The organism is Actinoallomurus soli, from assembly GCF_024055715.1.
Taxonomy (GTDB): Bacteria; Actinomycetota; Actinomycetes; order Streptosporangiales; family Streptosporangiaceae; genus Actinoallomurus; species Actinoallomurus soli.
In genome coordinates this window covers 913,966-971,636 of record NZ_JAMXMV010000001.1, presented here as the reverse complement: position 1 = coordinate 971,636, position 57,671 = coordinate 913,966, and the positions used below count along the sequence as shown (strand labels likewise).

Below are 57,671 nucleotides of genomic sequence, written 5' to 3'. Positions count from 1 at the left end.
CCGCCAACTCCCCGATGCGCATGTGCGCCACCTCACATGATCCCGAGTTGACCGTCACATCAGTGTGAGGGTTTGAGCATACGGCCATGATCCTTCATGGCACAGCCCGGTCCGTCGATCCGGCCGCCGAGGGCCGGCGGCTCCCCCTGTCCCCGCTGCTCGCGCTGGCGACGGCCGTGTTCATCACCAGCCTCACGGAGACGCTGCCCGCCGGCCTGCTCCCCGGCATCGGCGCGGACCTCGGCGTCGGCGAGTCCGCCGCCGGGCAACTGGTGACGGTCTACGCGCTCGCCACGGCGGTGACCGCGATCCCCCTGACCTCGGCGACCGCGGGGTGGCGGCGCAAGCGTCTCCTGCTGACCGCGATGACGGGATTCGGCGTCGCGAACACGGTCACGGCCGTCTCGACGAGTTACCCCCTCACCCTGGCGGCCCGCTTCGTGGCGGGGGTGGCGGCGGGCCTCGCGTGGGCGCTGCTGGCCGGGTACGCGCGCCGGCTGGCCCCCGCCCGCCTCCAGGGCCGGGCGATGGCCGTCGCCATGGCCGGAATCCCGGTCGCCCTGTCGCTGGGAGTGCCCGCCGGGACCTTCGTCGGGAAGGCGCTGGGCTGGCGGACGGCGTTCTGGAGCATGACCGCGCTGACCGCCGTCCTCATCGCGTGGATCATCGCGTCGGTCCCCGATCATCCCGGCGCACGGCGGAGCGACCGGACACCGATCCTCGGCGCGCTCCGCGTTCCCGGCGTGGCGCCGGTCCTGGTCGTGACGCTGGTGTTCGTGCTGGCCCACACGATCCTCTACGCCTACATCGCCACGTTCCTGGACCGGTACGGGATGGGGGGCTCGGCCGGCTCCGTGCTTCTCGTCTTCGGCGTCGCGTCGCTGGTGAGCATCTGGGTCGTCGGCGTCCACATCCACCGCCGGCTGCGCACCCTCGCCCTCGCCGCCACGCTCCTGGTCGCGGCGGCGGCCGCCGTACTGGCGCTGTTCGCGGATAGTCCCGCGCCGGTGTACGCGGCGATCGCCCTGTGGGGTCTCGGCTGGGGCGGGGTCCCGACCCTCCTGCAGACCGCGGCGGGCGAGGCGGGAGGTGTGCGGGGTGACGCGGCGCAGGCGATGCTGGTCACCCTGTGGAACGTCGCCATGGCCGGTGGCGGAGTCGTCGGCGGCGTCCTGCTCGCCCGGTTCGGCCCGGCGTCGTTCCCCCGGAGCGTCCTCGTCCTGCTGGCGCCCGTCCTGCTCGTGGTGCTCGCCGCCCGTAGGCACGGCTTCCGTGACGCCCGCCCGGTCTCGGCCGCGCCGCCGGGCTCCGGGAACGGCGTGCCGGACGCCCGGTGACCGGGGTCGCGAACCGTGCGAAGAACGGCGGACCGCGGCGAGGTCCGCGGTCCGCACCGAGCGTTCCGCCCGGCCGCGGGGCGTTAGGGTCGGCGTCATGGGTCCGGCCGGAACGCCGCCCCGTACGGGACGGGTCCGTGTCACACTTCGGCGTCCTGGGTCGTCCCTAGAACGTGAGCAGCGCGTTGCCAGAGGAGAGCGGTCGTGACCGGAACGCCGAGGAACGATGACCCGCCCGCCGGCGGCCGGTGGACTCAGGATGACCTCGCCCGTGCCTTCGAGACGGAGCGGCCTCGCCTGCTCAACGTCGCGTACGCGACGACCGGGTCCCTGGCGGAGGCGGAGGACTGCGTGCAGGACGCGTGGCTCCGGCTGCGCCGGCTCGAGGACCCGTCCGCGATTCGCGACCTGGCCGCGTGGCTGACGACCACGGTCGGCCGGCTGGCGCTGGACGCGCTGGGCAGCGCGCGGGTCCGGCGGGAGCGGTACGTCGGCCCGTGGCTGCCCGAGCCGCTGGTCGGGGACGCCGTCGCGGGCGATCCCGCCGACCGGGTGACGCTCGACGAGTCGGTGAGCATGGCGCTGCTGGTCGTCCTGGAGCGCCTGTCTCCGGCGGAGCGGACGGCGTTCCTGCTGCACGACGTGTTCGGGGTGCCCTTCGACGAGGTCGCCGAGGTGGTGGGCCGTACGCCGGTGGCGGTGCGGCGGCTCGCGTCCCGGGCGCGCAAGCACGTCGAGGAGGGGCTGCCGCGGTTCCCGCCGACGTACGGCGAACAGCGTGAACTCGTGGCCGCGTTCATGGCGGCCTGCCGGGGCGGCGACCTGGACCGGCTCGTGGGCGTGCTCGACCCCGACGTCACCCTGCGCGGCGACGGCGGCGGCAAGGTCCCCGCCGTGAGCCGGGTCGAGGGGGGCGCCGAGCAGGTCGCGCGCATGCTCCTGGGGTTCGCCGCCCATCCGTCCGTCGAGGCACGGGTCGCGGACGTCAACGGCGCGCCCGGGCTCGTCATGCTGGACCCGACCGGCGTACTGACCGTCATGGCGTTCACGGTCGACGCCGGCCGGATCATCGCGATCGACGCGATCCGCAACCCCGACAAGCTGCCCGGCCTCCGGTTCTGAACGGCGCCGGGTCCCGCCGGGGAGGGCTCAGAGACGGGCCAGGTCGACGGCCTCGGCCATGGCCCGGTAGCCCGCGTCGTCGGGGTGCAGGTGGTCGCCCGAGTCGTACTCGGGGCGCAGGGCGAGGGGGTCGGCCGGGTCGCGGGTGGCCGCGTCGAAGTCGATGACGGCGTCGAAGGTGCGGCTGGTGCGGATGTAGGCGTTCACGGCCTCGCGCGTGGCCTCCAGCGTGTCGTCGTACACCTGCCAGCCCTTGAACGGCGTGAGCGTCGCGCCGATCACCGTGATGCCGCGGGCGTGGGCGCGGGCCGCGATCGCCTCGTACGCGGCGGTGATCTTCGCGGGGTCGGTCTGGTGCGGGCTCTGCTGGATGTCGTTGATGCCCTCCAGCACGATGAGCGTGCGGACGTCCGTCCGCGACAGGACGTCCTCGTCGAACCGGGCGAGGGCGTTCACGCCGTACGACCCGCCGTCGAGCAGCAGCCGGTTGCCGCTGATCCCGGCGTTGAGGACGCCCAGCCTCCGGGACGGCGGCAGCGCCTGGATGCGGCGGGCGAGGTAGTCCGGCCAGCGGTGGTTCTCCCCGGCGGTGGAGTCGGCGCCGTCGGTGATCGAGTCGCCGAGGGTGACGACGCTGCCGCGTATGGGCGGGTCGAACACGTCGACGCCGGTGAGGTAGTACCACTGACCGAACGTCCCGGTGTAGGCGTCCCCGGACACGTCATCGGCGTGGTCGCCGCCGGGCGCGTAGTAGGAGGTCTGCTGGGCGAGCGGATGCGTGGTCACCGGCCCGGAGACGACCGGCAGGTACACGGTGATGAGAAGGTCGGCGCCGGGCCGTACCGGGAGGAGGGCCGGATCGGCGGTCAGGTCCGCGCCGGCGGGGACGGTCGCCGACCGGGCGCCGTGGAAGGTCACCTCGCGCAGCGTTCCGGGAGCCGTTCCCGCGCCGTCCGCGGCCCGTACGGCGACCGTGACATGGCCGACGGTGAGCGGGGCGGTGCCGAAGCGGTTGGACAGCCGGATCCGTACGGCCGCGCCGCCCGCGGAGAGGTGCACGACCTCGCGCACCGACGAGCCGGACTCCGCGCCGGTGGGAGCGGACAGCCCCACGGCGGGCGACGCCTCCCACGCGCCGACCCAACCCCGCTCGGCGTGGGCCGCGGGCCGTGGCGGGGCTGCGGGCCGAGGCGGAGCCGCCGGGGCCGCCCCGGCGGCCGGCGCGACCGCGACGCCGGACGCGAGGGCCAGGGCCGCCGCGGCCAGGATCCGTGCGCCTGCGGGTCCGCGCGTCCTTGTGTGCTGCATACGGGCACCTTTCTCGCCAGGAAGCGTTTTCTGACAAGGACGGTAAAACGATCACCTGGCCGCGACAATGGCCGGAGCCCCGTCATCGGCCGGACGGCCGGATCAGGCCGCGCGCGCGTCGTCTCCGCGCTCAGCGCGGCGGCGTGAACCAGGGCGGGAGATAGACCCGCCAGTGGCGGCCGAGCCGGGACAGCGGGTGGGCGACCCAGGTGGTGGCGTAGCCGGGCGGCGGCGAGCCCGGGGACAGGATCCCCGTCGGCTCCCGGCGCGCGGTCCGGAGCAGCCGTTCCGGAGTGGTCGAGGCGAGGACGCCGCCGGTCTCCCCGGTCCCGCAGCCGATGTAGAAGGCGACCGGCACCGATCGCGGGCCGCTGAGCAGGCAGGGCGGACGCACCCCGAGGCGTTCGAGCGTCGCCGCGCCGCGCGCGTACGTCCGGCGCTCGGCGGCGTTCTCTCGCACCTGCTGCGACAGCACCATCCCCTGGGAGCCCAACTGGACCAGCACGACGGCGGCGATCAGGCCGGTGAGCGGCCGGCGGAGACGCGAGACGGCCGCCGGAAGCCGCGTCAGGCACTCGGCCACGGGCAACGCCAGCAGCGCGTACGCGGGCAGCAGGAACCGGGGGGCCGCGTAGCCGAGGAACAGCAGGTACGGCACGGCGGCCGAGACTCCGCAGGCGGCGGCGACCGCGACCGGCCCCAGGGCGCGGGCGCGGGCCGCCAGCACCAGGCCGCCGGCGGCGAGCAGCGGCACGGCGGCCCACCAGAGCGTAAGCCCCGGACGCTGGACGCCGACGCCGCAGGGACGGCAGAGCAACGGCCCGTTCACGGCGGACAGTTCGTACAGCAGCCCGCGCGGATGCCAGGCGATGCCGCCCTCGATGGCGCTGGACCTGTGGAGGCGCGCGACCGGTCCGCCGTAGCGCAGGAACGCCTCGGCGATCCACTGCGCCGCGCCGAGCGCCAGTCCTCCGAGCACGGCGCCGACCAGAGCCGGGCGCCGCCACCGGCGCACGAGCACCGCCGCCACCGGCAGTGGCAACGCGATCCAGAAGGCGTCCCCCGGTCGCATCAGCGTCGTGACGGCTCCCGCGAGCACGACCCCGATGAGAGCGCCGCGCCCGCCCGTCACCGCGTAGCGCACGAACCAGCCGGCCAGGGCCACTCCTCCGACGGCGACCCAGAAGTTCGGGATGACCTCGGAGACGTAGTAGCCGGTGACCCACAGCCCGGTGAACAGCAACGCCGCCAGGGGGACGACGGCCCGGCGGGACGCCACCGCAAGCCACGGCAGGTAGGCCAGCACGATCGCGGCCGCGCCGAGCACGGCGAGGTAGGCCCGCAGCACGATGACCGAACCCGTGAGCCACACGACGGGAGCGATCAGATAGGTGATGCCCCGGGCCCGCGGCGCGCTGAAGAACGCCGCCGGCATCCGCGGACTCACCTGGGTGATGTAGAGGGCCTCGTCCCAGCCGACCGCGCCGTGCGGTACGACGACGGCGAACTCGAGGGCGGTCAGGAGCACGGCCACGGCGACCAGCCACGCGGTGGGACGGCGGACGAGTTCGGCCGGCTTCGGCGGCACCCGGATGATCAACCGACTCCCATCTCGCCGTCCGGACGCGGCCGGAGACTTCCCTGGCCGTCCCAGGGTCGCGGGGGCCGGAGAACGGAGGATGTCCGGCGGCTGAACGGCGCCCCTCCGCAGGAGGGCGGCCGGCGCGCGACCGGTGTCCCCTTCGGCCGGCGCGTGACCGGTGTCCCCTCGGCCGGGGTTTGACCGGCGTCCCTTCGGCCGGCGCGCGTGGTCTACCGGCTCAAGGAGCGGGGACGAGGGGCGGCTCGCCCCAGCCGGCGGTTGGAACTTGATGGACCGCAGCGACATCGACACGGCGGTGCTGTCGGTGCCCTCTCCCGGCGTCTTCTTCGGCGGCCCCCTCGCCGCCCGTACGCCGGCGAGGGAGGTCGACGAGGACGGAGCCGGCGTCGTACGGGACCACTCGGGGCGGTTCGGGCTGTTCGCCTCCTTGCCGCTGCCCGACGTCGACCAAGGTGTAGCTCCGGCGACCGACTTGTCAGCCTATGCGCAGCCGCCTGGACGGCCGCTGGTGCTGGCGGCCGGCTTCTCTGTTTCACCGGGATCCGGTGTCGGCGGTGCGCCGTCTTCCGGCGGCCGCGACCCTGAGGCCCGGGGCGAGGAGACCGAGGTCCGTGTCCGGCCACCGCTGCTCGATCGCCCTGACGAGCGCCGCCACCAGGTCACGGCCGTCGACTCCGTGCCCGGCCGCCCCATTCTGGGGAAGCCGGTGCCACAGCGCGTTGACGGTCTCGAGGTACGCGTCCGTCGGCCGCACGGTGTTCGCCTGGTGGAGCAGGTCCAGCACCTTCGCGGCCGGCAGCCTGCCGACGTCGTCGCGGAGGCGCAGGAGGACGAGCCGGTGCAGGTCGGGGAAGGCGGCCGCCGCCCTGAGACATTCCCGGTAGGTCGCCGCACGTTCGTCCTCGGGTGCGTCGCGGGTGTGGTCGAGCCGCCCGAGGTGATAGCCGGGCACGATCCCCTCCTCGCCGGTCGACCTCGACCAGATGCGATCGCCCATGGCCCGGAACAGCGGCAGGGACTGCAGGAGCAGCATCCCCATCCGCCAGTCCGGCAGGAACGCCAGGGTCCGGAGGAGGAGCCCGAGGCCGCTCGCCGGGTTCGCACGAAGGTCGTACGCTCCGGGGTCGCCGGAGAGGAACAGGTCGTAGTCGGTCGCCTCGGGCCGGGCGCCCGGGGGCGCGATGGCGAACGCGCCGAGGACCGATACCGCGGAGCCGTCCTCCCGGCCCAACCGGACCCGCAGCTCATCGGCCAGGTGCACGGTGACCCGCAGCGTGTTCAGGATCCCGTGCCACTCGGACGGAGACAGCTCGGCCTTCCAGAGACGGCTCAGCCGGATCCAGCGCTCCACCGCGGCGGCCGGGGACCCGGGGAACAGCTCGTCGGCGGTGATTCCCTCGCCGGAGAGCAGGACGAGGAGGATCGTCAGGTTGGCGGAGTAGGCGGCGAGCCGCCGGGTGACGGGATGCACCACCGGCTCATAGGCGGTGTGGGACCGCCCGGCGTGCGGGTACAACGCGCCGTCGAGCAACTCCCGCAGCAGCGCCCGGCGCTCGTGCTCCTCCGGTCCGCGACGGAGCAGTTCGCCGAGGAAGTCGACGATCGGCGCGCGTCCGGCCACGCAGGCGAAGGAGAGGACCGCGAACAGGAAGCCGTCATCCGGCCGGCCACCGGCCGCCGTCGGCCGCACGCTCGTCACCTTCCGCACCGCGGTCAGGTCGTCGATGACGCGGACGGCGAGCCAGGCGACGAGGAACTCCGCGAACGTCGGATGCAGGAACTCGAAGGTCCGTGCCCGCTGGTCCCGCACCCGGGCCTCGGCGCGGTGGATGAAGAAGAACCGGCCGGTGGTGCGCTCGGCGGGGCTCAGCGCGGCCGGCTCGTCGGCGCCGGGGTCATGGTGCTGCGGGAGCAGGACGGAGAGGTCGCGGTCCAGTTCGTCCTCACCGGCGGTCTGCCGGCCACGGGTGAACATGGCGAGCGCGGCGACGGCCAGGTGCTCCAGCTCCGCCTCCGCGAGCCTGCGCTGCTCGCCGGACGGCAGGGACGCGGTTCGTGGAGCCTTGCGCACCTCCCGCAACGCGAAGTCCATCAGCAGCGCCTCGTACAGGTCGGCCTGACCGAAGCTCCCGGTACCGGCCTGCAGCGCGTTGTCCTGCGCGTCGAAGATGGCGAGCATGAGCAGGAGCAGCGGCTGCCGCGCCAGCTCCCGATGGGCCAGGACCGTCTCGGCGGGAAGTGGCCGGCGAGACCGCGCCGCCAGGAGCGCGGCGTTGTGCCGGTGCCAGACGTCCAGCCAGTAGCGGACCTGGTCGTCGGTGAAGGGCTGGAGCCGCAGCGCGACGGTGCCCGCCGGATACCGGACGCGGTCGGCGACCACGGTACGGGTCGTCACGATGACGGCGACCGGCTGCCCGAGCGCCGAATGCCGGCGCTGAAGGTCGCGGACCTGCTCCAGGTAGTCGTACCGGTTCAGCCCCGCCGCCTGCAGCATCTCGTCGAAGCCGTCGAGCATCACGACGGGCAGCGCCCCGTCGGCCGACTCGAGGAGATCGGGCAGGGTCACCCGTTCCCCCGACTGGCGGCGGACGGCCTGCTCGATCTGCTCCTGGATCATCGACTCCGCCGCGACCTGGCGGAGTTCGACCCGGATCGGCAGGAAGTCCTCCTCGGGCAGGCGGGCGGCGAGGACCTCGGTCAGCTTCGACTTGCCCGATCCGGGCTCGCCGAGGACCACGAGCGGGGCCTGGACCGCACGGGGGGAGGTCAGGAAGCCGGACAGGAAGGCCTCGGCGTGCGGTTCCCGCACCTGTTCGGCGGCCCAGAACGCCGGGTCGGCCGGGCTCTCCGACGGGTCGACCTCCGCCACCTTGCATCGGGGGTTGACGTAGGCGTCGCCGAGGGCGGGCAGGACCACACCGTCGGGCGCCCGGCCGGTCGCGACGATCGGTTCGGACAGCGCCGCGCGGTATCCCCGGAGCAACCGGCGCCTGGGCCGGTCACCCGGCCGGACCGCCGCCATGGTGCCGAGGATCTGTCCCACCTCGGACAACCCGGCGCCGAGCGCCTCCAGCCGTGTCAGGTTCGCCCAGACCTCGAACTCCCGGTTGTCCGTCGCGAGCCTGCGGAACGCCTGTTCGTAGGTCTGGAGCGCGACCGGTGGCACGGCCGCGACCGCCCGGGTCAGGCGCGTGCGCTCCGGACCGGAAAGGGCGTCCCACGCGGCGACACCACGGACGAAGGCCGTCAGCCGCCGTGACATCAGCTCGTACGTCGACCTGATCGCCGCTCGGGTGCTCTCGTACGGAACGTGCGGCTCGGGCAGCGGAAGCCGGTCGTGCAGCAGCCCGCCGACCAGCTCGGCGCCCCCGCGCGAAGGGAGGGTGCCGGTCGCCTGGGCGACCTTCTCGCCGGGAGTCAGCTCGAAGCGCTCGAGCCCGATCACCGGGTCCCCCTGCTCCAGCGCCTCGAAGTAGGAGGACACCACCAGGACGGCATGGGCCGCCGCCAGCCGCTGCGTGCGGTCGAAGCGGGACAGCCCGCTGCGCCGTTCCGAGATCCGGCGGACGGTGTCGTGTCCGAACCTGACGATCTCCTCTTTCAGGTCGAACAGGTTGAGCGCGGCGGACGCGTCGTTCCCGGTCGCCAGCGCGGCGACCGTCCAGGTGACCAGGCCTGCGGCCGCCAGCCGGTCGGCGAGGCCGATCAGCCTGCTGGGACGGCCGCCGAGGATCTTCAGAGCATCGGCATAGGTCAGCGACTCTGCCACTCGGGCTCCTTAGAGAGGGGAGACTCGCTCCCCATCATCGGCGGGGAGGGTCGAGAGTCCCACCCCCGCACGCGTGACGTGCCGGAACCGACGAAAGGCGCTTCGGACATGCGAAAGCCGGGCGGATCGGTCGGATCCGCCCGGCTTCGTCCGTCGTCAGTTGGGCGACGCCGCGCCGGAGGACGCCGTGAGAGCGGTCGTCGTCACCGGCTGCTTGAGGGCGCTCTCCTTCATCCACTTGGTGAAGGACAGCTGCCAGTAGCCCCAGCCGTTGTTCCACTCGAGGTCGCGGGTCGAACCGCTGATGACGACGACGTCACCGCGGTTGCTCAGCTTGAAGTACCAGGCGGCGCCGGAGGGCGTCTGCCGGACACAACCGTGGCTGCAGTTGCTGTGGCCGAGGCAGCCGAAGTCGCCGGGGCTCTGGTGGAGGTACTCGCCACTGTTGCTGATCTGCACGTCCTTGTAGACGAGCTCGTGGTAGTACCCGGCCTCTCCCTCCTTGATGTTCGGGGAGGTCATCGTCACGACCGGGGACTTGCCCATCGTCAGGTGGACGCCGCTCGTGGTGCGGAAGTCGTTGCCGTGCGAGTCGCCGCCGCCCATGCCGCCGCTGATCGGGATGGTCTTGGCGAGCTTACCGTCGACGTAGACCTTGTTCTTGTGGGTCTTGAGATTGACCTTGGCGATGTGGGAGGCGCCGATCGAGAAGTTGCGCGTGACGTCCTTGGCCCCGTACACGCCGGCGGAGGCGCGGACGCCCGCCAGGTGCGCGACGAGGCTGACGTTGCTGTGGGCCGGCCAGTAGTCCTTCGTGCGGAAGATGGCCTGCTCGCTGGTGATCCAGCGCCAGGCGCCCTGCACCGGCGTGGTCGACCGGACCTCGAGGGCCTTCTCGACCGCCGCCTTGTTGGCGACCGGGCGGCTGAACGTCACGGTGATCGGCATTCCGACGCCGACGGTCTCCCCGGGCTGCGGGATCACGTCGCTGATCTTCACCGTCGAGGACGCCTTGAGCGTGGTGAACTTACTCGTGGCGGTGGTGACCTTGCCCGCCGCGTTCTTCGCGGTGGCGGTCACCGTGTACGAGGTGCCGGGCTTGAGCGTCCACTTCGTCGTCCAGCTCTTCTTGTCCGCGGACATCAGGCCGTCGACGGTGCTCGAGCCCGCCTGAACGCTCACCTGCTCCAGCACTCCGCTGTCCGCCTGCACCGTGACGCCCTTGTCCGGGCGCACCTTGGCGGTCCCGTTCGCCGGAGTGATGGTGGCCGCCGCGTCCGGCGCCTTGGCGGACTTGCCCGCCGGGGAGGCGTCGCCGCTCGACGAGCACGCCGCGGCCATGGTGAGGAGGGTCGCGGCCGCCACCGGCATGACCCATCGACTCGATCGACTGATGCGCACTGATGACCCCACTTCGCGCGGAAGATGCGCGGCTCAACATGTCAGAACGGAGGCGCGCATCGGTAGATCCCCGGTAATTCGAGCATCATAGTATCGATCAACGGCAATTAACCGGACAATAGCGGTTCGGCGGCCGTTGGCCGCCAAACCGTGATCTAAGAAGCTCGACCGAACAGCATTCGGCTCGTCAGGGCCGGAGTGAAGAAGGGTGCCGCCTGCCGCACCACCGGGGTGACCTGCGGCGGGGGCGTGCGCGCGATCGTGCGCGCGGCGATGGGCCCGGGGGCGCGGCCGGGGAACGTCGCCGTACGGTCGGGGCGCCGGCGGGGTCGGAAGACGTCCTGCGATTCGTGCGAACGGGGAGAACTCACGGCGGGCGGCCGCGCGGTCCCGGCACGCGGCGGGGCCGATCCGCCGACCGGCCCCGCCCCGGCGGGTGCCCGCGTTCCCGCGGGTCAGCGGGTCAGGGGGTCAGCGGGTGAAGACGGTGAGGGTCTCGGCCACCGGGCGCGGCCGTCTCGGCGCACAGGGAACGACGACCTCACCGAAGGTCGAGGTGCTCACCCTGAGCACGACCTTGCCGAGGCGGAGCCGATCGACTCCGATCGCCCTCGGAACCCACCCGCCCGTGAGGTCGCCCGTGACGGTGTCGTACGCCGAGACCGGGCCGCCGGAGCCCGACAGCCGGAAGCCCGCGACCTGGGCGCCGCTGACGTCGACATCGGCGTCGGCGCTCCAGGAGGTCACGGCCACCGGCGGACGGAGGCTGAGCCGGGAGACGTGCAGGTCGACCCGCGTGAACGTGCCCACGGTCGGCCGGTGCGGCGTCGCGGTCAGGGTGCCGTCGAACTCCACGCTCCTGTCCCCGAGGAGTGGCACCGCGCACGTGTAGACCATGGAGAAACCGGCGGCGCGGGCGGACGCCGGTGTGAGGACGATTCCGAGTGCGACGGCCGTGGCCGCGGTGACGATGCGTCGGTCGAAAGACTTGATCATCTGATCTCCTTGGCAGAGGTCGCTTCCGCCAAGGAGACGATCATGGATGACGCGGCCGGCGACCTTCGTGAAACGCGGTTCGACGGAATCTTTGAGCCGCCGGTACCTCGTGCTGGCGCCGGTCCTACCGCCGCCGCGCGGCGGGTACGACCAGGGGCGTTCCGGTCTCCGGATCGTCGATCACGCGACACGGCAGGCCGAAGACCTCCTCCACTCTCTCGGCCGTGACGACCTCGGCGGGAGCTCCCTCGGCCACCACCCGCCCGTCGCGCATCGCGATGAGGTGGTCGGCGTACCGTGCCGCCTGGTTCAGGTCGTGCAGGACGGCGACGAGGGTGCGGCCCTGCTCGCGCTGCAGCCGTGCGCACAGGTCCAGGACGTCGATCTGGTGGGCGATGTCCAGGTAGGTCGTCGGCTCGTCGAGGAGCAGCAGCGGGGTCTCCTGAGCGAGCGCCATGGCGATCCAGACGCGTTGCCGCTGACCGCCGGACAGCTCGTCGACGCGGACACCGGCGAGATCGGCCACGCCGGTGGCGGTCATCGACTCCTGGACGACCCGCTCGTCGTCGGCCGACCACTGGCGGAACAGGCCCTGGTGCGGATGGCGCCCGCGCGCCACCAGATCGGCCACCGTGATGCCCTCCGGGGCGATCGACGACTGTGGGAGGAGTCCGAGCGTACGCGCGACCGTGCGCGTGGCCTGCGCGTGAACGTTCCGGCCGTCGAGCAGCACGACGCCGGAGCGCGGTCTGAGCATCCGCGCGAGCGCGCGCAGCAGCGTCGACTTGCCGCAGGCGTTCGGCCCGACGATGACGGTGAAGGACCGGTCGGGAATCGCCACGGTCAGCTCTTCGGCGACGACCCGGCGCTCATACGCGAGCGTCAGCGCGCGCCCCGCCAGCCTGGATCCGCCGCCCGCCGTCCCGGGCCCTCGATCCGCCGTACCGTGACCGTGATCCACCGCGCCGGGACGCCGATCCGCCGTACCGCCACCCCGATCCGCCGTACCGCCACCCCGATCCGCCGCGCCGGGCCCTCGATCCGCCGTACCGGGATTCCGATCCGCCGGTCCGGGCCCGGCGGCCGTCGTCGGGTGGGCGCGTTCACACTCGTGTTCCACGTTTCCTGCCTTCCTGGCGTGCGAGGTCCTCACAGCCGTCCCCTGCGGCGTTCGGTGGCGAGCAGCCAGATCAGGTAGACGCCGCCGAGCACGCCGGTCACCACGCCGACGGGCAACTGGCGACCGGGGATCAGCCGCTGGGCGGCCAGGTCCGCGGTGACCAGGAGGGCCGCGCCCACGCACAGGGAGGGCAACAGGTTGGGTCCCGGTTCGCGGGTCAGGCGCCGGGCCAGTTGCGGAGCGGTCAGCGCCACGAACGCGACCGGGCCGGTGGCCGCGGCGGCGAGCGCGCTGAGCAGCACGGCCGACGCCAGCAGCGCCAGCCGGGTGCGCCGCACCCGTACACCGAGCGCGGTCGCCGCGTCGTCGCCCATCTCGAGAACGCGCGTCGCCCGTGCGCAGCCGAGCAGCACCGCGGGAACGACGACGACCGTGGCCGTCAGAACCGGGGCCAGGTCGCCCCAGCCGCGGCCGTCGAGGGTGCCGGTCAGCCAGAGGACGGCGCGTGCTGCGTCGGGGATGTTCGCGCGGGTGAGCAGGTAGCCGTTGATCCCGGTGAGGATCGCGGCGACGCCGATGCCGACGAGGACGAGACGCCGGCCGTGCAGGCCCTCGCGCCACGCGAGCAGGTGGATGACGACCCCGGTGACGAGTCCCCCGGTGACCGCGCCGGCCGCCGTCGCCACCGCGCCGCCGCCGACGAGGGTGATCATGGTGAGGGCGCCGCCCGCCGCGCCCTGGGTGAATCCGAGAAGATCCGGGCTGCCGAGCGGGTTGCGGGCGAGGGCCTGGAACGCGGCTCCGGAGAACGCCAGCGCGCCGCCGGCCGCCAGGGCCGTGAGCACGCGCGGCAGCCGTACCTGCTCGACGATGAAGACGTCGGCGGGACTGCCTCCGCCCAGGAGCGTACGAACGACGTCCGCCGGGCTCATCGGATAGTCGCCGCCGCCGATGGCGAGGACGGCCGCGGCCGCGGCCACCAGGACGCACGCCGCGCCGACGGCCAGGGCGCGCGGCCGCAGCCGTACCGAGAGCCCGCCGGGGGTCCGGAGGACGACGGTCCTGATACGCCCTCCCTCGCCGCCGGAGGAGCGGCCCAAGGCGCTGACCCGCCCGCTCATGCGCGTCGCACCAGGGCGAGGAACACCGGGCCGCCCGCCACCGCCGTGACGATGCCCACCTGGATCTCCGCGGGCCGGCCGAGGACGCGGCCGAGCACGTCGGCGGTGAGCAGCGTCACGGGGGCCAGCACCGCGCAGTAGGGCAGCAGCCGGCGCAGGTCGGGGCCGGTCAGGGCGCGTACGAGGTGCGGCACCATCAGCCCGACGAACACGATCGGCCCGCACGCGGCCGTGGCCGCGCCGCACAGCAGCGTGACGGCGGCGAGCGCGGCGGCCCGGGTCCAGGCGGGGCGGGCGCCGAGCGCGCGGGCGGCGTCGTCGCCCAGGGCGAGCGCGTTGAGAGGGCGGGCGAGCGCGGCGGTGAGCAGCACTCCGGCCGCGACGAACGGGGCGATCCCCGCGACGGTGGAGGGCCGTGCGGTGGCCAGCGAGCCGACGGTCCAGAACCGCATCCTGTCCAGGGAGGCCGTGTCGATGAGCTCCACCGCGCTGACGTAGGCGAACAGCGCCGCGTTGACGGCCGCCCCGGCGAGGGCCAGCCGCTCCGGCGTGGCGACGCGTCCCCCGCCGACCGCCCAGACGAGGACGGCGACCCCGCCCGCCCCCGCGAAGGCGAACCACACGTAGCCCGTGACCGACCCGATCTTCAGGAAGGTGATCGCCGTCACGACGGCGGCCGCGGCGCCGGCGTTGATGCCGAGCAGGCCGGGGTCGGCGAGGGGGTTGCGGGTCAGGGCCTGCATGACCCCGCCGGCGAGGCCGAGCGCGACCCCGGCCAGAAGCCCCAGGAGGGTGCGCGGCAATCGGGTCTGGCGAACGACGGTGTAGGCGGGGGCGTGCGGATCGAGGAGGCCGTGCCAGACCTCGCCGAGGGAGTACCGCCGGGCGCCGAGGGCCAGGCTCGCCGCGAGGACGGCGAGCAGGAGCAGCACGGCGGCGGGCGGCCCGGCCCGGCGCGCGGATCGGCGTCCTCCCGCCGGTGGGGCGGCGGGGGGCGGCGCCGCGGACGGCGCTGGGGACTTCGTGACGGACACGGGAGGACTCCGGAGCGAGAGCACGATCACACTGGACAAGCCGAACTTAGGTTAGGTTAACCTAAGTTCGATCTCCGGAACTCGCCGCCGTCTCGTCCGGCACATGCCCTCGGCAACTGCCGCCCGTCCCCCGGTTCCCCAGAGGAAGGATTCGTCATGCCCCAGGTCCGGACCCCAGGACTGTCTCGTCGCGGCCTGCTGGCCGCGTTCGGCGGACTCGGCGCCGGCGCGCTCGTCACCGCCTGCGGGGGAGGCGGTGGACCGGCCACGGCGAAGGGCGGCGGAAGCTGGGCGTTCACCGACGACCGGGGCAAGCGGGTGACCGCGGGCGGCCGCCCGCGGCGCCTCGTCGCCTACATCGGGACTGCGGCGGCCCTGCACGACCTCGGCCTCGGCGACCGGATCGTCGGCGTGTTCGGCCCGACCACGCTGAAGGACGGCCGTCCGGACCCGCTCGCCGGGCGCCTGGACGTCACCAGGGTGACGGTCCTCGGCAACACGTTCGGCGAGTTCAACGTCGAGAAGTACGCGGCGCTGCGCCCCGACCTGCTGGTCACCACCATGTACCTGCCGAACGCGCTCTGGTACGTCCCGGACAACAGCAAGGACAAGATCACGGCGCTCGCCCCGAGCGTCGCCGTCACCGCCGCGAAGGTGACGCTCACCGAGCCGATCCGGCGGTACGGGGAGCTGGCCGCCTCCCTCGGCGCCGACCTGAGGGCCCGGCAGGTCACCGACGCCAAGGCGCGGTTCGACCGGGCCGCGGAGACGCTGCGCGCGGCGGCCGGGGCCAAGGGCGGGCTGAAGGTCCTGGCCGCCTCCGGCAGCCCCGACCTGTTCTACGTCTCCGACCCGAACGCGAGCGCCGACCTGCGTTACTTCCGCAGCCTCGGCGTGGACCTCATCGTTCCGGACAAGGTCGGCTCCCAGGGCTTCTTCGAGGAACTGAGCTGGGAGAACGCCGACAAGTACCCCGCCGACCTGATCCTGCTCGACGCCCGGACCTCGGCGCTGCAGCCGAAGGACCTGGCCGCCAAGCCGACCTGGGCGAAGCTTCCCGCGGTGAAGGCGGGCCAGATCACGCCGTGGCAGAGCGAGCCGCGGTTCAGCCACGCGGGCTGCGCGCCGCTCGTCGAGTCGCTCGCCGCCGCCGTCCAGAAGGCCGCGAAGGTCCGCTGACCCGCGCCGATCCGCCGATCTGCGAAGGTCCGGCGGCCTGCGAAGGTCCGCCGACCTGCGAAGGTCCGCCGGCCTGCGACGACAGGAGACCCATCGTGAGTACCACCACCGCCGCCCCGTTCCGGTTCTTCGACTCGCGGGTCGTACGGACGCGGCGCCTCGGCCCGTCGATGATCCGGATCACGTTCGGCGGGGACTCCCTGGCCGGTTTCGCCGCCGGCGGCCGCGACCAGCGTTTCAAGCTGTTCCTCCCCCACCCCCACCAGCGCTCCCCCGTCGTCCCCACCGACGCGGGCGAGGACTGGTTCGCCCGGTGGCGGGCGATGGACCCGGCCGTACGGGCGGTGATGCGCTCCTACACCGTGCGCGAACAGCGCCGCGACCCCGGCGAACTCGACGTCGACTTCGCCCTCCACGGGGACGGCGGGCCGGCGTCCCGCTGGGCGGTCCGCGCCGTCCCCGGCGACCCGGTCGTCCTGCTCGGTCCGGTGGAACCGGACAACGGCGGGGTCGACTTCCGGCCGCCGCCCGGCACCGACCGGGTCCTGCTCGCCGGGGACGAGACGGCGCTGCCCGCCGTCGCCGGCATCCTCGCCTGGCTGCCCGCGACCGCGCGGGCGCGCGTGTGGATCGAGGTACCGCACGCGGCCGACGTCCAGGACCTGCCGACGCGCGCGGAGGCCGAGATCACCTGGCTGGTCCGGGAGGACGCCCCCACCGGGACGATCGTGGACGCGGTACGGGCCGCCGAGCTTCCCCCGGGCACCCCGTACGCCTGGATCGCCGGTGAGGCCGGCGGCGTGCGGGCCCTGCGCCGGCATCTCGTCGGCGAACGCGGCCTCGACCGCCGCGCCGTGACGTTCACCGGCTACTGGCGCCGGGGCGTGACGGAGGAGGACCTGCTCGCCGAGGCGGTGGCCGGCACGGCTCCCGCCGACGACTGACCGGGAAGGACGACCCGTGACCTTCACCTGGCCCCTGCTCGGCGCGGACACCGCCGAGCTCTACCGCAGCCTCGTGGCCGCCGGCGCCGACCGCGTGGCGGGCCGGATCGCCTCGGCGGACCGGCCGTTCACCGGGATCGCCCCGGACCGGCTCGCCGAGGAGGTCGCCGCCGTCGACCTCGACCGGCCCCTCGGCGACGCGACCGCCGCCCTCGACGAACTCGACGACCTCTACCTGCGCGACGCCGTCTACTTCCATCACCCGCGCTACCTCGCCCACCTCAACTGCCCGGTGGCCCTCCCGGCCCTGCTCGGGGAGGCGGTGCTGTCGGCGGTCAACTCCTCGCTCGACACGTGGGACCAGAGCGCCGGCGGCACGCTGATCGAACGCCGCCTGATCGACTGGACGGCCGGGCGACTCGGCCTCGGCCCCGTCGCCGACGGGGTGTTCACCAGCGGCGGCACGCAGTCCAACCTCCAGGCCCTGCTGCTGGCCCGCGAGGAGGCGCTCGGGCGCCCGCCCGCCGAAGAGGCCTCCCTATGCCCGCCCGGCGGAGAGGCGCTCGGACGTCCGCCCGCGCGGGCCGACGTCCTGCCCCGGCTGCGCGTCCTCGCCTCCGCGCACGGCCACTTCAGCGTGGTCAAGGCGGCGCGGTTGCTGGGCCTGAGCGAGGACGCGGTGATCGAGGTGCCGTGCGACCGGGACCGGCGGATGCGCCCCGGCGCGCTGGCCCGAGCGCTGGACCGCTGCCGCCGCCAGGGCCTCGTGCCGATGGCGGTGGTCGCGACCGCCGGGACCACCGACTTCGGCGGCATCGACCCACTGCCGGAGATCGCCGGGCTGTGCGCGCAGGCCGGCGCGTGGCTGCACGTCGACGCGGCGTACGGCTGCGGGCTGCTCGTGTCGCGCCGCCGGCACCTGCTCGACGGCGTCGAGCGGGCCGACTCGGTCACCGTCGACTACCACAAGTCCTTCTTCCAGCCGGTCAGCTCCAGCGCGGTGCTCGTACGGGACGGGGCCGTGCTGCGGCACGTGACGTACCACGCCGACTACCTCAACCCCGCGCGCAGCGCCGCCCTGGGCGTGCCCAACCAGGTGGACAAGAGCCTGCAGACCACCCGCCGGTTCGACGCGCTCAAGCTGTGGCTCACCCTGCGGATCATGGGCGCGGACGCCGTCGGCGAGCTGTTCGACACGGTGCTCGACCGGGCCGCCGAGGCGTGGGCGCTGCTGGACGCCGACCCGCGCTTCGAGGTCGTCGTACGGCCCCGGCTGAGCACCCTGGTGTTCCGTTACACGTCGCCCGGGGCGAGCGCCGCCGCGCTCGACCGGGCGAACCTGCGCGCGGCCGCCGCGCTGTCCGCCTCCGGGGCGGCGGTCGTGGCCACGACGGTCGTCGACGGCCGCCACCATCTGAAGTTCACGCTCCTGAACCCGCGCACGACCATCCGCGACATCGCCGACGTCCTCGACCTGCTCGCCGGACACGCCCGCGACCACCTGGGAGACGACCTTGCCCACGCCTCATGACTTCGTGGCCATCGGACTGGGCCCGTTCAACCTCGGCCTCGCCTGCCTGACCGACCCGATCGACGACCTGGACGGGGTCTTCCTGGAGAGCGAACCGGAGTTCGACTGGCACCCGGGCATGCTCCTGGAGGGCACCACCCTGCAGACGCCGTTCCTCGCCGATCTGGTCACGCTGGCCGACCCGACCTCGCCGTTCTCCTTCCTCAACTACCTGAAGGAGCGGGGGCGGCTGTACTCCTTCTACATCCGCGAGAGCTTCTTCCCGCTGCGCGCCGAGTACGTCGACTACTGCCGCTGGGCGGCCGGCCGCCTCGGCACGATCCGCTTCGGCCACCGCGTCACGGCCGTGGAGTACGACGAGGCCGAGGAGGTCTACGTCGTCCACGCCGACCGTACGGCCACCGGGGACCGCGCGACCTTCCGTGCCCGGACCCTGGTCCTCGGCACCGGGACCCCGCCGTACGTCCCGGACTGCTGCCGCGACCTGCCCGGCGACGCCGTGCACTCCTCCGCGTACCTGCCGAACCGCTCCGCGCTGCGGGCCAAGCGCAGCGTCACGGTCGTCGGCAGCGGCCAGAGCGCGGCGGAGATCTACCACGACCTGCTGCAGGACATCGACGACCACGGTTACGAGCTGAACTGGGTGACCCGGTCGCCCCGGTTCTTCCCGCTGGAGTACACGAAGCTGACGCTGGAGATGACGTCGCCGGAGTACGTCGACTACTTCCACGCGCTGCCCGCCGCTGCCCGCGACCGGCTCTCGGCCGCGCAGAAGGGGCTGTACAAGGGCATCAACGCCGACCTCATCAACGCGATCTTCGAGCTGCTCTACCGCAAGAACCTCGACCGGCCCCGCCCTGCGCGGCTGATGACCGCCACGGCGCTACGCGAGGTCCGCCACGACGCCGCGACCGGCGCGTACACCCTCGGCCTGCGCCAGGAGGAGCAGGGCCGCGACTTCGCCCTCACCACCGAGGGCCTGGTCCTCGCCACCGGCTACCGGTACCAGGTCCCCGCCTTCCTCACCCCGGTCGCGGACCGTCTCCGGTGGGGCCGGGACGGCCGCCTCGCGGTACGGCGGGACTACAGCGTCCACGCGACCGGCGGCGGCGTCTTCGTGCAGAACGCCGAGCTGCACACCCACGGCTTCACGGCGCCCGACCTGGGCATGGCCGCCTACCGCAACTCCTGCATCATCCGGAGCCTGCTCGGCCGCGAGCCCTACCCGGTCGAGCGGTCCATCGCGTTCCAGCGCTTCGGCGTCCCCGCCGAGGAGGTGACGGTCGGATGACCGTGTTCTCCCGTACCGACGACCGGCTCGGCGAGTTCGCGCTCCGCCCGGTCGACCCGGCCGGCGACGCGCCGCTGCTGCACCGCTGGGTCACCCATCCCAAGTCGGTGTTCTGGATGATGGGCGACGCGAGCCCGTCCGACGTCGTCGCGGAGTTCGAGGCCATCGTGTCCCGGCCGGGGCACGACGCGTTCCTCGGCCTGCACGAGGGCCGGCCCGCCTTCCTCGTCGAGCGCTATGACCCGTGCCGCGAGCTCGGCGCGGTGTACGACGCACGCCCCGGTGACGTGGGCATGCACTTCCTGGTCGCGCCGGCCGAGACGCCGATCCACGGCTTCACCCGTGCCGTCATCGTGACCGTGATGGACCTGCTGTTCGCCGACCCGCGGACCCGTCGCGTCGTGGTCGAACCCGACGTGCGCAACACGGCCGTGCACGCCCTCAACGCGGCGGTCGGCTTCGAGGTCGTGGGCCCCGTACGGCTGCCGGGCAAGGAGGCGCTGCTGAGCGTCTGCACCCGCGAGCGGTACGCCGCGACCCGAGCCGCCGGCGAGCCGCACCCGGCGACCAGGGCTCCCGGCGAGCGGCCCCCGGCGGCCCCGACCTCCGGCGAGCGGCACCCGGCGACCAGGACCCTCGGCGAGCGGCCCCCGGCGGCCCCGGCCACCGGCGAGCGGCACCCGGTAGCCCCGGCCACCGGCGCACGCGCCGATGCTCCTGACGTCGTCGCGCACCTGACGCCCGAACGCTGGGCGCACGCGAACCGGCTCCTGGTGCGCAAGGCCCTCGCCGAGTTCGCGCACGAACGGCTGCTGGCCCCCGAGCGGCTGCCCGGCGGCCGGTACGCCGTGCGCGGCGACGACGGCGCCGTGGAGTACCGGTTCACCGCCCGCGTCATGGCCCTGGACCACTGGCTGATCGACGCGGGCTCCATCACCCGGTCGCGGTTCGGCGTCGGGCTCCCGCTGGACGCGGTGGACCTGATCCTTGAGCTGCGGCAGACGCTCGGCCTCACCGACGAGGTGCTCCCCGTCTATCTGGAGGAGGTCACCAGCACGCTCGCGAGCAGCGCGTACAAGCTCGCCCGGCCGCCGGTCCCCGCCGCCGACCTGGCGCGGGCGGACTTCCAGGCCGTCGAGACCGGGATGACGGAGGGCCATCCCTGCTTCGTGGCGAACAACGGGCGCCTGGGCTTCGACGCCGAGGAGTACCACCGGTACGCCCCCGAGGCCGCGCGGCCCGTCCGCCTGCTGTGGCTGGCGGCCCGCCGGGACCGCAGCACCTTCACCGGCGGCACGGGCGTGGACCATGACACGCTGGTCCGCGCGGAGCTCGGCGAGCGGGTCCTCGACCGGTTCGCCGCGACGATGACCGGTCTCGGGCTGGACCTCGCCGGCTTCCACCTGATCCCCGTCCACCCGTGGCAGTGGCGGAACCGGCTGTCGGTGACGTTCGCGGGCGAGGTCGCGCGCCGCCGTCTGGTGCTCCTGGGGCCCGGCGACGACGAGTACCTCCCCCAGCAGTCGATCCGGACGTTCTTCAACGTCTCCTCGCCCGCGAAGCACTACGTCAAGACGGCCCTGTCCGTGCTGAACATGGGTTTCCTGCGCGGCCTGTCGGCGGAGTACATGGCGGCGACCCCGGCCATCAACGACTGGGTCGCCGACGTGGTCGCCGGCGACGAGGTCCTCAAGCGGACCGGCCTGGCCGTCCTGCGGGAGCGCGCCGCCGTCGGCTACCACCACGAGCAGTACGCCGCCGCCTCGGACAGGGGCTCCCCGTACCGCAAGATGCTCGCCGCGCTCTGGCGGGAGAGTCCGGTCCCGCTGCTCGGGCCCGGCGAGCGGCTCGCGACCATGGCCTCGCTGCTGCACGTCGACCGGGCGGGCGGCTCCCTGGTGAGCGCCCTGATCAGGGGGTCGGGCCTCGATCCGGCCTCTTGGCTGCACCGGTACCTCGGCGCCTACCTGACACCGATCCTCCACTGCTTCTACGCCCACGACCTGGTCTTCATGCCGCACGGCGAGAACGTCATCCTGGTCCTCGACGAGCGGGGCGTCCCCCGGCGGGCCGTCTTCAAGGACATCGCCGAGGAGATCGGCGTGATGAGCGCCGACCGGCCGCTGCCGCCCGCGATCGAGCGCATCCGCGCGGACGTGCCCGAGGACGTGAAGATCCTGTCGATCTTCACGGACGTCTTCGACTGCTTCCTCCGCTTCCTCGGCGCGACCCTCGACGCGGACGGCACCCTGGACGAGGAGACCTTCTGGTCGACGGTGGCCGCCGGCGTCACCGGCTACCAGGAGTCCGTCCCTTACCTGGCCGACCGGTTCGCGGAGTACGACCTGTTCGCCGAGCGCTTCGCGCTGTCCTGCCTCAACCGGCTGCAGCTGCGGAACAACCGGCAGATGGTCGACCTCGCCGACCCTGCGGGCGCGCTGCAGCTCGTCGGCACTCTGGAGAACCCCATCGCGCGTTTCGCGCGGTAGCGCCGTGGCGGTGGCCCGCTCACCGTGGGTCCGCCGCCTCCAGGCACGCGCGGACGAAGTCACGCACGATCGGATCGGTACCGTCGCGTTCCCACACGACCGCCAGCTCACTCGGCTCGGCGTCCTCGACCAGTCGATAGTGGACGCCGGGCCGCCGGTAGACGCGCGTGCTGGACTCGGTGAGCATCCCCACGCCCCGGCCCGACTGGATGTTCTGGAAGAAGTCCTCGGAGTTGTCGACCTCGGCGGCGATCCGCGGCGGGCGGCCGAACCGGTCGGCCGCCAGCCAGAACGCCCGCAACGGCCCGGAGGCGGTGGGCAACGCCACGAACTCCTCGTCCTTCAGGTCGGCCAGGCGTACACCGTCTCGGTCGAGCAGCCGATGCCCGTCGGGCAACGCCACGTATCGGGCATCGCGTCTCAGCACCTCCAGGTCGAGACGTTCCTGGCCGGGCACCGGCAGCCGCAGCAGGGCCGTCCGGAGGGTGCCCTCCAGCACGCCACGGGCCGGGTCGGCCCAGTCGACGATCCGCATGCGTACGCTCCAGCCGGGACGCAGGCGGCGGAAACCGGCCTCGATCGCGTTCGTCAGCGCGGGTTCGACGCTGGAGTGGTAGCCGACGGACAGCACCCGCGTCGCCTCGGCCCGTACGGCGCGCAGATCCCGCGCCCAGTCGTCGAAGTCGGCCAGCATCCGCGTCGCCACGGGCAGCAGGGAGAGTCCCGTGTCGGTCAGCTCGACGTACTGCCGGCTGCGGATGAACAGCGGGGCTCCCAGCACGCCCTCGAGCCGCCTGATCGTCTTCGACACCGCGGGCTGGGTCATCCCCAGGCGCTCGGCCGCCTGAGTGAAGTGCAGATCTTCGGCCACCGCCAGGAAGCAGCGGAGCGCCTGGAGGGAGACGTCCACGTCGCCACCGTAATGCCATTTCGGCATGACGGCGGTCATTGGCGTCGACGGACGCGGGCGGGCGAGCGTGGGAGGACACCGGAAAGGAGCGATCACAATGAGCACCCTGTCCCCCGTCCGGACCGTCCACCCCGCCCTCCCCGAGGGTCGTGGGCCATGGCCCGGAATGGGCGCCGTCGTCGCCGCCGCCGTCGCGGCCATGACGCCCGTGTTCGGGGTCGCCGCGCTCGCCACCCCGATCGAGCGCGACGCCGGAATCTCCGGGACGACGTTCGGGCTGGCGCTGAGCGTGTTCTTCGCGGTCACCGCGGCCGGGTCCGGCGTCGGACGCCGCGTCGCGGCGCGCCTGCCGCTCCCGGCGGTCCTGCTGCTCATCGACCTGCTGGCCGCGGCCGCGCTGCTGCTCGCCGCCCTGGCCGACGGCCCGGTGTGGCTCATCGGGGCTCTCGTGGTCGGTGGCGTGGCCAACACGCTGCCGCAACCGGCGGCCGGCCGTTACATCGCCGCGCGGGTACCCGGGCACAGGCTGTCCCTCGCCACCGGCCTGGTCGGTGCGGCGCTCGGAGCCGCACCGCTGCTGCCCGGCCTGCTCGCCGGACTCGTCGCCGTCCCGTACGGCCCGCGGACCGCCCTCGTCGCGGCGGCCGCCTTCCCCGTCCTCGCGCTGGCCGCCGTTCCGCTCGGGCGGATCGGCCCGGCCCGCCCGCGAACCCCGTCCACGACCGTCACCGGAGACGACAGGGCCGCCGGTGACGCCGTTCGGCGGCGCACGATATTCCGGGTGCTCCTGCTGTGGACCCTGGCGGCCGGTCTCGCCACGGTGGGTTCCAACGCCGCCGCCTCCTACTTCATCCAGATCGGTACGGCCTCAGGGCTGTCGACGGCCGTCGCCGGGCTGATGCAGTCCCTCGCGGGGATCGTCGCCATCGCCGTCCGGCTCACGGCGGGCGGCCTCGCCGACCGCGCGCCGCGGCACAACCCGGTCGTGGTGACGGTGATGATGCTCAGCGGCGCGCTCGGCCTGGCGCTCACCGCGTTCGGCACCCCGGTGACGTTCGTCATCGGCGCGATCCTGGCCGTCGCGGGCGGCTGGGGCTGGACCGGTCTGCTGCTCGCCTCGGTGATGCGCCTGCTGGACGGGCAGGGCGCCCGCGCGGGCGCCTGGATGCAGGCGGGCCTGTTCACCGGCGCGGCGGTCACCCCGTTCACCTTCGGCGTCGTCACCGGCGCCATCGGCGTTCCGGGCGCGGTCCTGCTGGCGGCCGCCACCGCGCTGGCCGGCACGCTCACGATGGCCGCCGGCATCCTGCTCCGGTCCCGCACGCGGGTCACGGCGTCGCGACGTCGAGCACCAGCTTGCCGGTGGTGAGCCCCGATTCGATGCGGCGGTGCGCCTCGGCGGCCCGTTCCAGGGGCAGCGCCTCGACCTGGACCCGCAGGGCCCCCTTCGCGGCGGCCTCCACCGCGCGGCGCAGCGCCCGGCCCGCCTCCTCGGGAAAGACGGCGGAGAAGGCGGCCAGGTTGAACCCGGAGACCGTCTTGTTGGTGAACCACAGTTCGTTGGCCGGGACGCCGACGTCGTCGGCGCCCGACGCGTTGCCCATCACCACGAGGCGGCCCATCGGCGCCAGCCGGTCCAGGCCGGCGCGGCGGGCGGGACCGCCGACCATGTCGACGACGATGTCGAACTCGCCGGCCTCGGCGAGCCGGTCGCGCAGGATCACCTCGTCGTAGCCGAAGCCCCTGGCGACCTCGATCTTTGCCGGGCCGCCGACCGTGCCGACCACGCGGCCCGCCCCCAGCAGCCGGGCGGCCTGGCCGAGCTGGCTGCCCACGCCCCCGGCCGCGGCGTGGACGAGGACGCTCTGCCCGGGCTCGATGCGCGCCACCCGGTCGAGGACGAGGAAGGCCGTGGTGCTGTTGGACGGCAGCGCCGCGGCCACGTCCAGCCCGAGGCCGAGGCCGTCCAGCGGGGCGACCAGGTCCGCCGAGGTGACGACCACCTCCGCGTAGCCACCGCTGTCGACGATCGTCAACGCGGCCACCGGCCGGCCGACCGTCAGGTCCTCGACGCCCTCGCCGACGGCGCGGATCCGGCCCGAGACCTCGATCCCGGGGACGAAGGGCAACGGCACGTCCACCACGCCACGCCGGTAGAGGACCTCGGCGAAGTTCGCGCCCGCGTACGCCACATCGATCGCGACCTGGCCCGGGCCGGGCTCGGGGACCGCCACCTCGTCCGTGCGGAGCACCTCGGCCTCGCCGAACTCGGGGATGGTGACCGCCTTCATCTGCTCACTGCTGCTCATGGCGATGAGTCTGCTGGCGCGGCGCGGGCTCCGGCAGTGTCAGCTCATCCTGGGTGTGGCACCACCAGGCTGCGCTCCCGCATCAGCTTCTCCAGCCGCTCCTGCGTGCCCGTGCCCGGACGGGGATTGTGCAGGATCAGGTGATGGCCGGGGTGCTCGGGCAGCGGCAGCAGCGTGGCGTCGAAGGTCAGCGTCCCGGCCTCCGGGTGATCGACCGCCTTGACCGCGCTGGTGTGCTCGGCCACGTCGTGGCGCGCCCACAGTTCGGCGAACTCCGGGTTCACCTCGGCCAGTTCGCCCGCGATGCGGTCGCACTCCGGGTCGTCGGGATGGCGCGCGGCGTCGGCGCGGAACCCGGCGGCCACCGAGGGCGCGGTCTCGGCCCAGTGCCGGTGCACCACCCGGTAGCGGGCGTTGGTGAAGAAGGAGACCAGGCAGTTGTGGTCGGTCTCGCCGTAGCCGAACACGACCCGGGCGGCGTCGTTGATCGCGGTGAAGTTCCAGTGGCGGTCACGGATGTAGCCGGGCCGCGGCGACCAGGCGTCCAGCAGCCGCCGCACCTCCGGTGAGGCGGGCACGGAGGCCGCGGACCGGGCCTGCGGCGGGTTGAGGCCGGCCAGCAGGTACAGGTGCGCGCGCTCGGCGGAGTCCAGCAGCAGCGCACGGGCGATCGCGTCGAGGACGTCCTCGGACACCTTGATGTCGCGTCCCTGCTCCAGCCACGTGTACCAGGACACCCCGACCCCGGCCAGCACCGCGACCTCCTCGCGCCGCAACCCCGGCGTACGGCGGCGACCACCCGCCGGCAGCCCGACCTCCTCGGGCGAGACCCGCGCCCGCCGGCTGCGCAGGAACTCCCGCAGCTCGGCGCGGCGCCGGTCACGGGACAGGGAGGAATCAGCACTGGCCATGGCCCTAACCTTAGGCATCCCGGACGTTCCGGCGGTCATGGCGGCCGGACGGATCGCTCCCTCGAATTCGGGCCGAGGGGGATCGTGATCGTCCGTCTACGACAACAGGTGGTCGAGGCAGAGGTTCAGCCCGGCCTCCAGGTGCTCTGCTGAGCCGGTGGAGAGCAGGACGGTGACACCGCCTTGGACGGCGGCGATCACAGCCGCGGCCGTGCGGTCGGCGTCGAGGGCGGGGTCGGCCTCACCGGCCGCTTGTGTGGCCTCGATACCGGCGCGGACGCACTCCTGCCACCGCCGCACCAGTTGCGCCGACACGGCCTGCGCGGCCGGGCTGTACCGGCCCACGTCGGCGATCAGTACCCCGAGCGGGCAGTGCAGAGCGGGCAGTGCAGCCCTTGGTCGCGGTATTGCTTGACGACAAGGTCACGCCACGCCTCCCAGGCCGCGCGCGAGGTGAGTTCGCTCAAGAACATTTGCCCCTTGCCGGTGCCGCTGCGCCGCAACCCTCGGCGCGGACGGCCCGACAGGAACCTTCCAGGACGAGAACGGAGAAGTCCCCTGGTAGGCATCTAGGCGCGATCGGGGGCAGGCCACCTCGGCCACCCCCGATCCTTCTACGCCACCGCACCCGTTGACCACCCGGTCTCACAGCCGGAAGAGGCGCTCCGCGTTGAGATGGGTGATCTTCTCCCTGTCTTCGGGTGTGACGTCGAGTTCATCGAGGAACTCCCGCGTGCCGTCGAGGTGAAGGAAGGGGTAGTCGACGGACCAGATCAATCGGTCGAGTCCCACCACGGCGCGGATGAAGTCGAACTGGGGCCGATGGAACATCCCGCTCGGGGTGACCCAGACATTCGAGCGGTAGGTCTCGGTGATCGTCCGCGACAGTCCGGTGTCACCTGGTGAGAGGACGTCGTCCAGGCGGCTGAGATAGAAGGGGACCATCTCGCCCCAGTGACCGCTGATGACCTGAAGGTCGGGAAGACGTTCGAAGACTCCGGCGAGAATGAGCCGGAGCACGTGGATCCCCGCCTCGTGGTGCCAGCCCCATGCGCCCAGCGAGAGTTCGGCGCTCACCTTGTCGTTGAATCCCGCGTAGTAGGCCTGCTGGACCTGCGGGACCGGATGGAACGGGTGCACGTAGAGCGGCACCCGCAGTGCGGCGATCCTGTCCAGGACGGGCCGGTAGACGGGATCGTCGAGGAACCCGGCACCGGGACGCCCCAGGATCAGGACCCCGCGCAGACCGAGGTCGGTCACGGCACGGTCGAGTTCGTCCACGGCGGCGGCCGGCTGTTGCCACGGCAACGCCGCCAGCCCCTGGAGCCGATCGGGGTGGGCGGTGACCGCCTTCGCGAGCCGGTCGTTGGCCGACCGGCACAGGGCGATCGCCTTGTCGTCGGGGACGAGCTGGATCGGACTGGTCCAGGAGACGATCTGCACGTCGATGCCGTGCTCGTCCATCCGCCGGATGCGCTCCTGCCCGAGGTCGGCCCCGAGGCGGAGCGCTTCCTTGATGTCGACGGCGGGCCGTCGACCAGGGCCCGGCCGCACGGGTGCGGAGCTGGAGCTCTGCATCCGCATGTACGGCGCTTCACGGGCGAGGGCCGGACCGGCCGCTTCGGCGATCGCCTGGTCGACGGCATGCTCTTCGATACAGATCAGTGTCATGAGTCTTCCTCTCCAAGTAAACTGAACTGTACCGTTTACTTATGGGAGAGGCAAGGACCCCTTTTCCGGCCGGGCGGATGGGGATCGCCGATGTGCCAGGAGTCGGTTCGTGCGGGTGGCGAGATCCGCGGGCAGGTCGCCGGGGCCTACGGCGATGACGGTCTCGTCGTTCTCGCCGGCCACGATGTCCCACGATGCCGGACAGGTCCTGCGGCGGGACCGGGTCCTCCGCGGTCGGCTCGTCGGTGTGGTCGCTCATGGTGTCGTCGCCCCGGATGTCGGTGTGGCGCCGGCGGTGGGACGCAGGCCGAGCGGGGGCAGGTACTCCCGTACGAGCGTGCGGTCCCACCACCGGCCGGTCTCGCGGCGTTCCTGCCACGTGGTGAAGCGGTAGCGGTAAAGACGGGCGCGGACGACGGCGGGCGGGGCGCCGGGGAAGGGGTTGTGCCGGAGGAGCCGGAGGATCGCACGGTCGTTCTCCAGCAGCCGCTCGGCGAGCGGGACGATCCACGGCTCCGCGTACAGCGAGGACAGTCCGGCGAACCACATCAGCCAGTCGAGCCGGAGATGGTACGGCGCGAACTGCGGCGGCCGCCGCCGTGGATCCCCCGGCTTGCCCTTGAACTCGTACTCCCGCCACGCGCTGCCGGGGCCGGGGTCGGGGTCCTCGGTGCCCTCGATGACGACCTCGTACCTGACCTTGGTGATGCTGCCGAACGCTCCGTAGGAGTTGACCAGGTGCAGCGGGTTGAAGCTGGCGTTCATCCGCTGCCGCCGGGAGATCAGGTTGCGGGCCGGCCAGTAGCTGAGCACGACGACCAGCACGGTGACCGCGATGACCAGCGCCTGGTGCCACAGTGGCTCCGCGGCGGGCCGGGGGCTCCCGCCAGACCGAGCGCCCGCCAGTCGACGACGGAGGTCGCCAGGATCGCGGTGATCCAGTTCAGCCAGGCGAAGTTGCCCGAGAGGATCAGCCAGAACTGGGTGACGATGACGATCGCGGCCGCCACGGTGGCGTACGGCTGCGGCGCGAACAGCCCGAACGGCACGATCAGCTGGGTGACGTGGTTCGCCGCCACCTCGACGCGGTGCAGCGGCTTGGGCAGGTGGTGGAAGTACCAGCTGAGCGGGTTCGGCATCGGCTGGGTCTCGTGGTGGTAGTACAGGCACGTCAGGTCGCGCCAGCACCGGTCGCCGCGCAGTTTGATCAGGCCGGCGCCGAACTCCAGGCGGAACAGCAGCCAGCGCAGCAGCCACAGGATGAGCACCGGCGGCGCGGTGTGCGCGTTGCCGAGGAAGACGGCCAGGAAGCCCGCCTCGCACAGCAGTGACTCCCAGCCGAAGCCGTACCAGACCTGCCCGACGTTGACGATGGACAGGTACAGCGCCCACAGGACCGCCCACAGCGCCGTCGCCGCTCCGAGCGGCACCACGTCGGCGGCCCCTCCGAGGACGGCGGCCGACAGGACCGCCCCCGCCCAGGAGACGGCCGCGAGGAACCGGTCCGAGTAGTGGAGGTGGAACAGGCTCGGGGCCCGCTGGAACGACACTCTCCGCAGGTACGCCGGAACCGGCGTGAGGCCCCGCTCCCCCGCCAGCGCGCGGAACTGGTCCACCGCACAGAGGAAGGCGAGCAGGTAGATCGCGGCGAGGCCCCGCTGGAAGATCAGCCGGCCCGGCCAGTATCCAGGGTCCGTGAGCCACTCCACGGCCGTCGCACCTCCTCTCCGGACAGCCGGAAGACGCGGCGCAGGGCGGTGAGGGCGGCGTGGTGCCCGCACATGCCGTGCACCCCCGGGCCCGGCGGGGTCGCGGAGGAGCAGAGGTAGATGCGCGGGTTCGGCGTGGCGTACGGGACGCGGGCCAGGGTGGGCCGGAAGAGCAGCCGCAGGTGGTCGCAGGCGCCGCCGGCGATGTCGCCGCCGACGTTGTTCGGGTTGCGCGCCGCGATCGTGGCCGGTCCCGACACCGCACGGGCGAGGACCAGATCCCCGAAGCCGGGGGCGAACCGCTCGATCTGACGCTCGATCGCCCCTGTCAGGTCGCCGTGCCAGTCGCGCGGCGCGTGCCCGTAGACCCACAGGACGTGAGAGCCCGCCGGGGCACGGGACGGGTCGAACAGGCTCGGCTGGGCCACGATGAGGAACGGCCGCTCCGGCGGCGCGCCCTGGTACGCGGTGCGCAGCGCCGTGCCGATCTCCGCGAACGTCGGGCCGATGTGGACGGTGCCGGCCCGTCTGCACGCTTCGGCGGTCCACGGCACCGGGCCGGACAGCGCATAGTCGATCTTGAAGGCGGCCGGGCCGTGCGGGTAGCGCCGTAGCCGGTCGGCGAACCGGTCCGGCAGCCGGGGGCCGGCGAGGGCGGCCAGGTGCTCGGGCATGACGTCGAGCAGGTACGCACGGGCGGCCGGCAGCTCGCCGAGATCCCGTACGTGCCGCCCCGTCTCGATCCGGCCGCCGAGGGAGCGCAGGTGGCCCGCCAGGGCGTCGGCGATCGCCTGCGAGCCGCCGGCCGGGAACGGCCAGCCCACCTCGTGGGCCGCGAGCGCGAACAGCAGCGCGATCCCCCCGGTCGCCGGCGTGCTGAGCGGCGCGATGGCGTGCGCGGCCAGCCCGGCGAGCAGCCCGGGGGCGTGCTCTCCACGGAACAGCCGGGCCAGCAGCGCGGCGGGCGCGGCCGCCCGTACGCCGAACCGGGCGAGCAGCAGCGGGTGGGCGGGCAGGCCGTCGAGCGGGGCGCGCAGCACGTCGGGCGCGAGGTCCCTCCAGCGGCCCAGGAACGGCTTCACCAGGGCGCGGTACGCGGGGCCGTCCCGCCCGAGGGCGCCCGAGGTCTCCTCGACCGACCGGGCCAGAATCGCGGCCGACCCGTCGGGGAACGGATGGGCGAGCGGGAGCGGCGGCTCGACCCACGTGACGCCGTGCCGCTCCAGCGGCAGCCCGAGGAACGCGGGCGATCCGGCGCCGAGCGGATGCACGGCGGAGCACACGTCGTGCCGGAAGCCCGGCAGGGTCAGCTCCTCGGTGCGGGTCCCGCCGCCGATCTCCGCGGCGGCCTCGTACACCCGTACGGTGAGCCCGGCCCGGGCGAGCGTGACCGCCGCCGTCAGGCCGTTCGGACCGGCGCCGACCACGACCGCGTCGACTTCGACCATGAATGGTTGGCTGCCCCGCCCGCCGATCCTTACACCGCGGCGAGCCGACGAGCGAGGCTCCCCTACCGCGCCGCCGGGGGGACGCGCCACTCCAGGACGGTGCCGCCGCCGTCACGCGGGCGGATCTCGAAGGCGCCGCCGAGGGCCTGGGCACGTTCGGCCATGTTGCGCAGGCCGCTGCGGCGGCCGTCCTCGGGGATGCCGACGCCGTCGTCCTCCACGCGCAGCACCAGCTCGTCCCCGACCATGAGGGTGACGCCGACGTGCCGGGCGCCGGAGTGCCGCGCGGCGTTGGACAGGGCCTCCTGCAGGACCGCGACGGCCTGGTCTCCCGTCGCCTCGTCGACCACGATGTCCAGCAGGCCGTCCAGCCGGACGGCCGGGGCGAAGCCCAGGGTCTCGGCGGCGCTGTCGATGACGCCGTGCACGCGGGTCCGCAGGGTCTGCTCCATCGTGCTCTGCAACGCGAAGATCGTCGAGCGGATCTGCCGGATCGTGTTGTCGAGGTCGTCGACCGCCCGCTGCACGCGGTGGGCGACCTCCGGCTTCTCGGTGATCTTGATCGCGCTCATCAGCGTCATGGCGGTGGCGAACAGCCGCTGGATGACCGTGTCGTGCAGGTCCTTGGCGATGCGGTCGCGGTCCTCCAGGACGACGAGACGCTCCGCGTCCCGGCGGCGGCCCGCGAGCTCCAGTCCGACGGCGGCCTGGGCCGCGAACGGCTCCAGCAGGCGGCGCACCGGCTCGCCGAAGACGGGTTTGCCGGGGGCGTTCACGACGGCCAGCACGCCCCTGGCGCCGCTGCCCAGGCCCAGCGGCACGAGCAGCGCCGGGCCGGTCGGCACCGTCTCGGGAACGCCGAGGCGGTCCTCCTGTCCGCCCGCGTCGGCGAGAACGAGCGGCTCGCCGCTGCGGAACACCCGGCCGGCCAACGACTCCTCGACGGGCATCCGGAGTCCGCGCAGCTTCCCGGCGTGCTCACCGGCCACCGTCGCGACGACCAGTTCGCCACCCTCGACGAGCAGCACCGTGGCCATGTCCGCGTCGCAGATCTCCCGGGCGCGCGCGGCCACGAGCTCGAGCACGTCGCCGGCCTCCGTGCCGGACAGCAGCGTCGTCGACACCTCCGCCGACGCCTGCAGCCAGCGTTCCCGGCGCCGGGCCTCCTGGTAGAGCCGGGCGTTCTCGATCGCGACGCCCGCCGCGGTGGCGAGCGCGGTCACCACGCTCTCATCGTCCTCGTCGAACTCGCCGCCGCCGGCCTTCTCGGTGAGGTACAGGTTGCCGAAGACCTCGTCGCGCACCCGGATCGGCACGCCAAGGAAGCGGCGCATCGGCGGGTGACCGGCCGGGAAGCCGGCCGACTCCGGGTGCGCCGCCAGGTCCGGCATCCGCAGCGGGCGCGGATCCTTGATCAGCAGGCCGAGGATGCCCTCGCCGTGGGGCCAGTGGCCGATCGCGGCGATCCCCTCCTCGTTGATCCCCACGGTGACGAACTGCACCAGCCGCCCGCCGTCGCCGATGACGCCGAGCGCGCCGTAGCGGGCCTCGACGAGCGTGGTCGCGGCCTCGACGATGCGGCGCAGGACCGTCTCCAGCTCCAGGTCACTACCGATCGACACCACGGCCTCGAGCAGCGCGTGGACCCGGTCCCGCGTGGCCAGGACGGCGTCCAGCCGGGACTGCAGCTCGCCGAGGAGATCGTCCAGGCGCAGCTGCGGCAGTGACAGGCGGGCGTGCTCATCTCCGGGCAGATCTTGCGGCACGTGGACGCTTCCTCTCGACGGGGCCGACCACTCCTCCCTCTATCATCGGCGTCCCTGGGGCGTCCCGCCACCTCGGCCGACGGGGACCGCCCGAGCGCCGAGGACGTGGTGACGGCGGTCGGCCGTGCCGGATCAGCGGAGTGCGCGGGCGGGCCGGGTCCGCTCGACGACCCGGCCCGCCTCCAGGAACACGATCTCGTCGACCTCGTCCAGGCCCGTGCGGTCGTGCGTGATGAGGAGCGTGGTCCGCCCGCGGGTGGCGGACAGCAGGTCCGCGGTGAGCGCGCGCCGGGTCGGCTCGTCCAGGTGAACGGTCGGCTCGTCGAGGATGAGGACCGCCGGGTCCGCGAGCAGGGCGCGGGCCAGCGCGAGCCGCTGCCGCTCGCCACCGGAGATCGACTCGCCGTGCGCTCCGACGGGCGTGTCCCAGCCGAGCGGGAGCGACTCGATCCACTCGAGCAGCCGGGCGTCCCGGGCCGCGGTGCGCAGATCGTCGTCCGTGGCCGCGGGCCGGGCGAGCCGGAGGTTCTCCCGGATCGTCGTGTCGAAGACGTACGGGTCCTGCGGGCAACCGCCGATCACCCGCCGTACGTCGTCGGGGTCGTACGCGGCCAGTTCCACACCGTTCAACGTCGCCGTCCCGGAGTCGAGGTCGGCGAAGCGCAGCAGCACGGCGGCGAGCGTGCTCTTGCCCGCGCCGCTCGGCCCGACGACCGCGACGCGCCGGCCCGGAGTGATGTCGAGGTCGACGCCGTCGAGCGCGCGGACCGCGCCGTACGTGACCCGGGCTCCGCGCAGCCGTACGGTCACCGGCGGCTCCGGCGGGGGCGCGGGGCGGGCGGGACGGGCGATGGGCTCCGGCGTGTCGAGGACATCGGTGATCCGCGCGGCCGCGGCTCCCGCCTCGCTGACCTGGGCGGCCGCGGCGGGCAGCGGGTTGACCGCCTCGAACGCGGCGAGCGCCGTCAGGACCAGGACCGCGAGCGGAACCCGCGATTCGACGGCCAGGACGCCGAGCAGCAGCACCGCCCAGACGGTGAGGCCGGCGAGCAGGGCGCCCAGGCCCGCCCCGACGGCCCGCGCGAGCGCGCTGCGCCTGGCGTGCGCGGTCAGGCCGGTGTCGGTCCGGTGCACGCCGGCGAGCGCGGTGCCCACCGCGCCGTACGCCCGCAGTTCGGCGGCCCCCTCCAGGAGGTCGACGACCTGGGTCGTCAGGCGGGCACGGGACTCGGCGGTCTCCCGGCCGGCCCGGCGGGCGATCGCGGCCGACAGCAGCGGGACCGCGACGCCGGCCAGAAGCAGGCCGACGGCCAGCGCCGCGCCGCCCGGCAGCAGGATCGCGGCGCACACGGCGACGGCTCCGCCGCCGGCGAGGGCGGCCGCCGCGGGCGGGACGATGCCGCGGACGAAGAGGTCCTGGGTCGCGTCGACGTCGGAGACGAGACGGGTGAGCAGGTCCCCCGATCGCAGGTCGCGCAGCGGGACGAGGCTCTCGAGCTTGCGGTACACGCGTACCCGGACGTCCGCCAGCACGCGGAAGGCCGCGTCGTGCGCGAGGAGCCGTTCGGCGTAGCGAAGGACCCCCCGGCCGATGCCGAGGGCCCGGACCGCGACGACCGCGACGGCGAGCGCCGTGACGTTCGGGTGCTGGGCCGCGCGGGCGATGAGGTATCCGGAGACGGCGAGCAGCGCGATTCCGGCGGCGGTCGTGGTCGCGCCCGCGAGCACGGCCAGGACCAGCCGTCCCCGCAGCGGCCGGGCCAGCGCCAGGAGCCGCAGGAGGGGATCGCGGCGGGCGGCCGGGCGGAGCGTGGATTCGACGGTCATGCGGGCTCCATCTCTCGCAGGCGGCCGGCGGTGAGGCCGACGACGCGGTCGGCGGCGGCCGACCAGGCGGGGTCGTGGGTGACGAGCACGACGGTGCGGCCGGCCATGAGGCGTTCGACCGCGTCGCGGACGACTCCGGCGCTGTCGCCGTCCAGGTGCGCGGTCGGCTCGTCCAGCAGCAGAATCGGCGCGTCGCGCAGGAACGCCCGCGCCAGCGCGATCCGCTGCCGCTGGCCCGAGGACAGGCGCAGGCCGCGTTCGCCGACGTCGGTGCCGTAGCCGTCGGGCAGCGCGTCCACGAACTCCGCCGCGCCCGCGAGACGCGCGGCGGCACGGACGGCGTCGAGCGGGGCGTCCACGTCTCCGAGCCGGATGTTGTCGGCGATGGTCCCGGCGAACAGGTGCGGATGCTGCGGGACCCAGGCGATCCGGCGCAGCCACTCGTCCTCGGGGATTCCCTGGAAGGACGTGCTTCCCGTCTCCGGCCGGACGAAGCCCAGCAGGACCGCCAGCAGCGTGCTCTTGCCGGCGCCGCTCGGGCCGGTGACGATGAGGCGTTCCCCCGGCTCGACGGTCAGAGAGACGTCGTCGAGGGCGGGCGCGTCCCGGTCCGGGTGACGCACGGTCACGCCGTCGAGCCGGATCGCGGCCCCGCCGGACGCGGGTTCGCCGGTCACGGCCCCGCCGGTCACGGCCCCGCCGGTCACGGCCTCGCCGGACGCCGCCCCGCCGGACGCGACCCCGCCGGACACCGCCCCGCCGGACGCCGCCCCGCCGGACGCGGGGGTCCCGGCCGGTCCTCTCGAGGGCTCTGGGGTCTCGATGAGGTCGAGGGCGCGCCCCGCCGCGGTGACGCCCTCCATTCCCGCGTGGTACTGCGCGCCGACGTTCCGCAGCGGGAGGTACGCCTCCGGGGCCAGCAGCAGGACGAACAGCGCCTTCTCGTACGGCAGCCCGCCGCCGAGGAGGCGCAGTCCGACCTCGACCGCGACGAGTGCCACGGCGAGGGTCGACAGGAGTTCGAGCACGAGTGCGGACAGGAAGGCCACGCGCAGGGTCCGCATCGTGGCCCGCCGGTGCGCCGCCGTGATGTCCCGGATGATGCGCACCTGGGCCTTGGCGCGGTCGAACACCTTGAGCGTCGGCAGGCCCTCGACCACGTCGAGGAAGTGGCCGCCGAGGCGTTCGAGCAGGAGCCACTGGCGCTCGGTCCGGGCACGGGTCTGCAGGCCGACGAGGATCATGAAGATCGGGATGAGGGGCAGCGTCACCGCGATGACCAGTGCCGACAGCGGATCGACGCCGGCGGCCACGGCAAGGACGGCGAGCGGGGTCAGGCAGGCGAGGACGAGCTGCGGCAGGTAGCGCGCGAAGTAGGCGTCGAGGGCGTCCAGGCCGCGGGTCGCCAGGGTGGCGACCTCTCCGGCCGCCCGGCCCGGCCGTTCCACCGCGCGGGCGATGAGCCGTCGCCGGAGCTGCGAACGCACCAGCGCGGCGGCCCGCAGGGCGCTCGCCTCACCCCCGTACGCGGCGAGCGCCCGGCCCGCGACGACGGCGAGCAGCGCGGCCAGGGGCGCCGCCACGGCGCCGTGGCCCGCGAGCACGTTCGCGAGCAGACCGGCCTGGGCCAGGACCAGGCCGGTCGTGACGAGGCCCAGGACGACGGCGAGCGCGAGGTGGGCTCGGGCCGCCGTCGCGTACCGGGGCAGCCGCGGGTCGAACGGTCTCACGCCGTCGTCCCCTCAGGTCCCGCGACCCGGCCCGGCCCGGTGCTCTTCTCCGGCTCCGCCCTTCCCGTCGCCACCGGGGGTGCTGCGGGCGTGGCGACGGGGATGACGTCCCGGGTGAGCCTCGCGCGGAACACCCAGTACGTCCACGCCTGGTACGCGAGGACGACCGGCGTGAAGACCACGGCCACCCAGGTCATGACGGTCAGCGTGTAGTGCGTCGAGGCCGCGTTGTGCACGGTCAGGCCGTACGCGTCGTTCGTCGTGGAGGGCAGGACGTGCGGCCACAGATCCCCGAAGAGGGTCGCGACCGACAGGACGACGGTCAGGGCGGTGCCGGCGAACGCCCAGCCGTCCCGGCCGCGCAGCGCCGCGGTCACCGCGGCGAGCAGGGCGACGGCGGCGGCCGACGCCGTGACCCAGGTGGCCGCCTTGCCGTGGGCGACCTGGGTGAAGAGAAGGAAGGCGGCGGCGACCGCGACGACCGGCGGCCAGATCCGCATGAGCAGCAGGCGGGCCCGGTCGCGCACCTCGCCCCGCGTCTTGAGCGCGAGGAACACCGCTCCGTGCAGGGTGAACAGGCCGAACGTCGTGAGCCCGGCGAGCAGGCCGTACGGGTTGAGAAGGGTGAAAAGGGTCCCGGTGTAGTGGTGCCCGGCGTCCAGCGGCACGCCGCGCACGATGTCGGCGAAGGCGACGCCCCACAGCAGGGCGGGCACCGCCGAACCCCAGAAGATCGCGCGGTCCCAGTTCCGCCGCCACCGCGCGCTGTCGATCTTGCCGCGGTACTCGAACGCCAGCCCCCGGACGATCAGGGCGACGAGGATGATCAGGAGAGGAAGGTAGAAGCCGCTGAAGAGGGAGGCGTACCACTCCGGGAAGGCGGCGAAGGTGGCCCCTCCGGCGACGAGCAGCCAGACCTCGTTGCCGTCCCAGGTGGGACCGATGGAGTTGATCATGACCCTGCGGTCGATGTCGCTGTGGGCGTCCCGGCGCGGGGCCAGCGCCGGCAGAAGGATCCCGACGCCGAAGTCGAACCCCTCGAGCACGAAGTACCCGGTCCACAGCACGGCGATCAGGACGAACCAGACGGTCGTCAGTTGCATGGCGAGTCCTCGGTCAGTAGGAGAAGGCGGGCAGCGGTTCCTCGGTCGTCGTCTCCTCTTCCGAGGGCGGTCCCGACCGCACGTACCGGACCATGAGCACGCCGGCGATGACGGCCAGCGCCGCGTACAGGAGGGTGAAGACGGTCAGCGAGGTGACGACGCTGCCGAGGCCGACGCCCGGTGAGACGCCGTCCTTCGTCCGCAGCACGCCGAAGACGGTCCACGGCTGGCGGCCGATCTCGGTGAAGATCCAGCCCATCGTGTTCGCCAGGAACGGCAGGGCCATGGACGCGAGCGCCGCGCGGTGGAACCAGCGGCTGCCGCGGCGCTGGAACCACAGCCCGGCCAGCGCGAGCAGCCCGGCGAGGAACCCGAACCCGATCATCAGGCGGAAGCTCCAGTAGGTGACCGGGACGACCGGCTTGTACGAGCCGGGGCCGTACCTGGCCTCGTACGCCTTGTGCAGGTCGTCGATGCCCTCGACCTTCCCGTTCGGGTCGCCGGTGGCCATGAAGGACAGGACATGCGGGGCGCGGACGCTCCACAGCTCCTGGCCACCGTCCAGCGAGCCGATCGTGAACAGCGAGAAGGACGCGGGGGCGGAGGTGGTGTAGAGCGCCTCGGCGGCGGCCATCTTCATCGGCTGCTGCTTCGTCATGATCCGTGCCTGCAGGTCACCGGAGACGCTGACGCCGACCGCCGCGATGAGGGAGACGACCAGGCCGTACCGCATCGCCTTGCCGAACAGGACGGTGTCGCGCTTCCGCGCCAGATGCCAGGCGCTGACGCCGACCACGAACACGCCTCCGGTGAGGAACGCCCCGAAGAGCACGTGCGGGAAGGTCACGAGCGTCGTGGAGTTGGTGAGGACCTTGGCGATGCTGGTCAGCTCGGCGCGGTGGGTGATCGGGTTGAGCCGGTAGCCGACCGGGTGCTGCATCCAGGAGTTGGCCGCCAGGATGAAGTAGGCCGACAGGTTCGTGCCGAGGGCGGCGAGCCAGATGGTCGCCAGGTGGACGCGCGGTGAGAGCTTGTCCCAGCCGAAGATCCACAGGCCGAGGAAGGTCGACTCGAGGAAGAAGGCGAGCAGGCCCTCCATGGCCAGCGGCGCGCCGAACACGTCGCCGACGAACCGGGAGTAGTCCGACCAGTTCATGCCGAACTGGAACTCCTGCACGATCCCGGTGACGACGCCGATGGCGAAGTTGATCAGGAAGAGCTTCCCGAAGAACTTCGTCATGCGCAGGTACACGGGGTTCTTCCGCACGTGCCAGGCGGTCTGCATGCCGGCCACGAGGACGGACAGCCCGATGGTCAGTGGCACGAAGATGAAGTGGTAGACGGTCGTGATCCCGAACTGCCATCGGGCCACGTCGAGTGCTGTCACGGTCTCCCTCTCAGAACGCATCCGGTAAGCCGCTCTTCTGCGGCCCCCAGCGCATCACCCGAGGGGAGGGGCGGGGCAGAGACGAAGGTCCCGACGGCCTGGGACCTCAGGGCCCGGCCGCCGGGTTCGCATGGACCCGGGTCAGATTCCCCCGGAGAAGGTGTCGCAGCGCGACGGGGCACCGGTGTCGTATCCGGTGGAGAACCAGTGCTCGCGCTGGGCGGACGTGCCGTGGGTGAAGCTCTCCGGGTCGACGCGTCCCTGCGCCCGCTGCTGGATGCGGTCGTCGCCGACCGCGCCGGCGGCGTCGAGGGCCTCGGCGATGTCGCTCTGGGTGAACGGCTTGCTGAAGAAGCCGGTCTGCACCGCGTGCTTGGCCCACACGCCGGCGTAGCAGTCGGCCTGCAGCTCCAGGCGGACCGAGCCGCTGGTCGCGCCCTGCCGGTCGTTCCCGACCCGGTTCATGGTGCCGAGCAGGTCCTGGACGTGGTGGCCGTACTCGTGCGCGACGACGTACGCCTGCGCGAAGGGCCCACCCTTGGCGCCGAACCTGTCGTGCAGCTCCTGGAAGAAGCCCAGGTCCAGGTAGACCCGCTTGTCACCGGGGCAGTAGAAGGGGCCGACCTCCGAGCTGGCGGTGCCGCACGCCGTCGACGTCTGCCCGCTGAACAGCCGGGTGCGCGCCACCGTGTAGGTCCTGCCCTGGTCGGTGAACTCCTTCTTCCAGTACGCCTGGACGCTGTTGACGACGCCGACGATGCGGCAGTCGTCGGCCTGGTCGGCGTCGGCGCCCGTACGGCATTTGGACGACAGGCTGCCCGCGGTCGGGGCGCCGCCGCCACCGCCGCCTCCCCCGCCGAGGATGTGGCCCGGGTTGACGCCGAACAGCACCGCGGCGACCAGGGCGATCAGCCCGATCGCGCCGCCGCCGATGGCCATCCCGCCGAAGGGCATGCCGCGGGCGTCCTCCACCTGGGACGCGTCCAGCCCGGCATCGTCGTCGAAGTCCACCAGAAACCTCCCGTGCGTGATCCGACGGGTCGATCCCCCGTGTGGACGGAATTTAACAAGGCTTCACCAGGCCATTACGGCGGTCGCGAGACGGCGCACGAGATCCTCGTCGACCTCGTGGCCCAGACCGGGTCCCGACGGCACCGGGACGAGCCCGTCGGCCGCCCGGATCGGCGGCTCGACGATGTCCCGCTCGTAGTACTTGTCCGAGCCGGACACGTCGCTCGGCAGGGTGAACCCGGGCAGCGACGCGATCGCGACGTTGGCGGCGCGCCCGACGCCGAACTCGTGCATGCCTCCGCACCAGACCTGCCAGCCCGCAGCGACGGCGCGGTCGTGCGCCGCCCGTGCCGGGGTGAGGCCGCCCATGCGCGAGACCTTGATGTTGAGGATCCGGCCGGCCTCCAGGGTGACGGCCGTGTCGAGCCGGTCCAGGTCCTCCACCGACTCGTCCAGGCACAGCGGGGTGACGATCCGGGCCTGCAGCCGGGCGTGCGCGGCCAGCGCGCCGGGGGCGTAGGGCTGTTCGATCATGGTCAGGCCGAAGTCGTCGAGTTCGGTGAACACCGCGTCCTGGTCCTCGGTGTACGCGCCGTTGGCGTCGACGTGCAGCGGCAGGCCGGGCCGTGCCGTCCGGACCGCGCGGACGGGCTCGACGTCCCACCCCGGCGCGATCTTCAGCTTGATCCTGCGGTAGCCCTCGGCGGCGTACCGGTCGACCTGGGCCAGCAGGTCGTCGACCGTCCGCTCGATGCCGAGGCTGACGCCCGCCTCGATCACCGGCCGGGTGCCGCCGAGCGCCCCCGCCAGCGACCGTCCGGTCGCCCGGCACCACAGGTCCCAGCAGGCCATCTCCACGCCGGCCTTGGCGAACTCGTGGCCGCGGATCCGTGCCCAGGCCGCCCCGACGTCGGCGGGGTGCTCCCATTCCGCGGCGAGGAGGGCGGACGCGAGGTACCGGTCGACCATGAGCAGGCAGTCCTCCACGGTCTCCGGGCAGTAGTACGGGTCGCTCGGCGAGGCGATCTCCCCCCACCCGACCGCTCCGTCGCCGTCCTGGACCCGGATGAGGATGTGCTCCAGGTACGCCTTGCGGTGCGAGCTGGTCTCGAACGCCCGCACGAGCGGCAGGCTCACCCGGAACGCCTCGATCTTCGACACTCGCGGCACGGTCTCTCACCCCTCCTCCGGGCCGTCCGGCGGCGCCCGGTCCGCGGCCTGGAACCGGTAGACGGCCGTGTCCTCCGTGCACGTCTCGCAGGAGGTCGCGACGTACCCCTCGTCGATCAGCCGCCGCATCGCGGCCGCGAGGTCGTCGCGGACCCGGAGCGACGTCTCGCGGTCCCGGGCGACCAGGGCGTCCCAGTCCCGCGGCGCGCCGAGGAGCACGTCGTCGTCCTCGCGGCGCGTCTCCCCCCACCCGGCGTACGCGGGCGGCGGAGCGGACGGCCCGGCCGGCCGGAGCAGGTCCCACTCGACGATCAACCGGTCGGTGCGCATGCCCGGATCGCGTCCGATGTCCTCGACGCCGTAGAAGTCCCGCAGGAACCAGCGGCCCGTCGCGCCCAGCACGTCGAGGTTGAAGTGGGCGTTGTGGGTGCGGACCGGGTCGAAGGCCCAGCGCATCCGGGTGACGCCGCCGGACAGGACGTAGTCGCGCTGGCTGAGCTTCAGCGCCCGTCCCACGCCGCGCCGCTGCCAGTCCGGCCGGACCGCCGCCACCTGCGAGTAGTGGTAGACGGTCCCGCCGTCCGAGCCCAGGAAGCCGTACGTGAACCCGACCAGCTCCTCGCCGGCGAACGCGCCGATGACCGACCCGGCGTTGCGCTGCAGCGCGGCGAGCAGCCTGGGGCTGACGGCCGGGTCCGTGGGGCCCAGCGCGAACGCGGCGCGGTACACCTCCACCCCGGCCCGCATCTCGGCGGAGGTGGTGAGTGGCCGCACGGTCAACTGCGGCGTGAGAGGCGGCAAGAGATGCTCACGGGTACGCTCGGTGCAGGGCTGCCACCTGCGGCTTCTTCCATTATCGACGTACCGCCCACCGGAGGTGAGATGACCCCCGACCTGGCCGCCGCCCTGACCGGCGCGACCGCCCGGCTGCTCGGCTTCGGCCGCGCGCGGCTCCGCGAGTACGCGCTGGCCGAGTCGCCCTCCGGCGACGCCGCCGCGCTGGCCCGCTGCGCGGCGCTGATCGAGGCCGGTCACCGCGAGGCCGGCGGCGCCGTGGCCCGCGAAGGCGAGCACCTGGTGTCGCGGTTCGGCCCGGAGGACGGCCCGCACCTGCTCCTCGTCGGCCACTACGACACCGTCTGGCCGGTCGGGCGGCTCGGCGCCATGCCGTACACCGACGACGGCACGACGATCACCGGCCCCGGGACGTACGACATGAAGGGTGGCCTGGTCGCCGTCGAGATGGCGCTGCGCGCGCTGCGGGAGACCGGGACGACCCCGGCCCGGCAGGTGCGCCTGGTCGTCGTCGCCGACGAGGAGGTGGGCAGCCCCACCGGCGGCGCCGTCGTCGAACGCCACCTCGACGGCGCGGTGGCCGTGCTCGGCCTGGAGTCACCGCACCCGGACGGCGCGCTGAAGAACGCGCGGCGGGGCAGCGTCCGCCTCCGGCTCGGCGTCCGCGGCCGCGAGGCGCACGCCGCGCTCGACCCGGGCAAGGGCGTCTCCGCCGTCGACGAGCTCATCGACCAGCTCGCGGTCGCCCGCGGCGTCGTGCCGGCCGACGGCAGCACCCTCTTCAACATCGGCCGGATCGAGGGCGGGCGGCGCGCCAACGTCGTCGCCGGTGAGGCGTCGGCCGAGATCGGCCTGCGGTTCGCCTCGGCGGAGGCCGAGCGCACGGTGCTGGACGCCCTCGCGGCCCTGGAGCCCGTACGGACGGGCGCTGCCGTCGAGGCGACCGTGCTGTCCGCTCGGCCGACCTGGCCGGAGCGGCCCGGCGATCCGCTGCTCGACCACGTCGCCGGCGTCGGGAGGCTCCTGGGTCTGCGGATCACCGGGCGGCCCGCCGCCGGTGCCGGTGACACGAACCTGCCGGGTTCGCGCGGGCTGCCCACCCTGGACGGCTTCGGTCCCCCCGGCCGGGGCGCGCACGCGGCGGACGAGGCGATCCGTGTGGCCGGGCTCGCCGAGCGGGCCGCCCTCCTCGCCGGGATCATGGCCTTTCCACCGGATGACGTCACGGGGGACCGCGGATGAACCAGCTACCACTGCCATACGGCACTATTGCCGCATGCCGGCTCTAACCCGCGCGGAGGCGCAGACGCGCGCCCGTCTGCTGGATGTCCGCTCCTACTCCGTCCACCTCGACCTGACGGGCGGGGACGAGGCTTTCCACTCCGACACGGTGGTCCGGTTCGGCGCCGAGCCCGGGAGCGAGACCTTCGCCGAGATCCGGCCCGCGCGGCTGCGTCGCGCGCTGCTCAACGGGCGGGAGCTCGACCCGGCGTCCCTGCGGGACGGCCGCCTGCCGCTGCCCGCCCTGGCGGCCGACAACGAGCTGCGCGTCGAGGCCGACATGCCGTACTCGCGGACCGGCGAGGGCCTGCACCGGTTCACCGACCCGGCCGACGGTGAGGTGTACGTCGCGTCCCAGTGCGCCCCGGACGACGCCCCGCGGCTGTTCGCCTGCTTCGACCAGCCGGACCTCAAGGCGCCGATCGAGTTCTCCGTCACCGCCCCGCCGCACTGGACGGTGCTCGGCAACGTCGCGGGCGAGAGGGACGAGGACGGCCGCTGGCGCTTCGCCCCGACCGCTCCGATCAGCACGTACCTCGCCGCCATCGTCGCCGGCCCCCTCCACTCGGTGCACGCCGAGCACGACGGGATCCCGCTGGGCGTCCACTGCCGGCGCTCCCTGGCCCCGTACCTGGAGGCCGAGGAGATCCTCGAGATCACCCGGCGGGCCTTCGACCGGTACCACGAGCTGTTCGAGGACCGCTATCCGTTCGGGAAGTACGACCAGGTCTTCGTGCCCGAGCTGAACTTCGGCGCGATGGAGAACCCCGGCTGCGTCACCTTCCGCGACGAGTTCCTGTTCCGCTCCGCCGTCACCGACGTCGAGCGGGAGACCCGCGCGATCGTCATCGCGCACGAGATGGCGCACATGTGGTTCGGGAACCTCGTCACGATGCGCTGGTGGGACGACCTGTGGCTCAACGAGTCGTTCGCCGAGTACATGGGCTACCGGGTCGTCACCGAGACGACGCGCTTCACCACCGCCTGGACCGGCTTCACGATCGCGCGCAAGCCCGGAGGCTACGACGCGGACCAGCGCCGCTCGACCCACCCCGTCGCGGCCGAGGGCATCGACGACACCGCCGCCGCGCAGACGAACTTCGACGGGATCTCCTACTCCAAGGGCGCGTCCGTGCTGCGGCAGCTGGTCGCCTGGCTCGGCGACGAGGCGTTCTTCGCCGGGATCAACGCCTACTTCGCCGAGCACCGCTTCGGCGACGCCACGATGGCCGACCTGCTGGACGCCCTCACCGCCGCGAGCGGCCGGGACGTGCACGGCTGGGCCGAGCGCTGGCTGCGCACGTCCGGGGTCGACACGCTCCGCCTGGAGCTGACCGAGAGCGAGGACGGCACGACGGCCTCCGCGACCGTCGTCCACACGGGAACGCCGGGCGACCCGTCGGCCCTGCGCCCGCACCGGATCACGGCCGCGGCGTACGACCTGGTGGAGGGTGGTGAGGACGGTCGCCGGCTGAGGCTACGGGAGCGCTTCGCGATCGACCTGCCGGCCGACGCGGACGCGGACGGCACCGCCCGCGTGCCGCTGGAGCGCCTGGCCGGGGCCTCCCGCCCCGACCTCATCGTGCTGGACGACGGGGACCTCAGCTACGCCAAGCTCCGGCTGGACGAGCGATCCCGGCGGGCCGCCGCCGAGGCGCTGTCCACGATCGAGGACGGCCTCACCCGCGCCGTCATCTGGGACACCGCCCGTGACATGGTCCGGGACGGTGAACTGCCCGCCGCCGAGTTCCTGGCCCTGGTCGAGGCGCACCTGCCCGCCGAGCCGGACGTCAGCGTCGTCGAGGCCGTGCTCGCCTTCGGCCGGCGGCAGGCCGCCGACCGGTACACCGTGCCCGCCGCGCGTCCGGCCGCCCTGGCGGCGCTCGCCGGCGCCTGCCGGGAGATCCTGGACCGTACGGCGGACGGGTCGGCGCCGGCGCTGCGCCTCGCGGCCGTACGGGAGCTGATCCGGTGCGCCGAGACCCCGGAGGCGCTCGCCGAGCTGCGGGAGTGGCTGCGGGACCAGCGTGTGCCGGGCGGCCCCGCGCTCGACCCGGACCTGCGCTGGAGCGTGCTGGCGCAGCTGTGCGCGCACGGGGCGGCGGGCGAGTCCGACATCGGGGCCGAGGTCGCGCGCGACCCCAGCGCCACGGGCCAGGAGGGTGCCGCCCGGTGCCGCGCCGCGCTCCCCGACCCGGCGGCCAAGGAGGATGCCTGGCGGCGGCTGTTCACCGACGGCGCCCTGTCCAACCGCCTGCTGACCGCCACCGCCCAGGGCTTCTGGCGGCCGGCGCAAACGGACCTGACGGCCGGGTTCGTCGAACGCTACTTCGCGGACGTGCCGTCGGCCGGCGAGCGCGGTCCGGCGGTGGCCAGGGCGCTCGGGCGGGAGCTGTTCCCCGCCCACGCCGCGACGCCGGCCACCGTACGCGCCGCGGAGGAATGCCTCGCGCGCACGGACCTGACGACCCCGCTGCGCCGCGCGCTCGACGACGAGCTGGACGACCTGCGCCGCGCGCTTCGCGTACGAGGCGGTTGACACCCTCCTACTCGTCCTTGGCCCCCGCGGTCTCCTTGGCGGCCGACCGCCGCGTGCCCGAGGAGGAACCGCCGGACGAGCCGCCCGAGGACCGCCCGGACGCCGACGACTTCTTGGCGTTCGAGGACCGCCGGGTGCCCGAGGACCTGCCTCCGGAGGACCCGGCCGACGAGGAACCGGACGACTTGGCCGAGGAGGCCTTGTCTCCGGACGACTTCGACGCCGACGACTTCTCGTCGGACGACTTGGCCGACGAGGCCTTGTCGGAGGACTTGGCCGCGCTCGACGAGCTGCGGGACCGGGTCGAGCGGCCGCTCTGGGACGAGGTCCGGCGGCTCTTGGAACCGCCCTGCCCGTCGCTCTTCGCGGACGTGGCGACCTCACCGTCGTGGATCTCGCCGCGCCAGCCCTCGGCCTCGTCACCGGGGTGGAGCAGCGCCTGCGACATGACGTGCCGCCGGAAGTGCTTGAGCTCGAGCCGGGCCCGCCGCCCCTGGGCGCGCCAGAGGTTGCCGGTCTTCTCCATGAACCCCTGCGGGTGGTATTCGAGGACGAGCAGGACACGGGTCAGGTCCGAGGCCAGCTCGTGGAACGTCACGGCTCCGTCGACGTAGCCCTTCTGGCCGGTGGAGCGCCAGACGATCCGCTCGTCGGGGACCTGCTCGACGATCGTCGACTCCCACGTGCGGGTGGACCAGAAGATCTTCGCCTTCCAGCGCACCTTCTCGTCGGCGAGCTGGTCGGTGCTCTCCACCTTCTTCATGAAGGACGGGAAGTCCTGGAAACGCGTCCACTGGTCGTACACCAGCTGCCGGGGCGCGCCGACGTCGATCTCCTCGATGATGTTGGTGACCTTCGTCTTGGCGGACCCGCCCTCGCCCTTCTTGTCCTTGCCGTTCTTGCCGATCACCTGCCCACCGACCTCCTTGAGCGCGGTGATGCCTCCGGAGACCGCCGCCTTCGCCGACGCCCCGCCGGCCTTCCCGATGGACTTGGCCGCGCCGGCAGCGGCCTTGGGCCCCAGGTCACCGCCGCGCCGGGCCTCCTTTGCGACCGTCTTGACGGTGTTCCCGATCTGCTTCGTCACCGGCTTGGCGATGCTCGTCGCGTGCTTCGCAAGAGAACTCCCTGGCCGCTCGGCCATGTTTCTACCCTCTCGTTTGGATCCAGCGTCTTTGCCGGGCTTGACGGAGTTGCTTACCCGCGAAAAGGCGACGCATTCCGATCGGCTCCGGACGACCGGTGGATCACGGCGGGCAATTCCCCGGACACGGCCGGTCAAGGGATCCGGGCGTTACTTCCACCTGCGCAGGAATAGGTCGCGCTGTCCGGGTACGACCATGATGCAGAACGGATGTCCCCCCAATAGGAGAGGCGCGACATGCGCAAGAACATTGCCGGTGCCGCGGTGAACAAGGCCGCCGAGTCCCGCCCGGACAAGAAGGTCACGCAATCCGCCGGCGCGCTGAAGAACGCCCCGAAGAAAGCGGCGCAGGAAACGGTGATGAAGGGCCTGCGGGCTCCCGTCGTCGGGAAGGCGCTGAAGTCGTTGGCGCTCGGCCGGCTGGTGCGGGTGCTGGGCGCGGCGATCCGCTTCATCGGCCCGCGCGCCGTGCCGGTGGCCCTCGTGCTCGTCGCGGGCTGGTTCATTCGCCGCCTGCGGAAGAAGTGATCCCCTCCGTCCGCCGACGGGAGGGCGGCGAGCCCCTACCCCGCCCTCCCGCCGGCGGACGTTCGCCGGGGGAGCCCTCCCGCCGGCGGACGTTCGTACGGACCGGGACGCCGTTCGTACGGCCTGGTCAGGCCTCGGGCAGGAGCGTCCCGAGCGGCCCCAGGTCGAGGTTGAGGTCCTCGGCCGTCAGCCCGAAGTGGTCCTTCAGCCGCTCCATGGCCTCGTCGAGCCGCATCAGCGCCAGGCCCAGCTGCTCGACCTGGTCGTCGGTGAGGCTCTCGTCCTCCTCGACGCGGCGCAGGGCCTGCTTCTCCATCAGCTGCCGGATCAGCTCGATCACGGTGAGGACCAGCGCCGCGAGGTCGTGCTCGACGGTCTCCGGGTCCGTCCGCAGCCGTTCAGTGAGGGAGGATGTCATCGTATTCCTCTTTAACCGTCGTGATCAGGGCCCGCAGCGACACCCGGACGAGGTCGATCTCCGCGATCGAGATGACGACGTCGCCGGCGATCACCACGCCGCCCGCGAGTAGGCGGTCCAGCAGATCGACGAGCGCGATCCGCTCGGACGGCAGCGCCCGCGGGTCCTGCCGGACCGCCACGGCGCGCTCGACGTCCTCCCCCACGCTCACGACGACGCGTCCAGTTCGGTGAAGGAGTACGCGGGCCAGGGGCCGGTGAGCTCGATCCGTACGCCGGGCATCCGGGCCGCCAGCTCGTCGGCGGCGGCGGCCAGGGTCTCGGCACGGTCCTCGTCGAGCAGGTACGCCACGTTGAGGATCATGGTCCCCTCGTGCCCGGACAGGCGCGGGTCCTGCGGCGGGTGCTGCCGGCTCGCCACCGCGTGCTCGGACAGCGTGGCGTGGATCTCCTGCGCCTGTTCGGCGAGACGCCGGGACGCCTCCTCCCGGCTCTGCTGCTGGAGCCGCCGGCGCCGCAGGTAGGCCATGCCGGGCTTGTCGTTCGCGGCGTCGTCCCCGCCGGACGGCTCCTGCGCCGCCTCGGGGGTCCCGTACGCCTTGACGCCCCACTCGACGCGGCCGACGACCCGCCCGAGGACCTCGGTGAGCTCGTCCCTCCGCTCCCGCAGCAGCTCACGGACGCGGTCGTCGTCGCGGTAGACCGTCGCGATCCGCACCGGAGCGGTGGGGGCCGCCCGCGCCACCGTGTCGACGACGTCGTGGTGGGCCCGTGCCGTCGCCTCCAGCCACTGCAGGCTCTCCAGGTTGCGCCGCAGCGCCGTCTCCCCGAACTCCTCCAGGTCGACGGTGCTGACGAGCGCCGCGAACCCGCCGTCCGCGACGGTGCGCACCGGGGCGCCGGCCACGCCGGGGAGGTCGCGGAGGGCGTCGGGTGAGAGGTCCTGCGCCACTCCGTACAGGTAGACGCCGACGTCAGCCACGATCCGCCTCCGCCTTCTCCTCGGCGTTCTCCTCCACCGCGCGGCTCTGGCCGTTCTCCTCGCCGCCCTCGAGCGCGGCGAGGCGCTCACGCAGCCGGCGGTTCTCCTCGATCACGTCGTTGTGCTTGGAGGAGAGGGTCGGGTCGTGCTCCCACCAGTCGATCCCCATCTCCTTCGCGCGGTCCACGGACGCGATCAGCAGCCGGAGCTTGATCGTCAGCAGCTCGATGTCGAGCAGGTTCACGCGGATATCGCCGACGACCACGATCCCCTTGTCGAGGATCCGCTCGAGGATGTCGGCCAGATTGGCCGAGGACGGCCCACTCTGCTGGGGCGCCGCGGAGCGCGAGCCGCCGGCCCACGTCACTTCTGTCATCGTTTGTCCCTATCGAACCGCCCGCGGTAGTAGCGGGCGGTCCTCCGGTATGAGAGCAGGTTGCCCTCGTCGTCGAGTTCGGCCTCGTACACGGCGAGGATGTCGTTGGTGTCCGGGATGCGGCCGGACTCCACGACCTCCACGCCGACCTTCCAGCCGTCGTCGGTCCGTTCCAGCGCGATGACGCCCTCGCTCTCGCGGCCCGTCATCTCGACGACGTGCTCGACGGCCGTGCGCGCGACCTCCTCGGGGGCGAGGCCCTTCTTGCGCCGACCGCTCCCGCTCCGGCCTCCGCTCCGGCCGCTCTGGTTCCGGCCGTTCTGGCTCTGTCCCCCTTCGCTCTGGCCGCTCTGACTCTGGGTGCTTCTGCTCTGGGGCATGGTCACCTACCTCCGGCGAGACCCCTCTGCCAGCAGGTTCACCAGCTCCTCCTCCTGGCGAGCGGCCTCCTCTTCGCTGATCTCGCCAGCGTCACGGGCCTCGGCCACCTCTTCGAGGAGGCGGACGATGCGCTGGGGGTCGTACAGCTGGCGTTCGGCCTGTTCCTGTACCTGTTCGGCGAGCCATACGACCCCCCGCACCGGGGCCAGCGGCAACAGCACCAGCCCCGAGAAGAGTCCCATGTCAGCTCTCCTGGCCGACGAAGTCGTACGGCGGCAGGGGCCCGGCGAAGCGCAGGCGGATGCGCCCGTCGATCTCCTTGCCGACCTCGTCGACCAGCTTCTCGAACTCCTCGCGCTCCTTGCGGTCGATGAGGAAGCCGGCGTCCAGGACGTCGTCCTCCCGGGACAGCTCGCGCTGCGCGACCGCCGTGGCGCGGGGCGCCAGGGCGTCGAGCAGGCCCTGTCCGTCGTTCTCGCGGCGGCGGGTGAAGGCCTGCGCGATGAGCTCGCCGAGGCGTACCCGGTCGTAGTAGGCCGCGTCCTCGGGGAGCTCGCGGACCCGCTGGTTGAGCTCGGCGATCTCCGGCTCGTCCTGCACCATCTCGCGCAGCACGGCGTCCTCGACGTACCGCGCCTTGATCCGCACCTCGATCTGGCCGCGCAGGGACTCGAGCTGTTCGACGAACGTGTCCTCGTGGGGGCTGAGGAGCTCCTCGACGACGGCGTCCCGGTCGGTCAGCGCGCCGCCGAAGCGGAAGGGCAGGACGGTCCCGCCCGCCTCGACCACCTGCTGGAGGACGGCCTGGTGGGCCATGAGGTCGTCACGCGTGCCGAGGGGCCGGTCGGCGGCCAGGTCGCTCACCAGGGCGGCGCAGCGTCCGTGGGTGACCAGGGACACCTCCTGGCCGTCGATCCCCGTCAGCGTTCCGGGGATCTCCACGTCGGCGTCGGTGACGCCGTAGACGTACTGCACGGTCACTGCTCCTCCTCGTCGTCTTCGTCCTTCTTCCGGCGGGAGCCGGCCTTCTCCTTGTCCTGGCCTCGGCCGAGGGTGTCGCGGAGCGTCTCACCGGCGCCCTGAAGTGCGCCCCTGGTCTTGCGCTTGGCGCCGCTCTCCGTCATCTGGCCGATCATCTGGGGGAGACCGGCGCTGGAGCCGTCGTTGGCGATGTCGAGGCGGTTGCACGCCTCGGCGAAGCGCAGGTACGTGTCGACGCTGGCGATGACGACGCGCGCGTCGATGCGGAGGATCTCGATGCCGATGAGGGAGACCCGGACGAAGGCGTCGATGACGAGGCCCTTGTCGAGGATCAGCTCGACGACGTCGGCGAGACCGCCGCCGCCACCGCCGGAGGACTGCTGTACCGGAGCGCCGCGCTGGGCTATCTGCCCGCTGCCCATGTTCCATTCCCTTCTTCGTCGGTCCGGCCGGAACCGGTACCCGCGGTTCGGCCGGCTTGGTCCAGCGGCTACCCGCACAAATCACCTCCAAACAGACAGGGGGTCTACGGCGTCCGTAACCAACGTCCGAGGTCACCCGGCCTGTCGGCGCCGTGCTCGACGGAGCGGAGGCGGGCTTGCACGACGCGTAGAAATGGAGGTTCTAAACCCCGAAAACTGTCACTCAGCGTTGACAGGCGGCCACGGTCCGGCGAATGTTCCGGGTGCCGAAATACCGGTGGGTTCCGCCGCCGTGACGGCTCGGGGGAAGATATCGGACAGTGCTCGCCTTCGCGGATGGAGTGACGGATGACCGCCCTGCTGATCCTGCACCGGGACGACGACGTGGCCCTGGCCACCGAGGATCTCGCGGCCGGCAGGCCCGTCCGCGACGGCCTGGTCGCACGGGCCGACGTGCCGCGCGGCCACAAGGTCGCGCTGCGCGACCTGCCCGCCGACACCCCGGTGCGCAAGTACGGCCAGGTCATCGGGTTCACGACGCGCCCGGTGGCCGCCGGGGAGCACGTCCACACCCACAACCTCGGCTTCCAGATCTTCGACCGGGAGTACGAGTACGGCGTCGCCGTCCGGCCCGAGGACAGGGTGCCCGCCCGGGAACGGGCGACCTTCGACGGGATCGTCCGGCCCGACGGCCGCGTGGCCACCCGCAACCACATCGGCATCCTCACCACGGAAAGCCACGGGGTGACGGTCGCCCGGCGGATCGCCGAGCGGTTCCGGAGGCAGGAGGGCCTGCCCGGCCTCCTCGACGCCTACCCCGCCGTGGACGGGGTCGTCGCGCTGCCCCACGCCCTCGGCGACGGAACGGCCGGTGAGGACGGCGAGGAGTCCGCCGTGCTGCGGCGCACCCTCACCGGCTACGCGCGCCATCCGAACTTCGCCGGCTTCCTCGTCCTCGGCCGCGAGGCCGGCCGGGTACGGTCCCTCGCCGAGGAGTGGGAAGTCGGCGCGGACACGCCCGTGGCGGCGATGGCGCTCCAGGAGCCCGGCGGCACCCGGGCGGCGGTCGCCGAAGGGGTCGCCCGGATCACGGACCTGCTGCCCGCGGCGAACGCCGTGCGCCGGCGGCCCGTACCGGCCTCCGAGCTCGTCCTGGCGATGGAGTGCGGCGGCTCGGACGGCTACTCCGGCATCACCGCGAACCCGGCCCTCGGCGCCGCCGCTGACCTGCTGATCCGGCACGGCGGCACCGCGGTGTTCGGCGAGACGCCGGAGATCTACGGCGCCGAGCACCTGCTCGTACGGCGCGCGGTCAGCCGTGCGGTCGGGGAAAAGCTTCTCCGGCGAATCCGCTGGTGGGAGGAGTACACCGCCCGGCACGGAGGGTCGATGGACAACAACCCCTCCCCCGGCAACAAGGCCGGCGGCCTGACCACCATCCTGGAGAAGTCGCTCGGCGCGGCCGCCAAGGGCGGTCAGTCCAACCTGGCCGACGTCGTGGAGTACGCCGAGCCCGTCACCGCCAAGGGCCTGGTGTTCATGGACACGCCCGGCTACGACCCGGTCAACGCGACCGGGATGGTGGCCGGGGGCGCGCACGTGCTGTGCTTCACGACGGGCCGCGGGTCGGTGTTCGGCTGCAAGCCGGCGCCCAGCCTCAAGCTCGCCACCAACACGCCGCTGTACGAGCGGATGACCGACGACATGGACCTCAACTGCGGCCTGATCGCCGACGGGGAGTGCGACGTCGCCGAGATGGGCCGCCGGATCTTCGATCTGGTCCTGGCGACCGCGTCCGGCCGCCGCACGCGCAGCGAAGAGCTCGGCTTCGGCGACGAGGAGTTCGTGCCCTGGCGGCTCGGCACGGTGATGTGAGGCGGCCGAGCCTCAGATCTCGGTTTCGACACCGATCACAACAGCGCCTTGGTGCGTCCTTTACCTGTTCTGTACCTTTGCTGCTCCAATGGACCGTGTACGGAGACGGGGATAGATGGACTTCCAGACGTTCCAGGCGCAGCGACGGCTGCTGATCCGCCAGCGCGTGCGGCTGATGGTGAACCAGTACGAGGTGCACGCCGAGAACCCGGACGGGTCCGAGGGCGAGCTCATCGCCTTCGCCCAGCAGAAGCGCCTGGCGTTCAAGGAGCAGGTCACCTTCTACAGCGACGACGACAAGCAGCACCCGCTCTTCGGCTTCAAGGCCCGGCAGCGCCTCGACCTCGGCGCGACGTACGACGTCACCGACCCCAGCGGGCAGCCGATCGGCAACTTCCGCAAGGACTTCAAGGCCTCGCTGCTGGCCTCCACCTGGCACCTGGAGCAGCCGGGCCTCGGCGTGACCACCGGCTCGGAGCGCAGCAAGTTCGTCGCGATCCTGCGCCGTGTCTGGGACTTCATCCCCTACGTGGACAGCCTCCCGTTCGCCTGGCCGTACCACTTCGACTTCGCCGCGAACGGGCAGGAGACGTTCGCGGTGGACAAGAAGTTCGCGCTGCGCGACAAGTACGTCGTCGACATCAAGGACCCGCGCCTGGACCGTCGCCTGGTCATCGCCCAAGCGGTCGCCCTGGACGCCCTCCAGCACCGCTGATCCCGCCATCGAGCGGCCCGGCGGTGGGCAGGCCGCCGGGCCGCTCGGCGCGTGCAGGTCCGGCCGGTGACGCGCCGGCCGGACCCGTGCTCAGCGGACGCGGACCGGCGCCGACAGCGGCAGGTTCCGCGAGGAGTCGCCGACCGAGACCAGGTGACGGCCGCCGACGGTGGTCCACCGCTGCGACGCGGTGTCCCAGACGGAGAACGCCCGCGTGTCCAGCGGCACCGTCACCCGCCTGGTCCGGCCCGGGCGCAGCGTCACCTTCACGAAGCCCTTGAGCTGCCTCGGCGGCTCACCGGCGGACGGCGGCGCCGAGACGTAGACCTGGACGACCTCGGCGCCCCTACGGGATCCGGTGTTGCGGACGTCCACGCTCACCGTCACCCGTCCGTGCCCGTCCGGGCGCGGCGACACCTTCAGGTGGCCGAACGCGAAGCTCGTGTACGACAGGCCGTACCCGAAGGGGAACAGCGGCTGCTCGCCCTGCGCGTCGTACCAGCGGTAGCCGACCTCCAGCTTCTCGGAGTAGTTCACGTCGCCGTTCACGCCCGGGTACCGGTCCGGCGTGCTCGTGGGCGTCTGGCTCTCGCTGCGCGGAAAGGTGACGGGCAGCTTGCCGGAGGGGTTCACGTCGCCGAACAGCAACGCCGCGAGCGCGTTGCCGTCCTCCTCGCCCGGGTACCAGGCCTCGAGGACGGCGGGGACGCCGTCGAGCCACGGCATCAGCACGGGCGCGCCGCTGTCGAGGACGACGATCGTGCGCGGGTTCGCCGCGACGACGGAGCGGACGAGCTGGTCCTGGCCGGCGGGCAGGGACAGGCTCGCACGGTCCGTCCCCTCCTTCTCCGCGTCCCCCACGATGACGACGGCGACGTCCGAGGAGCCGGCCAGCTTCGCCGCCTCGGCCGGGTCGGAGCCGTCCGAGCTCTGGACGGTGACGCCCGCGCCGGCCCTCTTCGCGATGCCCTCGACCGGGCTGACGGTGTACAGCGGGTCGACGTGCGAGCTTCCGCCGCCGCCCGGGTGCGCCACCTGGGCGTACGGCCCGACCACCGCGATCGAGTGCAGGGCGCTCGCCGTGAGCGGCAGGGTCGCGCCGGAGTTCTTCAGCAGCACGGCGGTCTGCTCGGCCACCGACCGCGCCACCGCTCCCCCGGCCGCCGCGTCGATGGGCGTGACGGTCCGCGGGTGGTCGAACAGCCCGGCGCGGATCTCGACGGCGAGCCTGCGCTCGATCATCGTGTCGAGCTGCCGCATGCTCACCTCGCCGTCGAGGACGGCCTGCTTGAGCTCCTCGTCGTACGGGCCGTTGTCCCGCAGCTCGAGGTCCTGCCCGGCGTCCGCGGAGCCGACCGCGGTGTGCGTGGCGCCGGCGTCGGACTGGACGAAACCCCGGAAGCCCCACTGGCCGCGCAGCACGTCCGTCAGCAGGTGCTTGTTCTGGCACATGAACGAGCCGTCGACCGAGGGATAGGCGCACATCACCGAGGCGACGTGCCCCTCCTTCACCGCCGCCTCGAACGCGGGCAGGTGGATCTCGTGGAGGGTGCGGTCGTCGATGTTCTCGTTGATGGTCTTGCGGTCGGTCTCCTGGTCGTTGGCCGCGTAGTGCTTCACCTCGGCGAGCACGCCCTGGCTCTGGATGCCCTGGATGTTCGCCACGGCGAGCCGGCCGGCGAGGTAGGGGTCCTCGCCGTAGTTCTCGAACGCCCGGCCGTTCCGGTAGACGCGGACCATGTTGACGTCGGGCGCCTCCAGGAGGCTGTGACCGACGTTCGCGGTCTCCCTGCCCTCGACGACGCCGTAGCGGCGGGCCAGCTCCGGATCGAAGCCGGCGGCGAGGGCGACGGGGGCGGGCAGCGCCGTGGCGTCGGGCTGGGTCCCCACCGCGCCGGTGCCGACGCCCGCCGGGCCGTTGCTGATGAGGAAGTCGGGGATGCCGAGCCGGGGGATACCGGGCACCAGCCGGGAGATCCCGCCGGCGCCCTTGCCGGTGGTGTGCGTCTGCGTGATCTTCTCGTCCAGCGTCATCTGCGCGACGAGTGCCGCGGCACGCTGCTCCGGCGTGGGCGCGGGGAGCCGCCCGGCCAGGGCGGCCGGCGCGGCGGCGAGCGGCCCGATCAGTGCGGCCACCGCCGCGATCGCGACGGGCAGGCGTCTCAATGGTCCTCCTCGAAGGTCAGGAGCTGGGGACCACAAAAACACCAAGACATCCAACGAGTCAATGAATCTGACATTTGAGTCAGAAAGGACGCAACCGTACCTGGCGATCACTCATCCGGATCGACCGGAGGTCCCTCCTACCGCCCCGTGCTGTCCAGGTACCGCAGGACGGCGGCGACGCGGCGGTCGGTGTGCTCGGTCGGCCGCAGGTCCAGCTTGGCGAAGATGTTGCGGATGTGCTTGTGCACCGCGCCCTCGGTCACGACCAGGCGCTGGGCGATGGCGATGTTGCCGAGCCCCTCGGCCATGAGCGCCAGCACGTCGCGTTCGCGCGGCGTCAGCCGGTCCAGGGGATCGTCGGCGCGCCGGTGCGCGAACAGCTGGGCCACCAGCTCCGGGTCGATGGCCGTGCCGCCCTCGGCGACCCGGTGCAGGGCCTCGAGGAACCGCTCGACCCGTCCGACCCGCTCCTTCAGCAGGTAGCCGATGCCGTTCGTGCCCTCGGCGAGCAGGTCGGTCGCGAAGCTCTCCTCGACGTACGCCGACAGCACGAGGACGGCGAGCTTCGGGTGGCGGCGCCGGGCCGCCACGGCCGCCTTGATGCCCTCGTCGGTGTGGGTGGGCGGCATGCGCACGTCGACGATGGCGATGTCGGGCGGGGTCTCGTCGACGGCGGCGAGAAAGGCGTCCGGCGTGTCGACGGCGGCGAGGACCTCGAACCCCTCCCCGCGCAGCAGCAGTTGGAGCCCGGCGCGGAGCAGGGCGTCGTCCTCGGCGATCACAACACGCACGGCAACTCCACCTCGAGAACGGTCGGCCCGCCCGGCGGGCTGGTCAGGGTCATGTGGCCGTCGTGCGCCTCGACCCGGCGGCGGATGCCGACGACGCCGCTCCCGGCGTTCTCGTCGGCGCCGCCGCGCCCGTCGTCCTCGACGCGCAGGAACAGCCGGTCCCGGGTCTGGCGCACCTCGACGGTCGCGTGCCGGGCGTGACTGTGCTTGGAGATGTTGGTGAGGGCCTCGGCGACGACGAAGTACGCGGTCGCGTCGACGGAGGCGGGCCGGGAGCCGTGCACGTCGGCCGACACGCGGCAGGGCACGGCGCATCCGGCCGCCAGCGCGGCCAGCGCGCCGCCGAGCCCCCGCTGTTCGAGCACGGGCGGGAGGATGCCGCGGACGACCGCGCGCAGCTCCGCGAGCGCCTGCTCGGCCGCCGACTGCGCCTGCTCCAGGGCGCCGTCCGCGAGCGCGGGGTCGTTCTTCAGCGCCCGCCGCGCGGCGCCCAGCAGGACGACCACGCCGACGAGCCGGTTCTGCGTGCCGTCGTGCAGCGAGCGCTCGATCCGGCGGAGTTCGGCGGTGTGAGCGTCGAGGGCGGCGGCACGCGTCGCCGTCAGCTCCGCGACCCGCGCGGACAGGTCGATGCTCGGATGGGGCGCGAGCAGGCGCCTCCCGGGCCGCGCCTGCAGCCGGGCCATCGCCGGGCCCAGACCGACCAGGATCGCCACCCACCCGGCGCCCAGGGAGACGCTGGACACCATCCCGGTCCATCCGCCGGCCGAGATGCCCACCGAGGTGGTGACCTCACCGGGCGGCAGCGCCCACGAGTAGAGCGGCCGGGTGAGGTCCTCGATCGCGAGCAGCGGCAGGAGCGCGCCGAACAGGCCGAGGACGAACCCGAACACCGCGTGGGTGAACAGCCAGCGCAGGTCGCGCGTGGTCGCCGGGTCCCGGGCGGCGGCGCGGAGCCGGGCGGACCAGCCGCTCGGCCACGCGTCGTACGGGCTGATGATCTCCTCGTCCCACCGGCTCAGCCGCTCGCGCTCCCGGTCGGCGACCGCGCGCACGGCGGCGAGCGCCCACGGCAGGAGCG

The 57,671-nt window shown here is 73.1% G+C and carries 51 protein-coding genes (2 of these 51 only partly in view); 13 read left to right on the top strand and 38 right to left on the bottom strand.

Annotation, left to right across the window (positions count from 1 at the left end; genetic code table 11):
• On the bottom strand, positions 1–22 hold the 5' end (the start) of the coding sequence (locus NDW01_RS04405) for a MerR family transcriptional regulator (RefSeq protein WP_252816781.1). 365 nt of this gene lie to the left of the window's left edge; the window shows 22 of its 387 coding nt (coding positions 1–22); the start codon lies at positions 20–22; the stop codon falls past the left edge of the window.
• A gap of 64 nt (positions 23–86) precedes the next feature.
• Between NDW01_RS04405 and NDW01_RS04400 the strand changes: the two genes are divergently transcribed.
• Together NDW01_RS04400 and sigJ are read left to right on the top strand one after the other, a co-directional pair.
• The gene (locus NDW01_RS04400; protein ID WP_252816779.1) at positions 87–1,337 is read left to right on the top strand and encodes an MFS transporter; all 1,251 of its coding nucleotides are present in this window, start codon (positions 87–89) and stop codon (positions 1,335–1,337) included.
• A 204-nt stretch (positions 1,338–1,541) separates the two neighbouring features.
• The gene (gene sigJ / locus NDW01_RS04395; protein ID WP_252816778.1) at positions 1,542–2,459 is read left to right on the top strand and encodes an RNA polymerase sigma factor SigJ; all 918 of its coding nucleotides are present in this window, start codon (positions 1,542–1,544) and stop codon (positions 2,457–2,459) included.
• Between the two features lie 27 nt (positions 2,460–2,486).
• Here the strand turns inward: sigJ and NDW01_RS04390 are convergent, their stop codons facing one another.
• From NDW01_RS04390 to NDW01_RS04350, 9 genes are all read right to left on the bottom strand, one after another.
• Positions 2,487–3,767 (bottom strand): SGNH/GDSL hydrolase family protein, encoded by a 1,281-nt coding sequence (locus NDW01_RS04390; protein ID WP_252816775.1) that lies wholly within the window; start codon positions 3,765–3,767, stop codon positions 2,487–2,489.
• Positions 3,768–3,897: 130 nt separating this feature from the next.
• Positions 3,898–5,355 carry a hypothetical protein gene (locus NDW01_RS04385; RefSeq protein ID WP_252816773.1) on the bottom strand — a complete coding sequence of 486 codons (1,458 nt, stop codon included), beginning with the start codon at positions 5,353–5,355 and terminating at the stop codon, positions 3,898–3,900.
• Positions 5,356–5,902: 547 nt separating this feature from the next.
• The gene (locus tag NDW01_RS04380; RefSeq protein WP_252816771.1) at positions 5,903–9,139 is read right to left on the bottom strand and encodes an NACHT domain-containing protein; all 3,237 of its coding nucleotides are present in this window, start codon (positions 9,137–9,139) and stop codon (positions 5,903–5,905) included.
• Positions 9,140–9,295: 156 nt separating this feature from the next.
• Positions 9,296–10,510, bottom strand: coding sequence for a L,D-transpeptidase (locus tag NDW01_RS04375; RefSeq protein ID WP_252816769.1), 1,215 nt, complete (start codon positions 10,508–10,510; stop codon positions 9,296–9,298).
• 501 nt (positions 10,511–11,011) lie between these two features.
• Positions 11,012–11,536, bottom strand: a complete 525-nt coding sequence (locus tag NDW01_RS04370) for a hypothetical protein (RefSeq protein ID WP_252816767.1) — start codon at positions 11,534–11,536, stop codon at positions 11,012–11,014.
• Positions 11,537–11,660: 124 nt separating this feature from the next.
• Positions 11,661–12,383, bottom strand: a complete 723-nt coding sequence (locus NDW01_RS04365) for an ABC transporter ATP-binding protein (protein WP_252817379.1) — start codon at positions 12,381–12,383, stop codon at positions 11,661–11,663.
• Positions 12,384–12,418: 35 nt separating this feature from the next.
• A complete protein-coding gene (locus NDW01_RS04360; protein WP_252817400.1) occupies positions 12,419–12,643 on the bottom strand; it encodes a hypothetical protein in 225 nt (74 codons plus the stop codon).
• Positions 12,644–12,685: 42 nt separating this feature from the next.
• Entirely contained in the window at positions 12,686–13,777 is a 1,092-nt protein-coding gene (locus NDW01_RS04355) for a FecCD family ABC transporter permease (protein ID WP_252816765.1), read from the bottom strand.
• Positions 13,774–14,811, bottom strand: coding sequence for a FecCD family ABC transporter permease (locus tag NDW01_RS04350; protein WP_252816763.1), 1,038 nt, complete (start codon positions 14,809–14,811; stop codon positions 13,774–13,776). Before NDW01_RS04350 ends, NDW01_RS04355 begins: the two co-directional genes overlap by 4 nt.
• A gap of 156 nt (positions 14,812–14,967) precedes the next feature.
• On the opposite strand from NDW01_RS04350, the gene NDW01_RS04345 reads away from it, so the two are divergent.
• The 5 genes from NDW01_RS04345 to NDW01_RS04320 all read left to right on the top strand — a co-directional run bounded on the left by NDW01_RS04345 (position 14,968) and on the right by NDW01_RS04320 (position 22,245).
• The gene (locus NDW01_RS04345; protein WP_252816761.1) at positions 14,968–15,990 is read left to right on the top strand and encodes an ABC transporter substrate-binding protein; all 1,023 of its coding nucleotides are present in this window, start codon (positions 14,968–14,970) and stop codon (positions 15,988–15,990) included.
• Between the two features lie 95 nt (positions 15,991–16,085).
• Positions 16,086–16,934 carry a siderophore-interacting protein gene (locus NDW01_RS04340; protein ID WP_252816759.1) on the top strand — a complete coding sequence of 283 codons (849 nt, stop codon included), beginning with the start codon at positions 16,086–16,088 and terminating at the stop codon, positions 16,932–16,934.
• Between the two features lie 16 nt (positions 16,935–16,950).
• Positions 16,951–18,465: a pyridoxal phosphate-dependent decarboxylase family protein gene (locus NDW01_RS04335; RefSeq protein ID WP_406567681.1), complete on the top strand. Its 1,515-nt coding sequence runs from the start codon at positions 16,951–16,953 to the stop codon at positions 18,463–18,465.
• Between the two features lie 4 nt (positions 18,466–18,469).
• Positions 18,470–19,756, top strand: coding sequence for a lysine N(6)-hydroxylase/L-ornithine N(5)-oxygenase family protein (locus tag NDW01_RS04330; protein ID WP_308211631.1), 1,287 nt, complete (start codon positions 18,470–18,472; stop codon positions 19,754–19,756).
• Positions 19,753–22,245, top strand: a complete 2,493-nt coding sequence (locus NDW01_RS04320; RefSeq protein WP_308211630.1) for a GNAT family N-acetyltransferase — start codon at positions 19,753–19,755, stop codon at positions 22,243–22,245. Before NDW01_RS04330 ends, NDW01_RS04320 begins: the two co-directional genes overlap by 4 nt.
• Before the next feature lie 19 nt (positions 22,246–22,264).
• On the opposite strand, the gene NDW01_RS04315 is transcribed toward NDW01_RS04320, so the two are convergent.
• Entirely contained in the window at positions 22,265–23,182 is a 918-nt protein-coding gene (locus NDW01_RS04315; RefSeq protein ID WP_252816755.1) for a LysR family transcriptional regulator, read from the bottom strand.
• Between the two features lie 70 nt (positions 23,183–23,252).
• Here NDW01_RS04315 and NDW01_RS04310 point away from each other — a divergent pair, with 70 nt between their 5' ends.
• The gene (locus NDW01_RS04310) at positions 23,253–24,524 is read left to right on the top strand and encodes an MFS transporter (protein WP_252816753.1); all 1,272 of its coding nucleotides are present in this window, start codon (positions 23,253–23,255) and stop codon (positions 24,522–24,524) included.
• Here the strand turns inward: NDW01_RS04310 and NDW01_RS04305 are convergent.
• The 15 genes from NDW01_RS04305 to NDW01_RS04235 form a co-directional block, all read right to left on the bottom strand.
• Positions 24,484–25,464, bottom strand: coding sequence for a quinone oxidoreductase family protein (locus NDW01_RS04305; protein ID WP_252816751.1), 981 nt, complete (start codon positions 25,462–25,464; stop codon positions 24,484–24,486). The genes NDW01_RS04310 and NDW01_RS04305 overlap by 41 nt on opposite strands.
• A gap of 44 nt (positions 25,465–25,508) precedes the next feature.
• The gene (locus tag NDW01_RS04300; RefSeq protein ID WP_252816749.1) at positions 25,509–26,375 is read right to left on the bottom strand and encodes a helix-turn-helix transcriptional regulator; all 867 of its coding nucleotides are present in this window, start codon (positions 26,373–26,375) and stop codon (positions 25,509–25,511) included.
• A gap of 96 nt (positions 26,376–26,471) precedes the next feature.
• Positions 26,472–26,753, bottom strand: coding sequence for a TetR family transcriptional regulator C-terminal domain-containing protein (locus NDW01_RS04295; protein ID WP_406567688.1), 282 nt, complete (start codon positions 26,751–26,753; stop codon positions 26,472–26,474).
• Between the two features lie 267 nt (positions 26,754–27,020).
• Entirely contained in the window at positions 27,021–28,046 is a 1,026-nt protein-coding gene (locus NDW01_RS04290; protein ID WP_252816744.1) for an amidohydrolase family protein, read from the bottom strand.
• Between the two features lie 255 nt (positions 28,047–28,301).
• On the bottom strand, positions 28,302–28,871 hold the full coding sequence (locus tag NDW01_RS04285) for a lipase maturation factor family protein (RefSeq protein ID WP_252816742.1): 570 nt from the start codon (positions 28,869–28,871) through the stop codon (positions 28,302–28,304).
• A complete protein-coding gene (locus NDW01_RS43695) occupies positions 28,829–29,755 on the bottom strand; it encodes a lipase maturation factor family protein (RefSeq protein WP_252816740.1) in 927 nt (308 codons plus the stop codon). Before NDW01_RS43695 ends, NDW01_RS04285 begins: the two co-directional genes overlap by 43 nt.
• A complete protein-coding gene (locus NDW01_RS04275) occupies positions 29,713–31,203 on the bottom strand; it encodes a phytoene desaturase family protein (RefSeq protein ID WP_252816738.1) in 1,491 nt (496 codons plus the stop codon). The genes NDW01_RS43695 and NDW01_RS04275 overlap by 43 nt, the downstream gene beginning before the upstream one ends.
• A 62-nt stretch (positions 31,204–31,265) precedes the next feature.
• The gene (locus tag NDW01_RS04270; RefSeq protein WP_252816736.1) at positions 31,266–32,969 is read right to left on the bottom strand and encodes a GAF domain-containing sensor histidine kinase; all 1,704 of its coding nucleotides are present in this window, start codon (positions 32,967–32,969) and stop codon (positions 31,266–31,268) included.
• A gap of 132 nt (positions 32,970–33,101) precedes the next feature.
• Positions 33,102–34,796, bottom strand: a complete 1,695-nt coding sequence (cydC, locus tag NDW01_RS04265; protein ID WP_252816734.1) for a thiol reductant ABC exporter subunit CydC — start codon at positions 34,794–34,796, stop codon at positions 33,102–33,104.
• Complete coding sequence (gene cydD / locus NDW01_RS04260) at positions 34,793–36,526, bottom strand: thiol reductant ABC exporter subunit CydD (RefSeq protein WP_252816731.1); 1,734 nt, start codon at positions 36,524–36,526, stop codon at positions 34,793–34,795. The genes cydC and cydD overlap by 4 nt, the downstream gene beginning before the upstream one ends.
• A complete protein-coding gene (gene cydB, locus NDW01_RS04255) occupies positions 36,523–37,629 on the bottom strand; it encodes a cytochrome d ubiquinol oxidase subunit II (protein WP_252816729.1) in 1,107 nt (368 codons plus the stop codon). Before cydB ends, cydD begins: the two co-directional genes overlap by 4 nt.
• A gap of 13 nt (positions 37,630–37,642) precedes the next feature.
• Positions 37,643–39,016 (bottom strand): cytochrome ubiquinol oxidase subunit I, encoded by a 1,374-nt coding sequence (locus NDW01_RS04250; protein ID WP_252816726.1) that lies wholly within the window; start codon positions 39,014–39,016, stop codon positions 37,643–37,645.
• Positions 39,017–39,157: 141 nt separating this feature from the next.
• Positions 39,158–40,027, bottom strand: a complete 870-nt coding sequence (gene ypfJ / locus NDW01_RS04245; RefSeq protein ID WP_252816724.1) for a KPN_02809 family neutral zinc metallopeptidase — start codon at positions 40,025–40,027, stop codon at positions 39,158–39,160.
• 63 nt (positions 40,028–40,090) lie between these two features.
• Positions 40,091–41,188, bottom strand: coding sequence for an o-succinylbenzoate synthase (gene menC / locus NDW01_RS04240; protein ID WP_252816722.1), 1,098 nt, complete (start codon positions 41,186–41,188; stop codon positions 40,091–40,093).
• A 15-nt stretch (positions 41,189–41,203) separates the two neighbouring features.
• Positions 41,204–41,971 (bottom strand): GNAT family N-acetyltransferase, encoded by a 768-nt coding sequence (locus tag NDW01_RS04235; protein WP_252817373.1) that lies wholly within the window; start codon positions 41,969–41,971, stop codon positions 41,204–41,206.
• 108 nt (positions 41,972–42,079) lie between these two features.
• On the opposite strand from NDW01_RS04235, the gene NDW01_RS04230 reads away from it, so the two are divergent.
• Both NDW01_RS04230 and pepN read left to right on the top strand, forming a co-directional pair.
• Positions 42,080–43,234 (top strand): M20/M25/M40 family metallo-hydrolase, encoded by a 1,155-nt coding sequence (locus NDW01_RS04230; protein WP_252816720.1) that lies wholly within the window; start codon positions 42,080–42,082, stop codon positions 43,232–43,234.
• A 34-nt stretch (positions 43,235–43,268) separates the two neighbouring features.
• Positions 43,269–45,812 (top strand): aminopeptidase N, encoded by a 2,544-nt coding sequence (gene pepN, locus NDW01_RS04225; protein ID WP_252816718.1) that lies wholly within the window; start codon positions 43,269–43,271, stop codon positions 45,810–45,812.
• A gap of 7 nt (positions 45,813–45,819) precedes the next feature.
• On the opposite strand, the gene NDW01_RS04220 is transcribed toward pepN, so the two are convergent.
• On the bottom strand, positions 45,820–46,956 hold the full coding sequence (locus NDW01_RS04220; RefSeq protein WP_252816717.1) for an SRPBCC family protein: 1,137 nt from the start codon (positions 46,954–46,956) through the stop codon (positions 45,820–45,822).
• A 237-nt stretch (positions 46,957–47,193) separates the two neighbouring features.
• Between NDW01_RS04220 and NDW01_RS04215 the strand changes: the two genes are divergently transcribed.
• A complete protein-coding gene (locus NDW01_RS04215; protein WP_252786544.1) occupies positions 47,194–47,484 on the top strand; it encodes a hypothetical protein in 291 nt (96 codons plus the stop codon).
• A 127-nt stretch (positions 47,485–47,611) separates the two neighbouring features.
• Here NDW01_RS04215 and NDW01_RS04210 read toward each other — a convergent pair whose 3' ends face one another.
• The 8 genes from NDW01_RS04210 to gvpJ are packed head-to-tail and all read right to left on the bottom strand — an operon-like array spanning position 47,612 to position 51,043.
• A complete protein-coding gene (locus NDW01_RS04210) occupies positions 47,612–47,902 on the bottom strand; it encodes a gas vesicle protein K (RefSeq protein ID WP_252783625.1) in 291 nt (96 codons plus the stop codon).
• Positions 47,883–48,113, bottom strand: a complete 231-nt coding sequence (locus NDW01_RS04205) for a gas vesicle protein (RefSeq protein WP_252783626.1) — start codon at positions 48,111–48,113, stop codon at positions 47,883–47,885. The genes NDW01_RS04210 and NDW01_RS04205 overlap by 20 nt, the downstream gene beginning before the upstream one ends.
• The gene (locus NDW01_RS04200; protein WP_252816716.1) at positions 48,110–48,883 is read right to left on the bottom strand and encodes a GvpL/GvpF family gas vesicle protein; all 774 of its coding nucleotides are present in this window, start codon (positions 48,881–48,883) and stop codon (positions 48,110–48,112) included. The genes NDW01_RS04205 and NDW01_RS04200 overlap by 4 nt, the downstream gene beginning before the upstream one ends.
• Entirely contained in the window at positions 48,876–49,259 is a 384-nt protein-coding gene (locus NDW01_RS04195) for a gas vesicle protein (RefSeq protein WP_252816715.1), read from the bottom strand. The genes NDW01_RS04200 and NDW01_RS04195 overlap by 8 nt, the downstream gene beginning before the upstream one ends.
• On the bottom strand, positions 49,256–49,639 hold the full coding sequence (locus NDW01_RS04190) for a gas vesicle protein GvpO (RefSeq protein ID WP_252816714.1): 384 nt from the start codon (positions 49,637–49,639) through the stop codon (positions 49,256–49,258). Before NDW01_RS04190 ends, NDW01_RS04195 begins: the two co-directional genes overlap by 4 nt.
• A gap of 6 nt (positions 49,640–49,645) precedes the next feature.
• The gene (locus tag NDW01_RS04185) at positions 49,646–49,882 is read right to left on the bottom strand and encodes a gas vesicle protein GvpG (protein WP_252783630.1); all 237 of its coding nucleotides are present in this window, start codon (positions 49,880–49,882) and stop codon (positions 49,646–49,648) included.
• Between the two features lies 1 nt (position 49,883).
• The gene (locus NDW01_RS04180) at positions 49,884–50,621 is read right to left on the bottom strand and encodes a GvpL/GvpF family gas vesicle protein (protein WP_252816713.1); all 738 of its coding nucleotides are present in this window, start codon (positions 50,619–50,621) and stop codon (positions 49,884–49,886) included.
• Complete coding sequence (gene gvpJ, locus NDW01_RS04175) at positions 50,618–51,043, bottom strand: gas vesicle protein GvpJ (protein ID WP_252816712.1); 426 nt, start codon at positions 51,041–51,043, stop codon at positions 50,618–50,620. The genes NDW01_RS04180 and gvpJ overlap by 4 nt, the downstream gene beginning before the upstream one ends.
• Positions 51,044–51,391: 348 nt before the next feature.
• On the opposite strand from gvpJ, the gene NDW01_RS04170 reads away from it, so the two are divergent.
• Complete coding sequence (locus tag NDW01_RS04170) at positions 51,392–52,918, top strand: UxaA family hydrolase (protein ID WP_252816711.1); 1,527 nt, start codon at positions 51,392–51,394, stop codon at positions 52,916–52,918.
• A 115-nt stretch (positions 52,919–53,033) separates the two neighbouring features.
• Positions 53,034–53,633 carry an LURP-one-related/scramblase family protein gene (locus tag NDW01_RS04165; protein WP_252816710.1) on the top strand — a complete coding sequence of 200 codons (600 nt, stop codon included), beginning with the start codon at positions 53,034–53,036 and terminating at the stop codon, positions 53,631–53,633.
• A 90-nt stretch (positions 53,634–53,723) separates the two neighbouring features.
• Here NDW01_RS04165 and NDW01_RS04160 read toward each other — a convergent pair whose 3' ends face one another.
• The 3 genes from NDW01_RS04160 to NDW01_RS04150 form a co-directional block, all read right to left on the bottom strand.
• Positions 53,724–55,799 (bottom strand): glycoside hydrolase family 3 C-terminal domain-containing protein, encoded by a 2,076-nt coding sequence (locus NDW01_RS04160; RefSeq protein ID WP_252816709.1) that lies wholly within the window; start codon positions 55,797–55,799, stop codon positions 53,724–53,726.
• A 137-nt stretch (positions 55,800–55,936) separates the two neighbouring features.
• Positions 55,937–56,590 carry a response regulator gene (locus NDW01_RS04155; protein WP_252816708.1) on the bottom strand — a complete coding sequence of 218 codons (654 nt, stop codon included), beginning with the start codon at positions 56,588–56,590 and terminating at the stop codon, positions 55,937–55,939.
• On the bottom strand, positions 56,578–57,671 hold the 3' portion of the coding sequence (locus tag NDW01_RS04150) for a sensor histidine kinase (RefSeq protein WP_252816707.1). It continues 160 nt past the right edge of the window; only the last 1,094 of its 1,254 coding nucleotides appear in the window; the start codon falls outside the window, past its right edge; the stop codon is at positions 56,578–56,580. Before NDW01_RS04150 ends, NDW01_RS04155 begins: the two co-directional genes overlap by 13 nt.

Excerpts from the sequence above, each read along its gene's own strand:
- cydB (WP_252816729.1), bottom strand. The coding sequence starts at position 37,629 with ATGCAACTGACGACCGTCTGGTTCGTCCTGATCGCCGTGCTGTGGACC.
- NDW01_RS04185 (WP_252783630.1), bottom strand. The coding sequence starts at position 49,882 with ATGGGACTCTTCTCGGGGCTGGTGCTGTTGCCGCTGGCCCCGGTGCGG.
- gvpJ (WP_252816712.1), bottom strand. The coding sequence starts at position 51,043 with ATGGGCAGCGGGCAGATAGCCCAGCGCGGCGCTCCGGTACAGCAGTCC.
- NDW01_RS04215 (WP_252786544.1), top strand. The coding sequence starts at position 47,194 with ATGCGCAAGAACATTGCCGGTGCCGCGGTGAACAAGGCCGCCGAGTCC.
- NDW01_RS04210 (WP_252783625.1), bottom strand. The coding sequence starts at position 47,902 with ATGACATCCTCCCTCACTGAACGGCTGCGGACGGACCCGGAGACCGTC.
- NDW01_RS04275 (WP_252816738.1), bottom strand. The coding sequence starts at position 31,203 with ATGGTCGAAGTCGACGCGGTCGTGGTCGGCGCCGGTCCGAACGGCCTG.
- NDW01_RS04375 (WP_252816769.1), bottom strand. The coding sequence starts at position 10,510 with ATGCCGGTGGCGGCCGCGACCCTCCTCACCATGGCCGCGGCGTGCTCG.
- NDW01_RS04400 (WP_252816779.1), top strand. The coding sequence starts at position 87 with ATGATCCTTCATGGCACAGCCCGGTCCGTCGATCCGGCCGCCGAGGGC.
- NDW01_RS04320 (WP_308211630.1), top strand. The coding sequence starts at position 19,753 with ATGACCGTGTTCTCCCGTACCGACGACCGGCTCGGCGAGTTCGCGCTC.
- NDW01_RS04170 (WP_252816711.1), top strand. The coding sequence starts at position 51,392 with ATGACCGCCCTGCTGATCCTGCACCGGGACGACGACGTGGCCCTGGCC.
- NDW01_RS04305 (WP_252816751.1), bottom strand. The coding sequence starts at position 25,464 with ATGAGCAGCAGTGAGCAGATGAAGGCGGTCACCATCCCCGAGTTCGGC.
- NDW01_RS04310 (WP_252816753.1), top strand. The coding sequence starts at position 23,253 with ATGAGCACCCTGTCCCCCGTCCGGACCGTCCACCCCGCCCTCCCCGAG.
- NDW01_RS04195 (WP_252816715.1), bottom strand. The coding sequence starts at position 49,259 with ATGACAGAAGTGACGTGGGCCGGCGGCTCGCGCTCCGCGGCGCCCCAG.
- NDW01_RS04290 (WP_252816744.1), bottom strand. The coding sequence starts at position 28,046 with ATGACACTGATCTGTATCGAAGAGCATGCCGTCGACCAGGCGATCGCC.
- NDW01_RS04355 (WP_252816765.1), bottom strand. The coding sequence starts at position 13,777 with ATGAGCGGGCGGGTCAGCGCCTTGGGCCGCTCCTCCGGCGGCGAGGGA.
- NDW01_RS04300 (WP_252816749.1), bottom strand. The coding sequence starts at position 26,375 with ATGGCCAGTGCTGATTCCTCCCTGTCCCGTGACCGGCGCCGCGCCGAG.
- pepN (WP_252816718.1), top strand. The coding sequence starts at position 43,269 with ATGCCGGCTCTAACCCGCGCGGAGGCGCAGACGCGCGCCCGTCTGCTG.
- NDW01_RS04165 (WP_252816710.1), top strand. The coding sequence starts at position 53,034 with ATGGACTTCCAGACGTTCCAGGCGCAGCGACGGCTGCTGATCCGCCAG.
- NDW01_RS04220 (WP_252816717.1), bottom strand. The coding sequence starts at position 46,956 with ATGGCCGAGCGGCCAGGGAGTTCTCTTGCGAAGCACGCGACGAGCATC.
- NDW01_RS04370 (WP_252816767.1), bottom strand. The coding sequence starts at position 11,536 with ATGATCAAGTCTTTCGACCGACGCATCGTCACCGCGGCCACGGCCGTC.
- NDW01_RS04230 (WP_252816720.1), top strand. The coding sequence starts at position 42,080 with ATGACCCCCGACCTGGCCGCCGCCCTGACCGGCGCGACCGCCCGGCTG.
- NDW01_RS04190 (WP_252816714.1), bottom strand. The coding sequence starts at position 49,639 with ATGCCCCAGAGCAGAAGCACCCAGAGTCAGAGCGGCCAGAGCGAAGGG.
- NDW01_RS04390 (WP_252816775.1), bottom strand. The coding sequence starts at position 3,767 with ATGCAGCACACAAGGACGCGCGGACCCGCAGGCGCACGGATCCTGGCC.
- NDW01_RS04345 (WP_252816761.1), top strand. The coding sequence starts at position 14,968 with ATGCCCCAGGTCCGGACCCCAGGACTGTCTCGTCGCGGCCTGCTGGCC.
- NDW01_RS04315 (WP_252816755.1), bottom strand. The coding sequence starts at position 23,182 with ATGCCGAAATGGCATTACGGTGGCGACGTGGACGTCTCCCTCCAGGCG.
- cydC (WP_252816734.1), bottom strand. The coding sequence starts at position 34,796 with ATGACCGTCGAATCCACGCTCCGCCCGGCCGCCCGCCGCGATCCCCTC.